The organism is Nocardia sp. NPDC046763 (genome assembly GCF_040645495.1).
Lineage (GTDB): Bacteria > Actinomycetota > Actinomycetes > Mycobacteriales > Mycobacteriaceae > Nocardia.
The window spans coordinates 1-55209 of sequence record NZ_JBEYYI010000041.1; the positions used below are offsets into that span (position 1 = coordinate 1).

Consider the following 55209-nt stretch of genomic DNA (forward strand, 5'->3'; position numbering starts at 1 on the left):
ACCGACCCTTCGGACAAGCCACATCCCGGACCCGAAAACCAGGTTAACCCCACACCCACACCCACGTCTTGACATAGAGGGGTGCCAGTAGCGGATGCCGCGTTCGTCAGGCGATCCTGGGCGAGGTCTATCATGGGTTGGGAATTGTCCTGCAGGACAAAGGATCTCTTGACGAGGCAGACGAATTCCTGCGGAAGTCACTGGCGATCGTGCAGCGCGCCGGCGACAAGGACGCAGAGGCATCCAGCCTTCACCACCTAGCCAAATCAGCGTATGGCCGAGGCCGATTCGGCGACGCCGAGCAGCTGTTCAGGCAGGCCATCATCCTGACGGAGGAAGCCAACGACCGGGTTGGCCTGGCGTCGAGCTACTTCGAACTCGGCGTGACGAGACAACGATCGCAGTGAAATCATCCGGCCGGTGTCAGCGGAAGTCGGCGGCGTGCTCGAGGACCCATTGGCGGTAGGTGCGGGGCTGTTGACGGGTGAGGTCGGTGGAGATGGGTGTGGGTTCGATGGGCTGGGTGATCGCCCGCTCGTAGTAGCGCAGTAGGGAATCCGCGATTTCCGGTGGCATTCGCTGGGCGATCATGTGCTCGCGCGCGGTTCGCGCGTCGGTCTCTTCGAGTCGGACCGGCTTGCCGATGATGTCGCCGATCAGCTTGGCCTGGTCGGCTTGCGTGATCAGTTCGGGGCCGGTGAGGACCGGACTCTGGTGGAGCAGGTCGTCGGTGAGCAGCGCTCGCACCGCGGCGGCCGCGAGGTCGCGCTCGTGGATGGGCGCGATCGCGGCGCTGGTGTAGGCGGCGTGGATGATGTGATCGGCGCGGATGCGCGCGGCCCATTGCCGGGTATTGGCCGCGAACATGCCGGCCCGCAGGAAGGTCCATTCCAGTCCGCTGCGTTCGATGCGTTGCTCGAGGTCGCGATGCGCGATGCCTGTGTGGTTGTCGGGGTGATCGTCGAGGACAGAGGACGACGAGAGCAATACGATTCGCCGCACTCCCGCCGCGGAGGCTTGCGCGAGCAGTCTGTCCGCCGTGTCGTGCACTGCGGCCGGATTCAGGAAGGCGCCGACCACTCCCGCGAAGGCAGGCGAATCTGTTTGGGAGGCCACGATATCTACGCCGGCGGGCAGTTCTGCGGTGGCGGGGTTGCGGCTACTCGCCCGCACGCCCGCACCCGCGGCGAGCAGCCCCTCGACGATATGCCTGCCGACGTTTCCGGTGGCGCCGGTGATCAGATGCATCTTCTTCATTCCTTGTCTGAAACGAAAATCGCTGAGCCGCAGCGCATGTCAGAGATCACGGCGTTCGAGGAGCGAACCGTGCCGCAGCGAGACCGACATCATGTCGGTAGGTTCGTCCAGTTCGATGCGATGCCATCGGTTCTGTGGCACGATGCACGCCTGCCCTGGTCCGAGAGTGATCGAATCCTCGTCGGCTCCAGGCGTTTCCGGACGCAGATACATGCGGATCCCACCGGTGAGCACTGCGACCAACTCCTCGCCCGAGGGGTGGATCTCCCAATGGTCCGCGTGCGCGTCGGCCGCGCTCTCGAGGTGGAAGACGGCCATCGTCCAGCCCTCGACATCGCCGCTCATGCGGCGCGGTTCATCGAATACCCGACCGTCGGTGAGCATTCGCACGCCACGGGCGAACAGGTCGATAGGGGTCAGTTGCATCGGAAGCTCCTCGGATCGAAAGGTTTTTGTACGTGTATAAAAACTAGCCCACGGGTTGATCCTCTGTCGAGAGCTCGTGCCAAGATGGTTCGGTGGAAACACGTACCGGACGCCCGCCTCGCCTGTCGCGCGCGCAGATCGTGGCCACGGCCCGCGACCTCATCGCGGCCGACGGCGTGGAGGCATTGACCATGCGCCGACTCGCGACCGCACTGGGGGCCACCCCGATGGCGGTCTACCACCATGTCCGCGACAAGGAAGAACTGCTGCTCCTGCTACTCGGCGAGGCAGCGGCGAGCATGCAGCGCCCTGAGCTGCCCGCTGCCCCACGTGAGCGGCTGATCGTCGCCGCTCGCGCCCTGCACGACACCCTTGCCCAGTTGCCGTGGGTGGTTGAAGTACTGACGGCCGACGACCTGCTCTCGCCGAGCGCCTTGTGGTACCCGGAAACCATCATCGATGCCGCGATAGCCGGTGGCCTCGCCATCGACGACGCGGTGCACGCATACCGGACGATCTGGTACTACACCGTCGGCGAAATCCTGGTCCGAGCCGCCGCGAGAAAACGCCGCACCACCGACACCCGGGCAACCTTTCGTGAGAAGTTGTTCGCCGACATCGATTCCGCCGAGCTGCCCCGACTGGCCGCCGTCGCCGACCGTTGGGCGGAACTCACCGACGCCGACACCTACGAACCAGGTTTGCGTGCCGTGATCGACGGCCTGCTTCCTCGCTGCTGACCGCGTCGCCGCACGCGGGTTAGCTTGTCGCTCACCGCAACTGACGTGGCACGGATCGACCGCGATCGGTGGACCGGGGTGATCAGCGCATGCGGATCGGGGATCTGCATCGATGCGTGTCACATCGCTGCGATGGGTGTTGTGTTGTCGGGGCGGACTCGGAACGATCCGTCGCCGTCCTATGGCAGCCGAGGGACCGCCGCATACTCGCTCAGCATATGCTGCTGGACAAGGAGGGAACCGTGAGATCACCGGACGATGTTCTGCTGTTCCTCGTCTACGTCGAGTTCAGGTCGATGGCCGAACCTTCCGAGAACGTCAGCGGGACATGGCAATCCGACCTTGACGGTCAGGGACTGGTGGACCGATGACCACACGATCGCGTGCCCTGTCGTTCAACATCGCCGCCGCCGAGTATGCAACCAATCGGCCGTCCTATCCCCCCGAGCTTTTCGACACGATCGAGGAAGTTACGGGCCGTCGGCTGGAGGGCGCGCGCATCGCTGATGTCGGGGCGGGCACCGGGATTGCCACCGCACTGCTGCGTGAGCGGGGAGCCGAGGTCATTGCCGTCGAGCCGGGGGCGGAGATGGCCGCCGAGTGTCGCAAGGCGGTTCCAACCGTGCCGGTCGTGCGCGGAGACGGCAATGCCCTGCCACTGGCCGGCGCGTCCCATGACCTCATCACCTACGCGCAGTCGTGGCAGTGGACCGACCCGGCGGTCTCGGTGCCGGAAGCGCTGCGTGTACTGCGTAGCGACGGTGCGCTGGCGATCTGGTGGAACACCACCGCCTTCGACATACCGTGGATCCACGCACAGCACCTGCGCATCGCTCACTACTGCGGGCTGAAACCCGAACCCGCCGTACGTCCGGACGACGCCGAGGCCATCCGGCTCGCGGGCCTGACCGGTCTGCATGTCACCCGACGTCGGATGGGCTGGTCCCGCACTGTCTCGCTGGACGTGCATCTGGCCAACATCGGTAGCCGCTCGGCGTTCCTCGTTCTCGACCAAACCCGACGGCACGCCGTACTTTCCGAAGAACGCGCAGTCCTCAGCGCAGCCTTCCCGGAAGGCATCATCGAGGAGAGTTACTCGGTCGATCTATTGGTAGGCCGCTACCCCGCTCCACGACACTGACCCCCTCACGGCAGCTTCGGACATTCAACACCGACATATCCTGACCGGCATGTGCTGTTGAGATCACCCACGGCGCAACCCATCCCCTACCGTCGCGCACCCGCGCTGACCGAACCGGCCAGCGTGCGAGCTTTCCGGTCTGTAGCCGCCGGTCGAGCCAAGACGCATCCGGACCGCCGTTTCGATCCGGGTGCCCGATGGTGGCCGCGCGTGTGTCCGATTGCGCCGAGGTGCATTCGGCTATGCCGGGAGGTCGGCGAGCAGGCTGCGGCGGGCGGCATCGACGTGTTCTTCTGCGCAGCGGGCCAGGGCATCCGGATCGCCGGAACGCAGCAGTGCCGCCAGTTCTCGATGTTCATCCACGACGTGCGCGCGATAGTGGTCGTCGCCGGTGGTGACGCGGTGCAGCTGGAAGAGGTGGACCTGGGAGCGGACCGCCTCCCAGGCGCGGCGCAACCGCTCGTTGCCCGCGGCGGCGTAGATGCGGTCGTGGAAGGCGATGTCGAGGGCCAGCAGTCGGGCAGTGGGCGCTTGTGCGGCCAGTCCGGCGGCCATCCGGTCGACGAGTTCGTCCAGCGCGGCGAACTGCTCGGGGGTCGCGACGCGGTGTGCGGTGAGGGCGGCCAGCCGATCCAGGGCGGCGCGCAGGGTGTAGACCTCCTCGATATCGCGAGCGGCGATATCGATCACGCTCGTGCCACGATGCCAGCCGCGGCGGATGAGCCCTTCGCCTTCCAGTACTGCCAGTCCCTCCCGCACCGATCCGCGGCTGATGCCCAGGGCAGCAGCCAGTTCCACCTCGCGCAGCGGTGCACCGAGGGCGAGATCTCCGGCGAGTATCGCGGATCGGATCAGGTCAGCGGCCTCCTGTGCCAACCCGCGGCGGGCGGCCTTGGGTAGCGAAGTACTCATGTCCCAATGTTGACATTGAGACATTGTGGAGCGCAAGGTGGGATATACGAGGGGAACGACGAAGGAACCCTCAATGAAGGAGTCTCGCCATGCGTGCTGCAGTTCACCTGGCAATCCCGGTCAACGATCTCGACACCGCCCGCTCGTTCTACGGCGATGTGCTCGGTCTCGAGCAGGGTCGAAGCAGCGACCACTGGATCGACTGGGATCTCGGCGGGCATCAGCTGGTGACGCATGTCGTCCCGCGCCCTACCGAGCAGGCCGGAACCAGCGAAGTCGATGGGCATCGGGTTCCGATCCCGCACTTCGGTTTGCTGTTGTCCCCGGACAATTTTCACGCATTGGCCGACCGGTTGCGCACGGTCGGAACAGAATTCCTCATCGAACCGTATCTGCGGTTTCCGGATCAGCCAGGCGCACAGTGGACGATGTTCTTCCTTGATTCGTCCGGTAATGCCTTGGAGTTCAAGGCGTTTCTGGACGAGTCGCAGGTGTTCGCTCGATGAGGCGAGTACTGGTCACCGGAGCCTCCCGCGGCATCGGCCGGGCCGTCGCGACGGCCTTCGCCGAGCGTGGTGATCGCGTCGCGGTGCATTACGGGCACGACCGTGCCGCCGCCGAGAAAACTCTCCGGGACCTGCCGGGCTCCGGGCATGCCGTCGTGGGCGGTGACATCGCCGACCCCGAGGCGGCCCGGCGGATCGTCGACGCCGCGGTGGCGGCGCTGGGCGGGATCGAGGTTCTGGTCAACAATGCCGCGCTGGCCCCGGCCGCCGACAATATCCACCGCGTGGCCGAGGTGGAACAGGCGCGGTGGCAGCACATTTGGCAGCACATGCTAGCGATCAACCTGCTGGGCCCGGTGCACCTGACCTATGCCGTCGCCCAGCACCTCATCGCCCGGGACGCGCCAGGTCATATCGTCAATATCGGCTCACGCGGCGCGTTCAAGGGCGAGCCCGACTTCCCCGCCTACGGCGCGAGCAAGGCCGCTCTTCAGGCCTTCGGGCAATCGATGGCCATCGCGCTCGCCCCGCATGGCATCAGTGTCACCTCGGTGGCTCCCGGATTCGTGGACACCGAACGCCAGACATCCAAACTCACAGCGCCCGAAGGTGATTCGGTGCGCGCGCAAAGCCCGTTCGGTCGCGTCGGCACCCCCGCCGAAGTTGCCGCCGCCGTCGTCTACCTGGCCTCCTCCGAGGCCACCTGGGCATCCGGAGCCATCCTCGACCTCAACGGCGCTTCCTACCTGCGTACCTAGTTCTAGTCCCGAGGTGAACATGTATTCCCTTCCCATGCCGGGCCAGGCGAACCCACGTCGTTCTGCCCGAGATCCCTTGACAGCCTTCGGCGTTCCGTCGGTCGTCCAAAGCCTTCGTACCCACGCGGCCGGGTCGCGGGTGCCGTTCTCGGTGGAGTTCGATCCCCCGCGCGACGCCATCGGCGAGGCGCGCCTGTGGCGCGCGGTGCGCCAGTTCGAGCGCCTGCACCCGGCATTCGTGTCGATGACCTACGGCGCGGGCGGATCCACCAAGGAGCGCACCGCCCGCATCACCGGCGATCTCGCGCAGCAGACCACGCTGGTACCGGTAGCACACCTGACCGCCGTCGGGCACAGCATCGCCGAACTGCGTGCACTGGTGGGCGCTTACGCCGATTGCGGGATCCGCAACATGCTCGTGCTGCGTGGAGACCCGCCCGGCGACCCACTCGGCGAATGGCACCAGCACCCCTCCGGCGTGCGCTATGCCGACGAACTCGTTCGGATCGTGCGCGACCTCGGCGACTTCCACGTGGGCGTGGCGTCGTTTCCGCAGGGGCATCACCGATCCCCGGACCTGGACACCGATACCGCGTTCCTGGCCGCGAAACTGCGGTCCGGAGCGGACTATTCGATCACGCAGATGTTCTTCGACGTCGAACACTATCTGCGCCTACGAGATCGACTCGTGGCCCACGACCCGATCGAAGGCGCGAAACCGATCATCCCCGAGCTGATGCCGATCACCTCGCTGCGCACCGTGCGCCGGGCGGTCGAGCTGTCCGGTCGTGAACTCCCGGCCCCGGTCCTGGAACGCCTGCGCAAGGCGGCCGGTGACGGCCCGGAGGAAAACCGGGCCGCGGTGCGCGCCGCTGGAATCGAGATCGCCACCGAGATGGGGCAGCGGCTCATCGCCGAGGGCGCACCGTGCCTGCACTTCATCACCCTCAACTTCGCCAAGGCCACCACCGAGGTCCTGACCAACCTGGGCTACGAGGTGACCGCTGCTCCCTTGAGCGCCTGAGCCGACGCCGACCCGCCGCCCGGTCGACCCGGGTCAGGCGGCGGTCGCCGGCACGTACGGGATGTTCTGAGAGCTGTTGTCGTCCACCCGAATCGGACGGCCCAGCTGCGGGAAGGCGCGCTGGGCGCAATCGGCGCGCTCGCGCACCTTGCAGCCCGCACCGATCGGCACGGCCGCGCGCGGATCGTCGATGGGCAGACCAAGGTCACCACCCGCGCCGACCAGGTAGCTCGCGTCGACAAACTTGGGGACCAGCACCGTTATCACGACCACTCCGTCTATTCCGGCACGGACGGTGCGGTGAGCAGGTGGCGGTGCAGCAGCGGTCCACCCGCCGCGATGGTGACGGTGAGCGCGAGACCACCGAGGTAGTGGATACGCGGCAGCGACGGTTCGAACAGCCAGGTGACCGTCAGCGCGGCGATGACGAGGACTGCTTTCGCCACGGCGATGCGAGGCAGCGATATCCGGTGCACGGTCGCCGGTTTGCCTGCGGCCCACCGCCTCCTGATCAGATGCACCGCGGTCGGCACGACCAACAGCACGACCGCCATCCGAAGACCGTGTTCCCACAACGGTCCGGTCTGCACTACCCACAGCAGGCCGACCACCACACCCGCGAGTAGATAGCCGACCCACAACCGTGGCGCGAGCCAGGGTGTCCGTCCGCCCGGGATGAGCTGCGGTGCAGGGTTTTCCATAGACAACGGCCTTCCATGGTCGTCCGATCAGATCGAGAGGTTCGGTGCCGAACACCGGATCCACGAGCGTCAGTTCGCCGAGGCGCGCGCCTCGATCAACGTCGTCGCGTCGAAGCGGTCACCGTAGACGTCGCCGAGTTCCCTTGCGCGCTCCAGGAACCGTTGTGCGCCACCGTGATCGGGGTACGCGAACTGCATCGCGCCGCCCGTCGAGGCCGGGAAGCCGGCCATGATGGACCCTACGTCGGCGAGGTCGTCGGAGGTGACAATGCCCTCGGCCCGGCACTTCAGCACCTCGATGGCGACGATGAACAGGAAGCGGTCCTTCAGATCGTCGAGGTCGGCCCGCGGCTCGTCTCCACCGAACGCGTCGCGCAGTCCCGGCCAGAAGCCGAGCCGCTCGCCGTCGGCGTAGTCGTAGAAACCGGCGCCCGCGGCTCGGCCTTTGCGGTCGAATTCTTCGAGCATGCGCGCGACGACCCGGTGGCCGGGGCGTTCCCGGAAGGCTTGCCCCGCAGCCGCCTTCTCGTCGGCGATCACGTGCCGCACCAGCGTCAGGCTGATCTGGTCGACGACGAGCAGCGGCTGGGTGGGGAAGCCCGCCTGGGCCGCAGCCTGTTCGATCGACGCGGCCGGGACACCCTCGTCGAGCATGTCCAGCGCCTCGAATACCAGCGACATGAACAGTCGCGTCAGGAAGAATCCGCGGCCGTCGTTGACCACGATCGGCGTCTTCGAGATCAACCGCACCGCATCCTCGGCGCGACGCACGGCGTCGTCGGATGTCCGGGCGCCCCTGATGATCTCGACGAACGGCATCTTCTCGACCGGACTCGAGAAGTGCATGCCGAGGAACGCCTCGGGGCGGCGCACGCCCTCCGCGAGGAGGCCGATCGGGATCTGCGAGGTGTTGGAGGCCAGCAGCGCGTCGGTCGCCAACCCGTCTTCGATCGCTGGGTAGGTCGCCTTCTTGAGCTCGGGGTCCTCGAAGACCGCCTCGATCATCAAATCCGCGCCGGCCAGGTCGGCGGTGTCGGCCGTCGGCCGGATGCGCGCCAGCAGCCGGTCGGCCCGCTCCCGTGACCAGCGGCCCTTGGCCACGGCCTGTTCGACCAGCTTGCGAGAGTAGTCCTTGCCACGTTCAGCCGCCTCGATCGAGATGTCCTTCAGCACGACATCGACCCCGGCCTTCGCGTATTCGTAGGCGATGCCGGCGCCCATCATCCCGGCACCGACCATCGCCAGTTTCCGAGGACGGAAGGCATCGGGCTCATGAGAACCGCTGTTGAGCTTCTGCATGGCGAAGAACGACCGAACCATGGCCTGTGTCATCGGATTCCGCAGGAGGTGGACGAAGTACCGCGTCTCGATCACCATGGCACCGGCGAAGTCCAGTTGCGCCCCTTCCATCGCGGCGGCGAGCAGATTGCGGGCGGCCGGGAAGTCGACTCCCTTGAGCTGCTTGCTGATGGTGGCGGTGAGCATGGGCAGGTTCATCGAGTTGGCGACCTCGGTCGGCTTGCCGCCGGGGAGGCGGTAGCCGGGTCGGTCCCACGGCTGCGTCGCCTCCGGATGAGCGGCGATCCACGCCTTGGCCGCCGGGATCAGCTCCGCGTCCGACGCGACCAGCTCGTCGATGATCCCGGCCCGCAGCGCGGCATCGGGCCGATGCCGCTGCCCCTGCGCCAGGACGTTGCGCAGGGCATCGAACAGACCGAGCAGCCGCACGGTGCGGACGACGCCGCCTGCGCCTGGAATCGCGCCGAGGGTGACCTCCGGCAGTCCGATCCGGATTCGGCTGTCGTTCACCGCGATTCGGTGGTGTGCGGCCAGCGCGAGCTCGAGGCCGCCGCCCAGCGCGGAGCCGTTGATGGCCGCGACCACGGGACGGCCGAGCGTCTCGAGCCGGCGCAGCGTGTCCTTGATGCCCGCGCAGAGCCACACCAGCTCGGCGGTCGTGCTCTGCTCGCCGAGCGTGCGCATTTCGTGGAGATCGGCGCCCGCGTGGAAGGTCCGTTTGCCGGAGGTGAGGATGACCCCGGTGATGCCGTCGCGTTCGGATTCCAGCCGATCGACGGTCGCGGCGAGGGAGGTTCGGAAGGCGGAGTTCCAAGTGTTGGTCGCCTGGCCCGGGACGTCCATGATGAGGACGACAATGCCCTCGGCGTCGCGCTCCCAGCGAATTGCACTGCTGTCGTTCATTTTTCGTGGTTCCTTCGTAATGGTAAGGCGGTGGTCAGGACAGGCGCTCGACGATGGTGGCGATGCCCATGCCGCCGACGGCGCACAACGTGACCAGGCCGTACCGGCCGCCGGTGCGTTCGAGTTCGTCGAGCACGGTGCCGAGCAGCATGCCGCCGGTCGCGCCGAGCGGATGTCCCATGGCGATGGCGCCGCCGTTGACATTGATGCGCTCCGGATCGACGCCCATCTCCCGCGCGTACCACAGCACCACGGCCGCGAACGCCTCGTTCACCTCGATCAGATCGATGTCGTCGATGGTCAGTCCGGCTCTGGCCAGCGCCTTTCGGGTGGCGGGGGCCGGACCGGTGAAGCCGATCGAGACGTCGGACCCGCTCACGGCGGTCGCCACGATCCGGGCCCACGGGGTGAGCCCCAGTTCGTCGGCGATGCGCTCGCTGCCGATGGCGAGCAGCGAGGCCCCGTCCACGATGCCGGACGAATTGCCCGCGGTGTGCACGTGTTCGATCTCCTCGACCCAGTGAAAGCGTTGTAGCGCAACCGCATCGAATCCCCCGGCCGTTCCCATGGCGGTGAAGGAGGGCTTCAGCTCGTGCAGCGTGGCGACGGTCGCGTCCGGCCGGATCAATTCGTCGTGGCTGAGCAGCACGGTCCCGTTGATGTCGGTGACCGGTACCACCGACTCGCCGAACCGGCCCAGTCGCCAGGCGTTAGCCGCGCGCGCATGCGATTGTGCGGCAAAGGCATCCACGTCCGCGCGGGTGAATCCGTTCACAGTGGCGAGCAGATCGGCCGCCGGGCCCTGCAGGATGACGGGGGTGCGGTGATAGAGGTTCGGGTCGGCGATCGACATCATCCAGGCGTCCGATCCCATCGGGACGCGCGACATCGATTCCACGCCACCGGCGAAGACGAGGTCCTCCCACCCCGAGGCCACCTTCTGCGCGGCGATATTGACCGCTTCCAGACCGGAGGCGCAGAACCTGTTGAGCTGCACGCCGGCGGCGGTCTCACCGAGTCCGGCTCGGAGCACCGCCATCTCGGCGATATCCCCGCCCTGTTCGCCGACCGCCGAGACACAGCCGAGCACGACGTCGTCCACCCGTGCCGGGTCGATCTCGGGGTGGCGGCCGAGCATCTCCCGAATCAGTCCGGTGGCCAGGTCCACCGGACCGGCGGTGTAGAGCGAGCCGCTCGATTTTCCCTTGCCCCGCGGGGTCCGGATTGCGTCGAAAATCAGCGCTTCGGTCGCTGCCATGCGAATTTCTCCTTGATTCGGTGGGTGATTCAGCGCTGGGCGCCCGGGCGGTGCACGAGTTCCCGGGCGATGATCAGCTTTTGGATCTGCGGGGTGCCGTCCCCGATCTGGAAGCCCGAGACGTCGCGCAGCATCGCCTGCAGCGGCATCTCCTCCGACCAGCCGAGATGCCCGTGCAGGACGACGGCGTCATTGATGGCGGCGAACCCGGCCTGCGGCGCCCACCACTTGAGCATCGCGGCCTCCACGGTGTGCGGCTGTCCGGCCATCCGCAGGCCCAGCGCATGCCAGGCCAGCGTGCGGATCGCCGCGAGATGGGTGTAGTGCTCGGCGATCGGGAAGGACACGCCCTGGTTCACGGCCAGGGGCTGGCCGAAGGTGGTGCGCTGCATGGCATAGGCGCCGGCGAGGTCGAGCGCGCGCTGGGCGGCGCCCACCACGGTGAGGCCGATCAGCGTACGGGTCAGGTCGAACTCGTGCATCACCATCTGGAAGCCACCACCGGGCTCGACCGCCACATGGTCGTCGGGGACGAAGGTGCCGTCGAAGGCGAGCGACCCGCGTCCGACCGGTCGCGCGCCGGGATCACGGAAGCGCTGCCGCGTGATCGTCGGGTCGTCGAGCGCCACCACGAACGCACCGATTCCCTTGGCGCGCAACGATCGATCGGTCTGCGCGATGACGGTGGCGACGTGCGCGTCAGGCGCCTGCGTAATGGAGGTCTTCTCGCCGTAGAGCTTCCAACCGCCGGGTACCCGCTCGGCGCGGCAGGTCATGGACTGCGCGTCGGATCCGGCTCCCGGTTCGGTCAAGGCCAGCGCGTGGACGATATCGCCGGCGACGATCCCGGGCACCCACCGGTCGACGACGGCCCGCGGCGCGTACTCAGCCAGCAAGGCGGCAGGCGCACTTTGCAGGAACAGGATGGTGGCGAGGTTGACGTCGGCGTAGGACACCTCCTCGCACGCCAGACCGAGTGCGAGCAGATCGGCGTCCTGACCGCCCAATGATTCGGGCAGGCACAGACCGAGCAGTCCGGCATCCCCCAGTTGCTTGACTTCCTCGAAGGGGTACTCGTCACGCTGGGCTCGCTCGAGGTAGCCGGGCAGCAGCTTCTCGCGCGCGAATTTCCGGACGTTGTCACGGAATTGGACGTGATCTTCATCGAGTACGAAGGGGTTCACAGTGCTTCTCGTTTCGGTTCGGGTGTTCTCCACAGCAATGCGCTGCCGGTCGCGGCGACCGCCGCGAGGAGTCGGCGCACGATGCGCGCCTTGCGGGGGACGTACGGGAACCACAGCGGTTCCCACGGCAGGGCCCGGATGCGTGGCGCGGTGATCGCCTGCTGACGGGTGTACTTGCGCAGGCCCGCGGCTCCGCCCAGGCGGGAGCCGGAGCCCGATTGCTTCCATCCGCCGTGCGGCAGACCCATCTCGAGCAGATTGGTGACGGTGTCGTTGATATTGACTGCACCGACCTCGAGCTCGCGGGCGATCCGCTCGCCGCGAGCAGTATCGCGGGTCCAAACCGACGCCGACAGGCCGTATTTCGACTGGTTTGCGCGCCGGATGGCCTCGGCGGCGTCGGCGACCTTGACGACCGGGATGGTCGGTCCGAAGGTCTCCTCGCGCAGGCAGGTCATCGACTCGTCGACGTCGACGAGCACGGCCGGTGCGAGGAAGGGATCGTTGTCGTCGTTACCACCGCCGGTCAGTGCCCGGGCTCCGGCGTCGAGGGCTTCATCGATGTGGCGCTGGGCAATCGCGTGCTGGGCCGAGGTGGCCATGGCGCCGAGGTCGACGGAGTAGGGGACGCGGTCGTCGCCGCGGCGCAGCGCGGCGACGTAGTCCACCAGATTCGCGACAAATCGGTCGTACAGCGGTGCCTCGACATAGACCCGCTCGATCGAGACGCACGCCTGCCCCGCATTGAGCAATGCGCCCCAGGCGATTCCGCGCACCGCGCGATCCAGGTCCGCGTCCGCCAGCACGATGGCCGGATCCTTGCCGCCGAGTTCCAGGCTGTAGGGGATCATCCGGTCGACGCACCGATGCGCGATGGCCTGCCCGGTGCGGGTGGACCCGGTGAACTGGACGTAGTCCACGTGCTCGACCACCGCGGCGCCGGTCGCACCGTCGCCGGTCACCACCGCGAACACCGGCGGCGCCCCGATCTCGCGCCAGCCGCGCTGCAATTCCAGCGCGGTCAACGGTGTCACCTCCGACGGCTTGAGCAACACCGCCGCACCGGCCAGTAGTGCCGTGATCACGTCGGCACCAGGAATCAGCAGTGGAAAATTCCATGGGGAAATCACGCCCACCACCGGATACGGACGGTAGAGACGCCGCATTCGTTTCGCGGCGCTCAGTAGTCCTGACGGCCGGACCGGTTCGTCGGCCAGGAATTCCCGTGCGTGCCTGGCAAAGTAGCTGATCGCCTCGGCCACGAACGGCAGCTCGATCTCCGCTTCCGCGCGCGGCTTGCCCGACTCGCGTTGCAGCACATCGGCAATGCGATCGCGTTCGGCGAGCAGCCATTCGCGTAGCGCCCGCAACCATCCGGCTCGGGCGAGCGGACCGATCGCCTCCCATTCCCGTTGGTGCTCACGCAATTCCCGCACGGTCGCGGCCACCGCCTCGGGCGGCTGGTTCGGCACCGTGCCCAGGATCGTGCCGTGAATCGGTGATCGCACCTCGATGGTGTCGGTCATGCCGCGCCGCCGGTGAGCCGCCGATGGTAGCGCTCGCGCAGCGCCGGATCGACATGGGTGGCACCGATATCGAGCCGCAATGCGTGCAGCATCACGTACTGCGCGCTCTTGGGCAGGATGGCCAGCAAGCCGAGCAGCCGGCCGAGCGATTTCGGAATCACTGCGCGCCGCCGGCCTTTCGCTACCGCAGCGACGATACCGGCGGCCACGTCCTCGGGATCGACGGTCGAGACGCCTTCCAGCCACTTCGGCAGCCGGGTGCCCGCCGACAGCTCGGTGCGCACCACGCCCGGCAGGACCATGGTGACGGCCACGCCCTCGGTTCGCAGCTCGCGTTCGAGCGTCTCGGTGAAGCCGATGACGAAACGCTTCGTCCCGCAGTAGGTTGCCAGGCCCGGCAGTACCGTGACCCCGGCCAGCGACGCGACATTGACGATGTGTCCGCTCCGGCGCGGGCGGAACCGCTCGACGGCAAGCCGAGAGCCGGTGAGTACGCCATTGATATTGATGTCCACCATCCGCGCGGTCATCGCGGGATCCTCATCGGCGAACAGTCCGGTCGGCATGATGCCCGCGTTGTTCACGAGCACGTCGAGTGGGCCCAGTTCGGCTTCGACGGCGGTGAGAAAGCCCGCGAACGAGGCCGGATCGGTGACGTCGAGGGGCAGTCCGACGATGCGGGCGCCGGTGTGGGCGGACAGTTCGGCGGCCGTCCGGTCGGCGAGTTCGGCGTCGATGTCACCGATCGCGACCTGCGCACCGGCGGCGAGGAAGGCCGCCGCGGTCGCACGGCCGATGCCGCGGGCACCTCCGGTCACGGCAATCACCCTGCCTCGCAGACCTTGTGAAGAAACAGCTGGTCGGGCCATGTCAGGCACCTGCTTTCGTCGTGTAGAGCGCCTCGATCTCGGCCGCGTACTTCGCCGCGATCCGCCCGCGCTGGAGTTTCATGGTGGGTGTGAGCTCGTCTCCGCCGGGCTCCCAGTACACGGGCAGGATCGAGAACTTCTTGATCTGCTCCACCCGCGACAGCTTCGTATTCGCCTGTGCGACAGCATTTTCGATGACACGCACAATCTCCGGACGACCCGCCAGCGCCGCGGCCGAGGCATCGCCGATGCCGTGCCCGCGGGCGAACACCGCGGCGGCGTCCGCGTCGAGGGTGATCAGCGCGGTGACGTACTTGCGCCGGTCGCCGATGGCGGCCACGCAGCCGATCAGAGCGGACGCCGAGATGACGGTGTTCTCGATATTGTTCGGGGACATGTTCTTTCCCGCGGAGTTGATGATCAGCTCCTTCTTGCGGTCGACGATCCGCACGTATCCGTCCGCGTCGATGGAGCCGATATCACCGGTGTGCACCCAGCCCTCGGCGTCGATGGTCTCGGCGGTGCGCACCGGATCGTTGCGGTAGCCGCGCATGACGCCCGGGGTGCGGACCAGCAGTTCACCGTCGTCGGCCCGCCGGATCTCCACGTCGCGCAGCGGAATGCCGACCGTCCCGGACCGGATCGCGCTGGGCGGGTTGATGGTGGTCACCAGGATTTCCGACATGCCCCAGCCCTCGCAGCACGGAATGCCGAGTCCGAGAATGAATTCCAAGGTTTCCGGGGCGATCGGGGCGGCGCCGGTGAGCGCGAGCGTCACGTGGTCGAGGCCCAGTTTCGCGGTCAGGCCGGACAGCACCAGGCGGTCGGCGACCAGGTTCCGCACCCGCTCGAGCGCCGTCGGGACGGTCCCCGCCATCCGGTGCACGGCCCGGCGTCGTCCGACACCGAGCGCCCAGGATGCGATCGCCCGGCGTGGGAATTCCTGTGCCGCGACGGCATTTTCGATCGCCGCCTGCAGCTTGTACCAGAGCATCGGCACTGCCAGGAACAGCGTCGGCCGCACCGTGGGCAGCACGTCGACGAGTTCCCTGCTGTCGGCCACCGTGGTGACGGTCGCGCCGGCCGCGGCCGGGGCGTACTGGCCGAACCACCGGTTCAGTGCGTGTGCGTCCGGGAGATACGAGACGACCCGTCCATCAACCGCCCCGGCGGCGAATTCGGGGATCGCGAACACGGCCTCGGTGAAGTACAGCAGGGCACGATGAGTGAGTTCGACGCCCTTTGGCGGCCCGGTGGTACCGGAGGTGTAGATCAGCGCCAGTAGATCGTCGGGACCCACTGCGCGCCAGGCGCTTTCGAAGTCGAACTCGGGGTCTCCGGCCGACTCCACGTCGGCCAGGCTCATGACCTCGTCACCGCCGCCGTCGACGCAGACGATGTGTTGGACCTTGCCCTCGCGACGCGCCTCGCGCACCTTCGGCAGGAATTGCGCCTCACAGACGACGACGGTGTTCTCCGCATTGGCGAACAGGTAGCCGACCTGCTCCACGCTGCTGGTGTTGTAGATCGAGAACGGGGTCGCGCCGAGGTGATAGACGGCGGTATCGACCAGATGGAACTCGGGCCGGTTGGTCAGCATGAGCGCGACGATGTCGCCACGTGACACACCCAGCGCCGCGAGCCCCGCCGCTATGCGGCGCACCCCCTGGGCGTAGTCGCCCCAGCTGATCGAGACCGCGCCATCGGAGGACCGCAGGGCGATCTGGTTCGCACGTGCCGCCGCGGTGGCTTGAAAGAGTTCGCAGAAGCTGTGGGCCGCGCGTATCCGCTCGATCGCCGTCGATTCGGGCATGGAGATCCTTCGGCAGTTGGGTACGTTTCACGGTAAGTTTGTACCCATTCGCGTACCCAGTCAAGGGTCTCGGTACGATGAGCACCTGAAATTCGAGGTCTAGAGAGTTGGAAAGCGAGGATCGCCGATGTCAGTCACACAAACCGGCGCACGCCGCACGGGCGCCGGGCGTCGGATGAGCGAGGAACGACGCGACGGCATCCTGCAGCGACTCGAAACCATCATCCTGGCCGAGGGCTTCGCCACCCTGACGATCGATGAGATCGCGAGCCGGCTGCAGTGTTCGAAATCCACGCTCTACGCCATCGCGTCGAGCCGGGAACAGCTGATCATCAAGACGCTCGACCGCATCTTTCGCGCCCGAGGCGAGAAGATCGACCAGCAGGCGCGCCTGGCCGGCACCCCACGGGATCGAATCATCACCTATATCAACGGAGTTCGCGACGAGATGGCGACCATCTCGCGCGCCTGCTACGCCGACATGCGAGCCTTCGAGCCCGCCGACGAACTGTATCGCCGCAATGCCCACGCCTCGGCCGACCACCTTCGCGATTTCATCGACGAAGGCATCGCGGACGGGTCCTTTCGGCCGGCGAACGCCGAATTCCTCGGCCTGGCAGTGAATCTGCTGCTCGGGGCCGTGCTCGACGGCACCTTCGTCGAGCGCCTGCAGATGTCGGACACCGACGCCTACGTCGAGATCACCACCCTGATTCTGCACGCGCTGTCCGCACCCGTGCAGTGAGCACGGCCCGGCCGGACGCCACCGAAGAGCGGAACATCCAGCCGGGCAGCATGATTCAGTCGCCGGTCTGCCGCCCCGGTGTCACGATCGCGAAGTCCGGGTCGAAGGGCTCCAGGAGGGCGGCGAGGGCGAGCAGCTGGGTGGGGTCGCCCTCGATGCGGAGGTCGCCGTTCTCGATGGCCGCCCGGGCGGCGGCGGGATGCTGCAGGGCCGCCATGGCGATTCGCGTGCCGGTGAGTGTGGTCCGGACGTCGGCGACGTGGCCGGGGCGCGCATTGAGGACGCCGTTACGGACCCACATGGTCCACTCGGCATCACAGTCGGTGAAGGTGAAGTTGATTCGGATATCGACGTCGGCGGCCTTGGCGCCGACGACGTGGATGGCGAGGTAGTCGAAGAACAGGTCGATCGGGATGGCGGAGACCACGTCGGGGACGTCGGCGGTGACCGCGCCGCGCTCCTGGATGCCTTCGCGCAGTTCGAGGGCGGCGGTCAGGAAGATCGCCCGGTACTGCGGCACCTCGGCCTGGTAGCCGAGCTGCTCGTAGGCGTCGGCCTGCAATTCCCGGGCCTCGGCGTTGTCCGGATCGGCGAAGACCAGGTGATGCAGAATCTGTACGGCCCAACGGTAGTCGCCGGCGCCGAGGGCCTTGCGGCCCTCGGCCAGGATCCGGTCCGCGCCGATCAGGTCGACGTGCCGCTCGGCGTTGTCCTGCGGCAGCAGGGGGTAGATGGTGGCCGGATCGCCGTCCCAGAACCCGAGTTCCTTGTGGAAGACGCCGCGCACATTGTGGTGTAGACCGCCGTGGTAGTAGCGGTTGAACCACTTCTTGCCCAACGCATCCGGCAACTCCACGATTTCGGCGGCCTCGAGCGGGTCGAGGCCCTGATTGGCCAGCCGCAGCGCCTGATCGTGGATGAACTTGTACATGTCGCGCTGGCCTTCCAGGAAGGACACCACATTCTGGTTGCCCCACACCGGCCATGAGTGCGGGCCGAAGTGCACCTCGGCCTGATCGCCCCAGCGCACCAGGGTTTCGTCGAGGTAGCGGGCGAAGTTGCGGGCGTCACGGGTGCGTGCGCCGCGGATGGTCTGGATGTTGTGCATGGAGTGGTTGGCGTTCTCCGCACAGGTGAGCGCCTTGATCTCGGGAATCCAGATGTGCATCTCCTCGGGCGCCTCCGTGTCGGGCGCGTAGAGGAATTCGAAGGTCCAGCCGCCGAGCGTGCGCACCTCGCCGGTACGGGTGATGGGGTCGGTCGGGGACAGGTAGCTCATGTCCGTGCCGATCTCCTCCGAGCCGGCGGCCAAGCCCATCGTGACTCTGCCGCAATCACATTGGGGCAGCAGCCCGCCGAAGGTGTAGCCCATGCGGCGCAGCATGGCATTGCCGGCGATGAGGTTCTCCCCGAAGGCGTGCTTGTCGAAGGATTCGATGGTGCCGGGCGCGATGATCGGCACCCGGCCCGCGGCCACATCAGCCTCGTCGACGACACCCTTGACGCCGCCGAAGTGATCGGCGTGCGTATGCGTATAGATCACGGCCACAACGGGTTTGTCATTGCCCAGCTCCGCGCGGAACAACTCCAGTGCCGCCTTGGCCAGCCCGACTCCAGTACCGGTGTCGATGATGACCAACCCGTCCGGTGCGTCGACGAACGTCAGATGCGCCCCCAGCCGCACCTGGTACAGCCCGTCGACCACCTTGTACAGGCCACTGCGCTTGATCAGCTGCGACTGCCGCCACAGGCTGGGATGCACGCTCTCCGGGACCGGCGCGTCATCGGTGATGTAGTCCAGCGGCCGCTGGTCGTACTGGATGCGGCCCTCGCTGTCGCGCAACAGGCCGTCGGCGAATCCGGCGATGAACCCTCGATCGACATCGACATAGTCCGCGCGATCCTGCCAGGGGAAGTACTCGGCCGCGGCCCGGTTGGCGGCGGCGGTGATCTCGGTTGCCGGTTTCAAAGGATCCTCCGTTCAAGATTTGGCTACATGCGTGTCCAGAATAGAACTATTGGATACACCTGTAGCCAGACTTGTTGTGCAAGTCACCCGCGACGAAAGAGCGCAGAACGACGGCCGGGTACCCGCGCCGGACTTATCGCGGCGGTCAGAGCCTGGATTCGAAGGGGGCCAGCAGTGGCAGCGACAACTCCGACGTGTAATCGGCGACCGCGTCCACGTCGGTGCCGAGCCGGCCGGCGATCCACTCCTGGATCACCTCGACGAACGCACCCGTGACCATCGCGGCGCCGACCCGCGCCCGGCCCGGATCCTCGTCGGGCCGCTCAGCGGCACTGCGTTCCAGCACCACATCGATGAACATCCGCTGCGCCGCCTCGCGCCGTTCGGTCAGCACAGGATTGGCGCGCGCCTCGGTGAACAACACCCGGCCCCGACGTGGATCGGCCGAACAGAACTCCAATACCGATCGCACGATCAGCGGCCGCCGGCCCGCCGGACCCCGATCCGGCGCGATTGCCGCGCGCACATGCTCGACCAGCCCCGCGACCACGTAGTCGAATATCGCGCCCAGCAACTCACCGGTGTCCGAGAAGTTCTCATAGAAGTAGCGGGTGTGCAACCGCGCGGCACGCGATACCGCGCGCACAGTAACCGCTCCCTCGCCTTCGGTGCCGAACAACTCGAAACCGGCCTCGACGAGCAACTTCCGACGTTCGCTGCGCCGCGCATCCATCCCCACGCCCGCCCAGCGGGTGGCCGTTGCCGGAGATTCAGCGCCCATCGAGTTGCTCACCACGTCAACCTAGCTCACTCGGGCAGTGCCGCCGGTAACCCGAAATCAACACGGCATGGGCACCTCGGCCTTGCCGGCCGGAGCGCTCGAGTGCGGACGTCGTGCACACGGTTGACGAGTGGGCTACCTCACATCTACAGTCCCAGACTCATTGCCCGAATTAGTCATCGAGTCCATCTTCAGACAGTCAGTCCAATAACGATGGCTCAGGCAATACGACGCCGATCGAGATGAGGAAGCACCCATGAACATGCGCCGAGCGACCCTGACCGCCGCCGTCCTGGCCGCGAGCATCGCCACCACCGCGACCGCCGCAGCGGACACCGCGCCCGAAGCAGCCGAATTCCACGCGAAACTCCTCGACGGTGCCGTGGTCACCACAGTCGAGCAGGGCATGTTCACGCTGACCGACGACAAGCAGTCGATCGCGATCCACGACGCCGCCGGCCGGACCGTCGACTCCCTGCCGTTGACCTTCACCCTCGACGGGCAACGCCTCCCGTTGACGCAGCAGATCTCCGACGCGGGCCGCACCCTACGGCTGACCCCGAACCTGACCGCACTGGACCGATCCGCGCTGCGCCCTGTTGCCTCGCCGCTCGAGAATCAGCTGGCCATGAACGACCTCATCAATGCCGTCAGCCTGGGGACCTCGATCGGCAGCCTCGTCGGGACCGCTATCGGCGCGGTGGCCGGTATCGGGGTCGGCATTGCATTGGCCGGGGCATCCTGCCTGGTGCTGAGCCTGGGCTGCGTGGTCACGGTGCTGCCGATCGTCGGCATGGTCGGGGCCGTGGGCGGGCTCGCCGGGCTGGTCCTCGCGGGCGGCCCGACCGCGGCCGCGGCGGCCTTCAACTACTGGACCACCCTGCGGGCCGAACCCGGGCAGACCCAGTACGCACCCCAGGTGACGGACAAGCCCGGCGGCGTCCCCGCGCACGCCGACAACTGAGCCACCGCAATCCAGAAGGACTCGGAATGAACCTCCGCACAACGACATTCGCCGCAATCACGGCCAGCACGGCACTGCTCGTCGCCACGCCCCCGGCCAATGCCGAACCCGAAACCCCGGCCCGCTACTCCGCCGCTGTGGTCGACGGCACCGTCGTCACCACCCTCGACGACGCGACCTTCACGCTCTCGGCGGATCAGCGCTCGGTGCTGGCACACGACAGCGCCGGGCAACTGGTACTGGCCCTGCCGCTGGCCTTCGACCTCGACGGCGTGGTCCATCCGATCCGTCAGCAGATCCTCGACGCAGGCCGTACCCTCGTACTCACCCCCGACAGCGGACTCCACCCGATAGCCTCGCCGCGCGAGAATCAACTGGCGCTCACCGATTTCGCCGGCAACATGACCAAGGCCTCCTTGGCGGCCACGGTCGGCGGTTTCGTGATCGGCGCCCTCGTCGGCGCGGTGATCGGACTCGGTTCCTGCCTGATCGTCGGCCCGGGCTGCCTGGCGACAGTCCCGGCGGCGATCCTGGCCTTCGCGGGCGGCGGCGGCCTGGCCGCCACCCTCACACTGGGCGGGGCCGCGCTCGCACAGGGACTGTGGAAGTACGTGACGACCCTGCAGGCCGAACCCGGCCAGAGCGAATACGCCGACCATGACGGCCTGCTCGATCCCGACGGCACCGGCGTCCCCGACGCCACCCTGCGCATCCCGCCGCTGTCGCTCAAACCGTTGATCACCGGCTCCGCCAGCGGATCCGCAGGTCACTGAGCCCTCCGGGTCAGGCGCGAGCGGGAGGCTCCCCGTCGAAACCCGACGCCCAATAACGGCCCCGCGTCGAGACATCGAACAGCTGGCCGGTCACCTCTTCGGCGCTCATCGGCGATCCCGATTCGAGCCACCACGACAGATTGGTGAGCAACTCCCCCACCCACGCCCGTGCCAGAATCCCGACATCGACACGAGGCTCGACAGCCTGAGCCTCCGACCGGGCGGCAAAAGCCCGGATGGCCGCAGCGCTGCGGTCCTCGACGAACCGGCGCAACGCCCGGCCGTCGCCTTCTCCGCGCAGCACCACCCGATAGGCGTCGTGTTCTTCCGCCGCATGGCGGAACAACTCCAGCACGGCCTTGCCTGTGAATCCTTGCTCCGTCACACCGAACACCGGATCCAGCCGCCGCTGCATCTCCTCGATCAGCTCGGTGACGATGTGATCGAGCAGTGCGTCCTTGTCGGCGTAGTGGGTATAAAAGGTCGCCCGCCCCAGATCGGCACGTTCGGTGATGTCCTCCACGGTGATGGCCGCGTATCCACGCTCCAGCACCAAGGACAGAAACGCCTCGCGAAGCTGCCGACGACTACGCCGCTTCCGGCGATCTTCCACCACCACAACCCCTTCCCGAAGCCGATGCACTGCACACGATCGTAACCATCGTGGACACCACGAACGAATTCGAACACCACATCCAGAATCGAACCGCACCCTGCGACCGGCCAGGACCGCGGCCATGACCCGTTGCTACCGGTCTACGGGGAGGCCGGCAGTGGCACCCAAGTTGATCCCGATAGCCTGCGCATGCCCTCAGCCCGTGGACCAGTCGTGGACCCCGACCGCACGGAACCCACTCACCCGTGGACCGATCATCCCGGCCTCGCCGAGTCAGCGATGGTGGTGCCGTACTCCCTATTCGGTTGCAGCCGAACCTTTCTCGCGCCATAGACGATGGCCGGGCGAAAGGAGCGTCACCGACCATCTGGACCGCGTTCGTTCGGGGCGTTCGGGGGTCCGGACGAGTCTGTCGGACATGGCGGTGCCGCAGCACGGATGAGCGGCCGCAGTCCGCGGCTGGGCCGGTACGCCACAGGCCGCCATCCCCAATCCATGCTCTGGCCGATCGGCGCCAAGCCCCGGTCGCGGTCCGGTTGACCGCTGGCCAGGCCGGGGACAACCCGCAACCGGTGGGGTTGCTCGATGATTACGCCCAGAACCGTCGCGGGCCGGGCGAGCCCGGCCGCGACTTCCGGCTGCTCAGCGACAAGGCATACTCGCATCCCAGCACACGAACCGAATTGCGTTCCAGGAGAATCAAACACACCATCCCTGAGCGCAAAGACCAGATCGCCCGCCGCAAGGCGAACGGATCAGCAGGAGGCCGACCCCCGGCGTTCGACGCCGAACTCTACGGTCTGCGCAACACTGTCGCGCAAGGATTCAATCGACTCGAGCAGTGGCGAGGCATCGCGACGCGCTACGACAAGTACGCGCTGACCTACCTCGGCGGCGTGCTATCGGCCTGCGCCGTCATCCATGCCCGCGTCGGGACCAGCAGAACGCTCTAGATCAATCCGGGCTCACCGGTGGCTGCGAATCGAACGACAGACCGGTGGATCAAATCGAGAAACTCTGTCAGGTTTTCGGTGACTCTCTCGAAGCCACTGCTGAAGGAGGCAGCGCTCGAACGGTGAACGGCTCCTTTCGAATCGGCCGCGAACAAGATGCCCCCACCGTCGGAAGCGAACACCAAGCCGTGCGGATTCTCGTCTGCTGGCAGGAAGACGGTGCCTTGCTCCCGGTAATGTCCCAACGTCAGCTGAGCCGGATGGATGAAATAGCCGTTTCCGACGTCACCCAGTACGACTTCACCCACGTAACCATAGAAGGCCATCAAGTCAGCGGCGGCTACCGGCACCGTGGCCAGCTCGGTGACCGCAGCCAAATCAGCTTCGTCCACAAGACGAACCTTGTTATCACCGGCCGGGTAGCCGAAAGTCGCCTCGAACGAGCTGGTCACCCTCTCCACCTCGGCCGTGACCGCATCGCACCACCGTGATAGCCAACCTGCCGACAAATCCACCTGGCCCACAACCCGAATCATCGCACGACGGACACGCCGGACTCATCAGCCCATCGAATGGCTCAGGCTATTCGGAGACACACCCTAGGCGCGAATCAAGGCCACGTTCTTCCATGCGTCGACCTCACCACAACATGACCGCATTGGAACCACGCTAACGTAGCTGCGGCGCAGACGGTTTGGACGATTGGCATCCGAATGTGCAACGCGCGAGCAGCAGTCCGACCGCGCACGCCCACCGCATACTGCGGGAGTTCAGTTCTCGCTGGGGCGCTGGTGGCCGTGTTGGAGTTTGGTGCCTGACCGGTCGAGTACCGCGACGTCCTTGCCCGATGCTGTCCACACCAAGATCCCGAAGTCGCACCAAGACACTTCGAAGTCTGCGTTGCCGATCATCTGTTCTGCGAAGTCACTTTCATCGAACTCGATGGTGAAAGCATCTCCCGGGCGTAGCCAGTACTCCTCTGCCCACGGCTCAACCCAGACCAGGAATGGCTTGTCCGAGTGCGGGTTGGTGAATCTGATCCTGGGCACGGCCGAAGCGTAGGGCAGCAGAAGGTATGCCGCAGGCCGACTCTGGGCCCGACCACCGCGCGGCTCGCGGCCGTATGGGACGTTTCGCGCCGCGAAGTCACACCCAGATCGTTGCGAGCCAAACGGTCACGGCTGCTGCGAGAAGAAGGGTGATGCTGAGGGCGACTTTGTGGTCTGCGCCGGTCAGATGGACCGGGATCGCGCCGACTTCCAGAAGTACGAACCCGATGGCCGCGGCGACAGCGAGCCCGGGCGTAAGGCCGGTCAAGGGTCAGAGGGTGCATGCGCCCTCGAACAGCGAATCAGTGGGCGCGTCCACTGGATAACGTTGTGCCGCACCAACTTTGGTTGCGAAGACCTGACCGAGTCAGTATGAGCCACGGACCACGCCCTGACGGCGGTTTCGGTCACCGTACCGTTTCCTGCGCCAACGCCACCTACGCGCCGCCTTCGGTCCGATCGGCCGGACTGCCAGCTGGTGATAACCCACCCAACTGTCGGCCGAAACCTGGCAACGGGTCGATGGTGTGGCGGTACCGCCGGGTCGGCTGATGCGCACCGCGAGCGGCTGGAGCGAACCGGCACCGGTGCGCTGCTGCCACGGGCATCGCCTGCTCGAGGACGGGAACTAGCTGCCGGCATTGCACCGCAGCTGCATCAGGGCGTCGAACGGATTCGACGCCGGCCGTGTATTCACGGGCGCCGGCGGTGGTGGGTCCGGCACCACCGTACCGAGCTTGGCCCACGGAAATTCGCTGAACAGGTCCGCATAGTGAGTGACCGAGGACGATTTCCTTCTTACCGTTGCAGTCAGACGCCATGTCAACCGGCACCGACGCGACCATCTAGGGGTGCGGCGGCGCGCTGTACGCGCTGCAGTGGGGTCACGCCGAGCCGCCGGCCCGTGTAGCACAACGTCCAGAAAGGCATTACGTTCTGAGCGTGTCGCGCCCCTTGCATCGCGCGACACCTCGCTCGGGAATGCCGGATCGCGGTCATGCCAACGGGTGCCCGACCGTGTCGTTCAACTCGAGGTCGCGCGGTGCCGGGATCGGAGGTCCGCTACGAGATCTCCTCGGCCGCAGGCCGATACGCGGCACCGTAGAAAAAGCAATCGAATTCGATCATTGAATTCGCGGGCGGAATGAAGATCAAATAGCGTTACCTCAGCAAAACATGCCGTTAGCTCATTATTAACTGTGACTGTTTGCACAATAATAGTGGTGGCCTTGCAGATCTCTTCTCCATAACATATCAATATGCGCCGCGATGGCGTCGTTATCTGTCTGTGAAAGGAAGACCACATACATGTTCTCTCGCAAGATCATTGCCGCCGCCACCCTCTCTGCCGCCGCCCTGTTCCTCGGCCCGGTCGCGATGGCCTCGGCTGCCGGCTCCCCCGCTGCCGGCTCCCCCGCCACCGGCCTGGGCGCGGGTTCGGCTGACGCCGGCTCGTCCTCGGGTTCGGCTGGCTCGTCCTCCGGTTCGGCCATGCTCTCCTCCGGCAGCTCGGCAATCGACACTGGTACCCACGCCATGGTCAACGTCCTCGATCTGATCAACGGTGTGAGCAACCTGGGCAAGCCCAAGTCCGCCTCCTGATTCGGGGTGCGAGACCGGTAAGGGCTCGTATTCAAGTGGTCTGAATTCGTCTGCTGGGTGAGCACGAAAACCGCTGAGAGCAACGGTCGCCGCAACTTGCCGCGACCGTCGTTCCTATCGAGGCTGCCCGGTCAGAAGAAGTAGCTGCCGCCATTGCACCGCAGCTGCATCAGGGCGTCGAACGGATTCGACACCGGCCATGTGTCCACGGGCGCCGGCGGTGGCGGGTCCGGCACCGCCACACCGAGTTCGGCTCACGCAAACTCGCTGAACAGGTCCGCACAGCGGGTGTGACCGAGGACGATTTTTTCGCCCTTGTCGAACCATTTCAGGACGACACGCTTTTCGCAGCACGCGTCGCTGCCGCACTATGGCACGCCGGCACGCTCACCGAATCCCTCGGGAATGCAGCCCAGGAGGAGAGGACGGCAAAGATCGGCGGCGATGGTCCGCTTGGGCGTGCGACCAGCGTTGTTGCTTCGAATTCGGGATGGTCCGAGCTGCTCGGTTGGAAATTGGTCCCGAGCGCCATGTGTCCTACCTGAGTTCGACAGCTGCGATCATGTAGCGGGCCAGTTCTTCGGGGTCCTCGCCGCCGAGATCAACGCCGTCTGCCCCGGCCCGACCCTGACTCCAGGGTGAGGTCGCCGACGTGGTCCAGTTGCTCCACATGATCGCGGTGGACCGGATGATCGGGGTGCTGCCCCGCTCGCTGGTCGAACCGGTGCCGGCCGGCCTGGTCTGCGTCCCCGTGACCGACGCGCCACCCAGCCGCCTGGTCCTCGCCTGGAACGAGCAGGACCGCCGGCCGCTGGTCGCATCGTTCGTGACCGCAGCACTCGGGACACGCGAGGTCGGTGGCGACACCCGCGACCGCACCGATCCGGACGTTGCCACACCTGTGGCAGCGGGCGCAGTCGGAGCTGAGGCCGGACGTGAGAGTTCTCAGGTGAGCTGGCGGAGCGCGAACGCCTGACCTGCGGTCCGCCAGCGGCGATTGGGTGTCCGTCAGCGAGTGCTTCTCAGGCTGAGTGGCGGTTTCCGTGAACCGGTCACGCTGGCTGGGTGCGTGGCACGACGGTGATTCGGTGCGCAGTGCGTGGGGGAAGTAGCTGACGGCGGCTTCGGGCTGGACAACTCCGGTGCGCAGGCGTTCGACGCCGCGGTGGGCGACGGGGGTGATCCCGAAATCGCAAGCGGCGCTGGTGATCGCGTCGGTGCGACAGCGTTATCCGCGAGCGTCAGGCGTCGTCGGTGGTTACGGTGGCGCCGACGAGGCCGGCGGCCAAGCGCAGCAGGCGGTATTGGAGGCCAGGGGAGGCGATGACGCGATACTCGGCGATTCGGGGAAGGTGGCGCAGACGGGAGAGGTAGAGGATGTTGATGGGGTTGGGGAGGGTGACGGCACGGACGTCGACCGTGTAGGTCCAAGGGGTGGTGCGGTGTTGGGCATAGCGTTTGGCGGCGGTGTAGTCGGCGCGAATGAGGCCAAGTCCCACATAGCCCACCGCGCGAACGGTGAATTCGGCCGGGTCGTCGGATTCGGTGATGATGGCGCTACCCCAGCGCCGGGTGAGAGTCGTCGTGGTCATGACGGGTGGTAGCCCTTCTGTGCCAGGTGATTCGGAAATCGGTTGCATGCTCGATCAGGTGCGGGCCGATCGCCTGGACGGGGGTGTGGACGCCGGGTGGGATCGGCAGGGCCAGGGCATCCGCTACCAGCCGGGCGCTCAGTCCGTAGGGGTCGGTGCCTTCGGCCACCGCCGAGCCGGATCCGGTGGGCGCCGTAGCCAATGCCGTAATGGTGTAAGCGCAGCGTCGTCGTACGAAACCCGGCGGGCCAGAGGGTGTTCCGGGAAGCGTCAGGAGGGACCTGAGCAGCGGGGTGTCGCGGGGAGCCGCCAAGCCCAGCAGGTAGGAGGCCCAACCGCGAGCGCCGATCGAGAAACGGATGTCAACGCTTGTCTCGGGGTGGCGGCGCGCGGCCACCACACGTTCGCCGCCCGGCCAGTCCTGGTAGTAGCGCCCCGCCGTGGGCAGCAAGGCGGCACGGCCGAGTTCATCGGCCATGGTCAGGCCGGACAGCGCAGAACCGTTGCTGGGCCAGAAGTTTCGCATGTGATAGTCGACGGTGACGGTGCGCGCAGGGCCGGAAACCGAGCGGAGGGCTTGCTCCAACGCCGTCTCCCCCACCGCGAATTCGAATCCGCAGCCCGCGACCACCGGTACCGGCGCGGCGGGAAATGCCTTGTACAGCTTGGCGATCGAGGCGGGCTCACCGCTCACATCGAGATAGCCACAGCCCGCGGCGACGGCGGCGCACAGTGTGGGCACCGCCGTGTCGATCATCCGGGAGGTGGCGTTCACCACCCAGCGTGGGCGATGCCGGGTCAGCGCCGCGCGCACCGATTCCGTCGCACGGGCATCGACGCGCTCGTCGGCGATCGACCGCAGGTCCGCGGTGACGACCTCGACCCCGCGGTCGATCAGTTGCGCCCGGATCAATCGGCCGGTGTACCCGTGGCCGAGCAGCAACACCTCACAGCGCCGCGTCATGGCCGGGTTCCGCGGTCAGTGCGACGATCTGGTCGTGGAAGGCGGCCTGATTCGCGGTCAGCACCGCCACCGTCTGCTGCATTTCCACCAGCGGCGCGATCTCGCCCTCCACATCCATGTCACCGACCATGAACGCCTCCAGCGCGGCGGCGATATCGGCGTTCACGAACAGGTCGCGGGCGGCGGCGTAGGTCATGGTCACCACCGTCCGGGGTTGCGCGAGCGCGCCGAGGCGCAGATCGACCGTGCCGTCCAAGTGCAATCGGCGCACGCCCCAGCGGCAGTCGGTGATCTCGAAGTTCACCGCCAATTGCCGGACCTGCTCGGGGATCTCGACCTCGGGGAAACCGGCACGCAGCCCCGTCACGGCCGTCAGCCATTCATCGGAAAGGAATTCGTGTTTCACTGTGGCGCACTTCCATTGCGCTGGGCGGCCTTGGCCCGATAGCCCCTGATGGCCGCCGTCACCGCGCCACCCGCGGCGTTGATGAGGGCGGACCGGTTGCCGACCAGTACGCTCTTGGACTCCTCCTGTGCGGTGGGTGCGGCGAAGGCCGGGGCGACCTTGCGAATGAGCAATTCGTAGGAGTGCACGGTCGCCCGCTCGTCGGCCCAATCGTGGCCGAGCACCAGGAAGGTGCCGAATCCCCCTGAGCTGTTCTGGATTCGGTCCAGGAAACCGGTGACATCGTCGACGTCGCCGATCATGCCGAGCCCCGACTCATTGATGGCGTCGACCACGTCCTCGCCCGCACCGACACTCAGGCCCACCGGCAAGGCCGCCACCCGCTGGAAGTAGTCCAGCCATTCGGCCAGCCCGAAGCCGACCTCCCGCCGCGCCTCGTCACGCGTGCTACCGATGTGTATCGGTGCGACACAGCGCCATCCGGCGCGATCCGCCGTGCGGCCGGCCGTGTCCGCCTCGGCCTCGTACACTTTCCAGTGGTTGGCCAGGAACGACGAGCCGCCCTTGGAGGCCACGCTCAGCGATAACAGGCCGAGGCCCAGCTCTCCGGCCAGCGCGGGACCCGAGGGGGACAGCATCGAGGCGACCGCCAGTTCCGGTCCACCGACTGTGTAGGGCCGCAACTGCAGTCGCGCCGAATCCAGCCGGAACCAATCGGTTTCCGCGCTGACCGGCCCGTCTCCGCGGACCAGATCCAACACATACGGCAGCGCCTCGGTCATGCGCGGACGCAGCAGCACCGGATCGATCCCCATCATGAGCGCATCGGAGGGCAGCGCCCCCGGCCCGAACCCGAAGACGACGCGCCCCCGGGTCAGGTGGTCGAGTTGCACGATGCGGTCGGCCACCAGCAGCGGATGGTGGTAGGGCAGCGATATGACGCCGGTTCCGAGCCTGATACCGCGCGTGCGCGCCGCAGCGGCGGCGATCATGATCTCCGGGCTGCCCACGATCTCGCTACCGCCGGAATGATGTTCGCCGAACCACACCTCGTGGAAGCCGAGCCCGTCGAGCGCCTCGACCAGTCTGAGATCCCGTTCGAACGCGAAGGCCGCTGTCTCGGAGGTGCTGTGGAACGGCGCGATGAAACTGCCGAACTTCAAATGCCCTACCTGCTTTCGTCAGAAGTCGGGAGGTGGGTGTCGGTCTCGATACGCCGGTCGCGGCGGAACCAGGCCGGGACACCGGTGACCGCGCGATCCAGTTGCTGACGCAGATCCACGGCCAGCCGCCGATCCACCTCGGCCGCCAGGGCGCGGTCCTGGAGCAGGTCCGGATCGAATGCGGCTGCCGCCAGGACGGATTCGATGGTCTGCGGGCGGTGCAGGCTGTGCCCGTCGCGATGGAATGCCTCGAACATGCTCAGGTGAACGGTCACGGCGGTCGCCGGATTCGTCAGCGCGCACACCAGGACGGCACGCATGGCCAGCAGCGCCCGCTGATGCCGCGGTTCGGTCAAGAGCCGGTCCGGGTCCGGGCACAGGCCGAGATTCAGGTTGTAGAACGAGATTCCGAGCGGTTCCCCGAGCGATCGGACGGCCCGCTCGTGTGCCCGGTAGGCGAACGGGCACCGATAGTCGATGACGAGCTGCAGCTCGGGCGGCGGATGATCGCCGGCGGCGATCAGCACGATGCTCATGCGGTCGGCCGCATCCGCCGCAGCGACAGCGCCGTCCACGGTCGCAGTCCATAAGCGAACGGCCGGCCGGTCACCATGGCACGTGCCAATCCGTAACGGCCGTAGGAGAACATCAGGGCCGCGAGAGGTTCGATGATCAGCACGCAATCGGGCGGGCCCGGCCACCGCCGGGTACCGACCACCAGGCGCCCGTCGGCCCGGTGCAGGAAGACCGAGCCGTGGCGGCGCAGCCGCAGTTCGACGCGCGGCACCCGTGCCGACGGCTGGAGCAGGACCGCGACCGGCACCACCGCGAGCAGGATCGTCGCGGCCAGCTCATCGGAGGGACGGTAGGCGCTGCCGGCCGCGGAGTGGATATCGAATCCGTGCAGCACCACCTCGGCCACGGCCAATGCGATGAGGGTTCGGGCCGCGATGGGTTTGCCACTGTGCCACGATAATTCGTCGTTGCCGGGATGGGATTCGGCTTCGTCGCGGAAGATCCGCCAGCTGCGCTCGATCTCGGCGCCGATCTCTTCCGACGACATGCCCGCACAGGCCGCGATGCCTTTGAGCGCGTACTCGTCCGGCGCGTCCAGGTCAACAGGGGACGGCGTCCCACGCAGGATGTCGGTGTGCAGCCGCAAGCCGTCCAGCACATGGGCGGCGGTGTCGTGAATGGTCCAGTGCCCGACACAGGTCCGCCCGGGATCCTGCCCCGGCAGCAAGGCCCGCAGGTCCTCGACGGCGGTATCGAGTTCGCGCCACAGCGCCGGGTTCATCATGCCGTCGCAGCGTGCTGTCGGGGACGCATCACGGCCGAGGCCTGCAACCGGAACCACCACCGCATCTCGTTCAACGACAACCGTGCGGCATCCGCGGACAGCGGGATGGCCTGCCTCGGGTCGGCGATCGAGGCCGCGCACAGCGTCAGCCCGGCACGCACCGTAAACTGGTAGACCGGCACCGCTCGGTGGGCGAAGACATTCGCGAACGCCTCGCGCTTCTTGGCATCGCGGGACAGCCGCTCCAGCAGCATCCGTTCGAACGGGGTGACGTCCCCGGTGCGACCCTGATAGTTCATGAACCCGTAGGTGCGTGATTCGTCGCGGTCACGGCGAATCCACCAGCGACGCAGTTCCCGGTCCAGCGCGCCGGTCGCGAAGCCGCGAGTGATGCTGGCGCACAGCTGTTCCGCGTGCCGGAAGGCGTCGGACATGCCTTGTCCGGTGCACGGATCCTTGTACATCGCGGAGTCGCCGACCAGCACCCAGCCGGGCCCGGCCGCCTCCCGGAAATACGATGTGGAGCGGCCGACCATGCGCACCCGTGGCCGGTTGCGCTCCAGCGCGCTCGCGTCGGGGACGGTCTGCCGCGCGGCCCGCAGCGTGGTGTGCAGCAGCGCGTGCGGGTCGTGTTTGGCCTCCGCCATCAGACTCAGCGGCGGATTGATGGCCACCATATGGCACCCATTGTTCGACGGCGCCTTGAGAATGATGTCCTCGCCGTTGCGAATGAACGAGATCCGGTCCTCGTGCGGCAGTTCGGCATTGGGCACGTACGCCCACACCACGAACCGGTCGCCGGTCACGGTGTTGTACCGGCGCGCGCCCACCGCGCGCGCCACCGTGGAATTGCGGCCGTCCGCGCCGACCACCAGGGAAGCGCGCACGGTCCGGGTAGCACCGTCCTGGGTGCTGATGGATACGCCCGTCACCACGCGTCCGGTGATGGTCAATTCCTGCACGGCGGCACCGAGTTCGATGTCTGCGCCCGCCGCCTCGGCAAAGCCCAGCAGCACCTCGTCCAGCGTGTCGCGGCGGATGCAGAACGCGCCGGGCCCGTCGCCGGGCCGCAGCGGGAAGTCGCACGACAGGTCGATTCCATTGATGCTGACGTTCATTCCACGCAACGCCGGCGCGGTCGCCGTCAGCTGCGGTGTCAGGCCCTGGCGGGCCAGGATGGCCGCACCGTTGAGCTGCATGATGTGCGTGGACACACTGTCGCTGGGGAATTCGGCCCGATCGACGAGCAGTACGCTCAGGCCGCTCTTCGCAAGTAGTCCGGCGAGCATTGATCCTGCGCATCTGGCGCCGACCACTACCACGTCGTATCCGGAACGCACAGGAGTCCCCCTTCTCGTGTTACGGGTTGCCGGAGTCAGGCGGCGCGCTCAACGGTGTAGTCGACGAGTCGCCGCAGCGCTGTGTTGGCGGGGCAGTCGGGCAGTTCGATCAGCTGTGCACGAGCCGAGTCGGCGTATTCGGCGAGCCGTTGTCTGGCCATCGCGAGTCCGGCCGAATCACTCAGCAGTGCCAGCGCTTCCAGCACATCGCCCTCGGACTCGACCGGGCCCACCAGCAATTCACGCAGCCGGTCTCGTTCGGGACTGTCGGCGCTGAGCGCATAGAGCACGGGCAGCGTACGGACTCCCTCGCGCAGGTCCGTCCCGGGCGTCTTCCCGGATTCGCTGGCGGCGGAGGTGATGTCGATGATGTCGTCGGCGATCTGGAAGGCGGTGCCCACGGCCGCGCCGAGGCGGTAGAGCCGTTCGGTGTCGCCTGCGGACGCACCCGAGTACAACCCGCCGTAGCGAGCCGCGGTGGCGATGAGCGAGCCGGTCTTCTCGTGTACCACCCGTAGGTAGTGTCCGATCGGATCGGAATCCGGTGCCGCGCCCGCGGTTTCCCGCGCCTGTCCGTCCACCAGTTCTCCGAATGCATTGGCCATGGTGGTCACTCCGTCCGGGCCCAAACGAGCGCCGAGCCGGGAGGCGCGCGCGAAGAGGTAGTCGCCACCGAACACTGCTATCCGGTTGTCCCACCGGGCATTCGCGCTGAGCGCGCCCCGGCGGACGTGTGCGCCGTCCATGACGTCGTCGTGGTAGAGGGTCGCCAGGTGCACCAGTTCGACCACGGTGGCGGAGACCACCACCAGCGGATCCTCCGGATTCGGCCCCAATTGCGCCGCCAGCAGTGTGAACAGCGGCCGGAAGCGCTTCCCGCCGGCGCGGATCAGGTGCATCGCCACCTCGGACAGCAGTGGATCATCGTGCGCCAGTTCGCTTTCCAGCGCCCGTTCCACGGCAGCCAAGCCCGCGCGCACGGTGCCCGCCACTCCCAGATCACCGAGATCCACACCGGCAACGCTGGTTTCGCCGTCGAGAGAAGAATATTCGGATGGCTGAATGAGTCCCCGCCCGTCCTGCATATCGATTGACGATAGTGTCTCACAGCACAGTTCGCATCCCGAACAAATGAATCACGATCTCTGCCAAGATATGCGGCACGGCGCACGGACGTATGATCTCGACGCGGAGTGTCGCCTATCTCGGGGTAGGGTGAAATGGACAGTGACACAGACATTCTCGTTGTCGGCGCGGGACCGGCCGGCGCCTCTGCGGCCGCCTGGGCAGCGCGACGGGGCCGGTCGGTGGTGCTCGCCGACGCGGCGCGGTTCCCGCGCGACAAGACCTGCGGCGATGGCCTGACGCCCCGGGCCATAGCAGAACTCGATCAACTCGGGATGGGCGAGTGGCTGCGATCACGCGTGCTCAACAAGGGGGTGCGCATCCGCGGATTCGGGCGGGAACGGCTCGCGCCCTGGCCGTCCGGGTCCTATCCGGCGCTCGGCAGCGCCGTGCCCCGCGCCGAACTCGACGACCGCGTGCGCCAGGCCGCCGTCGCGTCCGGCGCCGAGATGATCGAGGGCGCACGAGCGGTCGACGCCACCCTCGAGGAGGGACGGGTTACCGCGGTCAGCTTCGACACCGGTCACGGATCACACCGAATCCGCTGCCGCACCCTGGTGGTCGCCGACGGCGTACGGTCCCCACTCGGTCGGCGACTCGGCCGCGTCTGGCACCGCGACACCGTCTACGGCGTCGCGGCCCGCGCCTACGTGAAGACCCCGCGCAGCGAGGACCCTTGGATCACGGTCCAATTCGAGATGCGCGATCACGATCGCAGCCTGCTGCCCGGCTACGGCTGGGTATTCCCGCTGGGCAGCGGCGAGGTGAACGTGGGCGTCGGTTCGCTGGCCACCGCCAAACGCCCATCGCGCGTCGCGCTTCGGCCGCTGCTGGAGCGCTACACGGAGGATCTCCGTCCCGAATGGGGTTTCGAGGGTGACGTGCGGGCAGTCACCTCGGCATTGATTCCCATGGGCGGGGCCGTATCCGGTATCGCCGGGCGCAATTGGGCTCTGATCGGCGACGCCGCCGGCTGCGTTTACCCGCTCAACGGCGAGGGCATCGACTACGGTCTCGAGGGTGGACGCCTGGTGGCCGAGATGCTCGACGAACCGGACCTCACCGACGCCTGGCCCGCGATCCTGCGCGATCGATACGGCCTGGCGTTCTCGTTGGCCCGCCGCATCGCCGGAATCGCGACGGTGCCCGGCATGTGGCACGCCGGCCGGCCCACCATCCACTACCAGCGAGTGGTCGACGTCATGCTGCGACTCATGGGCAACCTCGTCACGGAGGAGGATCGTGACGTGGCGGCACGGCTTTGGCGGGTGAGCGGGCGGGCATCGATCCACCTGGATTCCCGACCACCGTTCAGTTGATCGGCTTCCCGAGCTGCTGCCCTGGCCCTGTGTGAAAGGACGATCCCATGGATGCACCTCTGTTGGAATTGCGCTCTATCCACAAGGTCTATCAGCTCGGCACCCAGGAGATACCCGCACTGACCGACGTGAGCCTCATCGTGACCGCGGGGGAGATGGCGACCATCGAGGCCCCCTCCGGGTCCGGAAAGACCAGCCTGCTCAATGTCATCGGTGCGCTCGACCGCCCGACGTCGGGTGCGGTGCTCTTCCGGGGCCGCCCGGTGGAGCGGCTGCGCGACAAGGAGCAAGCGCTGTTCCGCAGGCGCAGCATCGGATTCGTGTTCCAGGCGTTCAATCTGATTCCCACGCTGTCCGCTTGGGAGAACGTGGCGGTGCCACGGCTGCTGGACGGCGGGTCGTACGTGCGGGCGCGCCGCGATGCGGTGGCCCTGTTGGAGCGGGTCGGTCTCGCGGACCGGGTCGGGCATCGCCCGGCCGAGTTGTCCGGCGGGCAGATCCAGCGGGTGGCGGTGGCGCGGGCGTTGTCCATGGATCCACCCCTGGTCATCGCCGACGAACCGACCGGCAATCTGGACTCGCACTCCGGCCACGACGTGGTCGCGTTGTTGCGCGAGATCGCCGCAGACCCGGGCCGCGCGGTGATCATGGCCACCCACGATCCTCGCGCGGCACAGGCCGCCACGCGCCGAATCAACCTGCTCGACGGGCGGATTCAGCAGGACGCGGTAACGGAGGTGCGCCCGTGACGCTACTGCCGTCGCCGATACTGCGCTTCCATGTGCTGGCGCTACGCGACAGTCTCACCCATTGGGCCCGCACGCTGATCCTGGTCGGCATCGTCACCGTCTCGACCACGCTGCTGGTCGCGGTGCTCAGCACATACGGCTCGATCACGACCTCGGTGGCGCAGCTTTCGAGCGCCATCGCCGGGCGCGCCGCCTTCACCGTGCACGCCACCACCGACACCGGCGTCGAGCAATCGATCTCCACGGAGGTCCGGCGCATAGCCGGAGTCTCGGCGGCTGTGCCGGTTGTGCAGCGGCCGGTGAAATTCGAGCGGGCGGGGAGCACCGCGTCGGCCCTGCTGCTCGGCTCGGACGCGTCGATCACGGCCCTCGGTTCGCGGCTCACCGAGTCGATCCTGCCCGCGGTCGCCGCGCACCCGGAGTTCCTGAGCAAGCCGAACGCGGTGCTGGCCGGTTCAGCGACCGGACTCACGGTCGGCGAACGAATCACTGTGGGCGGCAGCGAGGTCGAGGTCGTCGGGGTCGTGCGCAACGACGGACTGGACGCCGGGAAGTTCCTGCTCGCGCAGCTGAACACCGCCCAGCGGCTCATCGGGGCCACCGGCCGAGTCAGTGGAGTGCAGGTCGTCCTCGCCGACGGCGCCGACCGTGAGGGCGTACAACGTGACCTGCGAACCCTGCTCACCGACCGATACCTGGTGTCGAGCCCGGACTACGCGGTCGCGGCGGCGGCCGGGTCCACCAGCCTGATCAGCACCTCCTCGCTGATGGTGGTGCTGGTCGCGTTCGTGGTCGCGGTGTTTCTGATGTTCAACACCATGCACATGTCGATCGGGCAGCGCAGCAAGTTGCTGTCGGTACTGCGCGCGATCGGCGCGAATCCGACACTGCTGTATGCACATCTGCTCGCGGAAGCGGCGCTGTGGGGGCTGGTCGGCGGCGGCATCGGCATCGGATTGGGCTTTGCGGTCGGCCGAACCACAATCGGTTACCTGCCCGCCTTCGCCATCCAATCCATCAGCGCCACAATCCAGTACAGCCTCGCCTGGTATGTGCCGTTGCTGGCGCTGATCGCGGCCCTGCTGTGCTGTTCGACCGCCGCGGCGGGTGCGGGCGTACAGATCTATCGCATGTCGCCGGTCGGCGCGCTCGGCGGCTCGATCACCGCGGGACGGACCGATTCACGGCTGAGTCGGGTGATCGGCGCACTCGGCGTCGTCCTGCTGGTCATCACGGCAGCGGTCGTCTCCTTCGCGCACGGGCAGGCCGTGCTGGTGGCCGCGGCCACGCTGCCGCTGGGGGTGCTGGCGGTCATGTTCGCGGGAACACAAACCCTGGTGTCCTGCTGTGCACGGATCACCGCGCCGTTCGGGGCCGTGGGTCTGCTGGCCGCCTCCACCCTGACCCGGGTGCCGCGCCGCACCTGGACCAATGTCGCGACCGTCGTCGTCACCATCACGGTGGCCGTCGGGGTGTCGGGGGCGCTGACGGCCATGGCGAATTCCGCGACCAGCTCCTACGCCTCGCTCGCCGACACCGACATCTACGTCACCCGTACCCCCGCCGATGTGCTGCCGGCCGGAGACCTCATCGATCCGGCGGCGGCCGAGGCGATCGGGAAGGTAGCCGATGCGGTGACCGTGATACCCGGCCAATGGACCTACGCCGACTTCGGCGGGAGCCAGGTAACCGTGCAGGGGCTCATGCCCGGCAGCCACGCGGTCACACTCGCGGCGATGTCCGAGCAGACGCGCGAGCGGGTGCTCGCCGGGGACGGCATCGTGATCTCCGAACAGCTCGCCCGCGCGCGCAGCTGGACCGAGGGATCCGACATCACCCTCACCACGCCCTCGGGCCCGCACCAAGTCCATGTGCTCCAAGTGATTTCGACGATCAGCGTGGCGGGCGGCACAGCGGCGATGAGCCTGCCGCAGCTGCAATCCTGGTACGACCGTCTCGGCGCGACCTACTACGAAGTCACGATCCGCCAGGGCGCGGATCGTGGCGCGGTCATGAAACAGCTGCAGGCCGCGCTGCCTCGGGACATGTACGTCTACAGCGGAGATGAGGCGGTGCGGGGTACGACCTCGGCCATCGGGCAGGCCGGCATCATCGCGGTCGCGCTGGAGTGGATCATCGCCGCGGTCGCCGCCATCGGACTGCTCAATACCTTCACGCTGTCGGTGCTGGAACGACGACAGCAGATCGGCGTACTGCGGGCCATCGGGGCACTGCGCAGCCAGACCACGTCCATGATCCTGGTCGAGGGCATGGCGGTCGGCGCGGTGGGCGGGGCCATCGGTTTCGTGGCGGGCCTCGCGCTGCAATACCTCAGCTGCAAGGTGCTCGGCATCGTGACTGGATTCCCGGTGCCGTTCACCGTCTCACCCGTCGCGGCGCTGGTGGCGGTGGGCGCGGTGGCGATCTGTCTGTTCGGAGCGCTCGTTCCGGCGCTGGGGGCCGGGCGCACGACCGTGGTCGAAGCGCTGGCGAATCGTTGACCGAGAGGACTTCATGACCACGCTGATCCACCGATTCGACTCGGCCACACGCGGTTTCGCTCGGCTTGCTCGGGTCGGCGCGGTGCTCTCGCCGGTGCTGGCACGCGCGGCGGCCCGGCGGGTGCGCGGCGGCCGATCCCACGTGGCGGCCGAACTGCCCGGCGCCTTCGCCACCCTCGGGCCGGTCTATGTGAAGTTCGGACAGCTCATTGCCTCCACGCCCAGCGTGTTCGGTGAGGACATCTCGCGACGGTTCGCGCCATTGCTGGACCGGGTGCCGCCGGTCGACGGGCCGGAGATCCGCCGCGTGCTGGCCGAGACCGGATTCGCCGGCGAATTCGAAGAATTCGACGAGACGCCGATTGCGTCCGGATCCATCGCCCAGGTGCACCGGGCCGTCACCCACGACGGACGGGAACTGGCGGTCAAGATCAAAAGACCGGGGGTGGGGCGCCAGGTCGGCGTCGATATCGGGCTGCTGCGCGCCGCGGGCGCGCTGCTGGACCGGACCGCGACCGGTCACGCGTGGGGATTGCGCGGTGTGGTCGAGGAGTTCGCCGATCTGACCGTGCGCGAACTCGATTTCCTGGCCGAGGCACGAGCCATACGGCGCTGCGCCGAAGACCTCGCCGCCTCCGGGTTTCAGGGCAAAGTGCGTGTGCCCGAGGTCTTTTCCCAGTGGTGCACGCCCTCGGTGCTGACCATGGAGTACATCGACGGCATCCCGATCACCGACGACGCGCCCTCCGAGACCGCGGGTGCTCAGGGGGCGGCGACGATGAGTGCGCTGGCCCTGGCGTTGTTCCACACGGCCTTGAAGCGCGGCTTCTTCCACGGGGATCTGCACGCCGGCAACATCCTGATCGATCGGGACGGCTGGGTCGTACTCGTGGATTTCGGCATCGTCGGTGAACTCGACGACAACATACGGCGCGAGCTCAAGCGCTGCATTGCGGCGCTGCTGCTCTTCGGCGACTTCGTCACCGCCACCGAGGCTCTGGTGGCCCTGGGCGTGCTGAGCCCGCGTGTTCCCCTCGAGGAGTTGGCCACTCAGCTGCGCGCCGTCGCGGTCCACGCCGACGCGCCGGTGGGCGACCTGCGCCTCGGCGATGTGGGCCGTCAGATCCGCACCCTTGCCGACGCACACGGCATGACCATCCCCCGCGATCTGGTGCTGGCCGGCAAACAGGTGATGTACCTGGAGCGCTACATGAAGGAACTCGCTCCCGACTGGAATCCCGTCTCGGACAAGGCATTGAGCCGATTCTTCGCCGGGCTGATGGCGGAGTCGTTGCGGGCCGGTACCGCCGGGCCTACGACTTCTGCGCGGTGACCAACCCTAATTCCCACAGCCGCCGGGCGAACGCCAGCCATTGCAGCCGCGCACCGAGGAAATTGCGGTGGGCGATGTGTGAACGCATTCGCAGCCGGTAGGCGATCCAGGCGGGGATCCCGAAGACCGTGTACGCGCGCGACAGCCGGTGCGCCGAGGTCATGCCGTGTGCCGAGACGTCGCGATGCCGGAAGTCGATGAAGCCGGTCGCCTCCGCCTGGTCGGCGAATTCGGTCACGGTATCGATATCGTCGATGGCCCAGCAGTCCAGCCAGTCCAGCAGCAGCTCTTCGCCTTCGGTGGACAGCTCACGCGCGGTTCGGAAGCCGTCCTCGATCGCGATGCGGCCACCGGGCCGCAGCAACCGGTATGCCTCGCGGAGAAAGGCGGCCTTGGGTTGGGCGTAGCACAGGCTCTCCTGCGCCCACACCAGATCGAACGATTCCGGCTCGAATCCCGTGTCACAGTAGTCAGCGACCTGAAACGTGATGCGGTGCGCCAGTTGTCGCCTTCGCGCCAGCCGCTGTGCCGTGGCCGCCTGCTGCGGACTGAGTGTGATGCCGACGACCTGGACATCGAAATTCTCGGCCAGCCACAGCGCCGAACCGCCGATTCCGCAGCCGGCATCCAAGATGCGCATCCCATCCCGCACGCCCGCGAAGGCGGCGAGCTCACGGTTCATATCCGCCAGCGACTGGGAATGGTTTCGCGTGGTCGCATCCCAGTATCCGTAGTGCATGGATCGGTTGCGGCCGCGCATCCAGACGAACCAGTAGTCGAACCGGCTGCGTCGGTAATAATCGACAATCCGCGCGCGATTCTGCGTTGCCGTCGTCATCGACATCCCCCGTCCTCGATAGCATCCGGCTCCACCCTACCCACGACAAAATCACCTCGCCCACTTTCGCGACGATGAATAGAGTTGCGTAGCAATCGATTCGAGTCACTGCGGCCTTACCACCCGGATGCCGGGCTGCGACTCCGATGTCGCGCGAACCGGCGCCGGTATCTCGTCGCTTGGATGTGACCCCTGATCCTGGCCACCGCCGCCCCGAACGGACGACAGATCATGCAAGTCCATGCCAGCGGCGACCCCGGCGAGTTCCTCGACCTCGCCGAACGTGCTGCAACGACGGGCTATCTGGCGGTCTGCGTGACGATCGACTGCCCGGTGCTCGGTTGGCGGGAACGCCTTCGCCGGCTCAGTATCCCGGTCGACCAGCTCCACCTCTCAGCGAACCATCCCGGCGGGCGTTACGCGGCCGCGCCGCTGGGCGATACCGGATCGTCGTGGACATGGCGAACGCTGGCCACGGTCGCAGAGAAATGCCGCTGCCCTTCATCGTCAAGGGCGTGCTGTCCGGCTCGGACGCCGCCCATACCGTGGACTGCGGCGCGTCCGCGGCGGTCGTGTCCAACCACGGCGGCCGCCAGCTCGACGGCGTCCCCGCGACGCTGACCCAGCTGCCCGAGGTCCTCGACGTGATCGACGCCCGGATCGAGGTCGCCATCGACGGCGGAATCCGTTGCGGCACCGACGTGTTCAAAGCCCTCGCCCGCGGCGTGCACGCCGTGCTGATCGGCCGTCCGGTAGCGCTGGGCCTGGCCCTGGACGGTGCGCCCGGTGTCGCCGAGGTGTTGGAGCTGTTCACCGCCGAGTTGCGGCGCACGATGCTGCTGGCCGGGTGTGCCCGCACCTTCGGTGGGAATGGTGTAGCTACCTATGGCGTCCAGCGGGACAGCTATGCACCGAAGGTAGAAGCACGACCGGTTGGACTTCGCTGCGGTCGGCGTGACCACCGGCGAGGGTGGCCAGCAGGCAGGACGTTTTCATGAACCGGATTTCCGCGCCCTGACGGATCGCTAGATGTCCGAGTCCTTGTGCCACATGCGTTTTCCCGACCCCGCGCCGTAGAGCGCGACCGACTCCCCTGCCGCCAGCCACCGCAGGGCCGCGAGATCCCGGATCTGGGCGGCCGGGGGTTTCGAGCTGGCGGCGAGGTCGAATTCCTCGAGGGTGACGTAGTTGCCATCCGGTCCGCGCGTGGCGGACGGTCGGCGTAGACGCCGTCCCAGAACGTGACCGCATCGGTGGTGGTCATCGAGACTCCTACTGTCGGAATGGGCTCAGTCTCATCCGGCCCACCACGATCTGGCACGCAATCTTGCGGTTCCGGCAGATAGATCGTGTGTGATCGGGACTGACATCTTGCACTTCCTCTCCCGATCCACTCTCTTCGAAGTGGACTGCCGCACTCAACAGTTCAGCAGTCCACAACTGCGACAGTGGCTATTTCCCCAAGGTCCAGATGGCAGGATGCTGGCCGTCATGGGAGCTTTCGTCATCACGGTTCTGGTGATTGTCTCGATGATCGTCGTCCGGATTTACGCACCGCATCCGAGGGATCGCGAGGAGCTCCGGCGGGTCACCCTGCGGCTCCGGAATGCGGTCACCGATTGGGACGCGTCCCGTGACCGACGGTGAGCCCGCGCGCGGTCATTTCGCGGGGGCGGGTGGCGGTTGGTTGATGGTGGTGAAGTACTGGGCCGCGGCCAGGATCGCGACTGGCGCGGTGACCAGGAGCTGTCCCGCGATCGTGCCGAGGGTGCCGACGGCCACGATGCCGCCGAGGCAGCCGATCGCGGCGGCGGGCAGGAAGCCGCCGAACAGGCCCACGATGGCGGCCGATGCGACTGTGGCCCCGGCGATTCCGCCGACCAGGCAGCCGACCGCGGCTCCGCCGAGGCCGCCGACCAGGGTTCCGATGGTCGCGCCGACGGAGATGGTGTCACGCATGCGGCCCCACGCCGCCTGTTCGCGGTCGTAGGAAGTTTTCCAGGGTGCCTGGTCCTCGAAGGGCAGGGCGACGGGAGCGTAGCGGGCGTACCGCAGGTCGAGCTGCGGGGTAAGTGTGGCGGTGCGGCCTGCGATGTCGGCGGCGACCGGAAAGACGAAATCATCTATGCGGAAGGATAATTCGGTTCCAGCCAGGACGGTGCCGTCGGCTGCCTTGATCTTGAAGAGTCCGTCTTCGGCGACCATCGATCCCGCGTCGGTGGTGATCACGGTCGAGTGCTCGGTCGTGGTGGCGGTGTAGGTGATCGTGTCGCGATCGGGTGGTGCGGCGCTCACCGAGCCGGCCCCCAGGGCCGTGGCCGCGACGAGCAACGTTGATGCCGTGGCTATTTTCCTCATCAGGTGTTCCTTTTCTATGTCAGCCGAGCTGCTCGGCGAGGGTGGACAGAGCGGCGACACAGGCCGTGTCGTCGCCGGTGATGGTGTCCTGCAGGGCATTCCAGAGTGTCGTGGCGGCTGCCCCGAGCCGGGTTGTGACGCAGTCGTCGAATTTCGTGCGCAGTTCGCGTGGTGAGAGCGGGTTGTCGGGACCGCCGCGGCCGGTGTCGATGTCGACCCGGTACTGTCGGCCGTCGCTGTCGGTACCGACGGCCCTGCTCATGACCCGGTCCGGGAAGGCCGCCGTGGCATACGGGTCGGCTTCGAAGCGGACTCGCGCGGCGGCGGCGAGAACGGCGGCGCCGGGCGGATTCTCGCCGTCGAAGTCGGCCAGTCCGACCCCGAGGCCGGAGCCGCCGAGCAGGGCGATCGCGACCACCACCGGGCCGGAGAACCGGGCGGCGTAGGACGTGGGCGGAGCGTATTTGGCGGCTTCGGGGAAGGCGATGGTCCGCAGCACCGGCCCGGCCACCCCGATGCGCAGGGTGGCCCCGGGTTCGAGGTGAAATCCCTGCTGCCGCAACTGCAGTGCGGCGTCGATCGACGAGTGGGTGAAGCCGTTGGTGGGATACGGTTTCGTGGTCACCGACCGCACGCGCCACGCCCCGGCCGATTCCGGCGGCCCGCCCATGGCGGCGTCGCCGCCGAGGAATGCGTGCAGGAACCCGAAGCGGCCCTCGAGTGCAGTCGGCGGGGCGGTCGCGCCCGCGGCGGCCAGATCGGTCGCGAGAATGCCTGCGGCGGCGGCGAATCCGGCGTGCATGGGTTTGGTCTGGCCGCCGGTGCGGTTGCCTTCGAGAATCCCGCCGGACAGGGAGGCCGCCGCACCGATGGCGTGGGCGAGCTGTTCGGGCGGTAGCCCGCGCAGCAGACCGGCTGTCACCGCCGCCCCGATCGGCGTGCACACCGCCGTCGGATGGAAGCCCCGCTCGAACAGCACCGAATTTCCGTCCGCCACAGCAGTTTCACCCAGCCAGAGACTCACCTCCTCCCCGACCGCGATGGCGCGCAGCAGCCCTCGCGCGCCCGGCCGTGGCAGTTCGCGCGCAACAGCGATGGCCGTCGGCACGATCACGCAAGAGGGATGGACCAGCGACGGCGTCTGGGCATTGTCGTAGTCCAGTGCGTGCGCGGCAGTACCCAGCACCAGGGCGAAACGACCGGCGTCGCGGCGATTTCGGGTCGCACGTCGCATGGATTCGACCGGCGCTTCCCCCAGTCCGGCCACCGCGACGGCGACCGTGTCGATCAGATGCTCACTGACGGCGGTCAAGGCCGCATCCGGCACCTCGGATTTCGTGTAGGCGGCGTGCGCCCAGTCGGCGACCGCCCAGGACAACTCAGCGGACACCGGCGGCCTCCCCGGGGATCAGCGCCAGCGGCCGGATGGGCGATCCGGTAGCACCGGTGATCCGCAGCGGCACAGCCACATACAGCACGTCGCGCACGCCGGCGGCGGCCAGTTCCTCGAAGGTCAGCACCTCCATGATGTGCACACCGCGTTCGACGAGCAGCACCCCGTGCGCCGGCAGCGCCGCGTGCCCGACGCCGGGCAGGATCTGGTCGGTGGCGATAGTGTCACTGCACACCGCGCGGACCCCGGTATCCGCGAGATATTCCGCAGCTTCGGCGGTAATGCCCGGGACACCGGTCTCGTGACCGACGTAGGCGGCCGGATCGTGGTAGAGCTGCGGCCAGCCAGTACGAATGAGCGCAACCTCATCCGCTCCGGGCACGGTGTCGCCGAAGGCCGCACGCAGATGGTCGGCGGTGATGCCGAAGCCGGGTTCGAGCCGGGGCACTCCCAGCAGTTTCGGGATATCGGCGAGCACGCCCCGGCACAGGAACGGTCGCACGGTGTCCACACCGTGCATCGTGAACGCGCCGCCGACACTGGCCGCATGGGCATCCACACCGCCGAACATCCGACCGTCGATGGCCGCATGGCACAACGCGTCCAGGTGTGTGCCGACATGTCCGCCGGTGACGATGAGCTCGTTGGCCCCCGAGCCGCCCTGGGCGTTCACGCGGTCACCGTGCCGGCGCAGCAGCGCCATCCGGAAGCCCGGGTGACTGGGCGAGCAGGGCATACCGTTCTCGAGCGGCTGTCCCAGCTCGATGGTGCGCAGACCGCCGAGCAGAGCCCGCAGTGTGGTGAGGGAATCGGTTGTGGGGGTGGTCATTTCATATCCTCCGAGAAGCGGGTGTCGTAGGCCTTGGTGGCGTCGACGCTGGTCTTGTTCAACACGGTGGCGACGAATCGGGCCGCCTTGTCGGCCTCGGCCGGGTCGATGGCCGCCGTGGGCGGGGTGGCCTTCACAATCGGCTCCCAGCTCAGGATGAACTGCGGATCGGTCATCTCCGGGAACCGGGGCCGCAACAGCGCCGCCGCCAGATCGGGCTGCCCATGGATGAACACGTCCGCCTGGTTCAGAGCGCGGGCGAAGCACCGCATCACCGCCTCCTTGCGGCCCATGGTCGCCGTGGAGGTGGCGGCCACGCCGTAGAGCAGACCGTCCAGGTCGGGTGCGATACCGGAGGCCAGGCGCAGCATGACCCGGCCGTCACCGCGCTCGGCGGCCACCAACGAGGACGGCGGACCGATGATGTAGGCGTCGACCGAGCCATTGGCGAAGGCCGCCACCGTCTCCGCCGCACCACCCGCCGCGACGACCTTCACGTCGGAGTCCGGGTTCATGCCCGCGTGCCGCAGCAGGTACCGCAGCGTCTGGTCGGCCCCGGACCCGGCCGAGGTGACGGCCACCCGCAGCCCGCGCAGCGCGCGCACGGCGGTGTCGAGATCGGCGGTCGCGGGTGGCGCGTAGCGGTTCTTCACACCGATATCGGCGGTGTTGCGGTCGGCGGTCGACGCGAAAGCCACCAGCGGCGCGCCCTTTTCGGCGGCGCTGAGGATGGCCGCGAAGGTGGTCAGCGCGACGTCGACGCTGCCACCGGCCAGCGCCTGGATGGCCTCGGATCCGCCGCCCATTTCGACGGTTTCGACCTTCAGGCCCTGGCTTTCGAAATAGCCCTTGTCCTGCGCGACGTACAGGGCCGCGTATTGCAGGTTGTTCGCGGTGGATTGTCCGATCTTCACGGTCTGCCCGGCGCAGTCGGTGACGGTGGGCCCGCGCCCGGCGCAGCCCGCGACCGCGGATCCGGTCAGTGTCAGCGCGGCCATGACGGCCGCGATTCGGTTTCTGGTTGACATGGCTGATCTCTCATTTCCACCGGGAGCTCAGGCTCTCGGCGCGGCTCACCGCGATGTTCAGCAGCAGTGCGACCACCACCAGTACAGCGATGGCTGCGAAGGTGCCCGCGGTGTCGAAGGTGTTGGCGGAGGTCTTGAGCAGATGCCCGAGGCCCTCGTTGGAGGCGGTGATCTCCGAGACCACCGCGCCGAGCAGCGAGTACGGCACGGCCAGCCGCAGTCCGGTCAGGATCCACGACATGGTGTGCGGCAGAATCACTTTGGTCAGCCGCTGCCGCCCGTTGGCGCCCAGGACGGTCACGACCCCGAGCAGTTCGGCGTCCGCGTCGCGGGCCCCCGCGAAGGTGTTGTAGAAGACCAGGAAGAAGCACACCAGGGCCGTCATCACGACCTTGGCCTGCAGGCCGATGCCGAACCAGAGGATGAACAGCGGCGCGAGCGCCAGTTTCGGCAGGCTGTTGAGCGCGATGATGAACGGGTTGAGTACATCGCCGAGGAAACGGATGCGGCCCAACAAGAATCCGGCGACGATCCCGGCTGCGGAGCCCAGTAGCAGGCCGATGGCCATGGCGAGCAAGGTGGCGCGGGCATTGCCGGCGAGGGTGCCGTCGCGGGTCCATTCCAGCAGCCGCTCCCCGATGGCGTGGGGCGAGGAGACCCAGAACGGATCGATCACCGGGCCCGACAGGCCCTGCCAGGTACCCAGGACCGCGACGACGATCAGGATCCGGGCGGTGTACACGACCAGGTGGTAGGTCAGCTGCTTGCGGCGGTAGCGGGCGTCGGAGTCGGCGTCGGTGCTCGGCGCGGGCGCGGTGATTCGAGCGGCTGCGAGGGTGCTCATGCCGGTACTCCCGTTTCGACCTCGGGACTCAATGCCGCCCAGAGGGTTTCGTGCAGGCGCGCGTATTCCGGGTCGAATCGCGCGGTGCGGACGTCGCGCGGGCGTGGCAGTGTGACGGGCTCGTCGAGCAGGACCCGGCTGGGTCGCGCGCTCATCACCAGGACCCGGTCGCCGAGCGCGATCGCCTCGCCCAGGTCGTGGGTGATGAACAGCACCGTGGCCTCGGTGCGGGCCCGCAGCCCGAGCAGTTCACCCTGGAGCACGGTGCGCAATTGGCTGTCGAGCGCGCCGAACGGTTCGTCGGCGAGGATGACTTCGGGCTCGTACACCAGGGTGCGGGCGAGGGTGACGCGTTTGCGCATGCCGCCCGAGAGCTGACGCGGGTAGGCATCGCCGAATCCGGACAGACCGACCATGTCGAGCACTTCGTCTGTGCGCCTGTCGGTTTCGGCCTTCCCGACGCCGCGCAACTCCAGGGGCAGGCGCACGTTGGCGCGCACGGTGCGCCAAGGCAGCAGATTGTCCTTCTGGGTGACGTAGCCGACGCGGGTATTGGCTCCCGCCACCGGTTTTCCGTCGTAGCGGACCTGGCCGCGGGTTGGTTCGAGCAGGCCCGCCACCATATTGAGCAGCGTGGACTTGCCGCAACCGCTGGGGCCGACGACGCAGCAGAACTGTCCGCGGGGAATCGTCAACGACAGTCCATCGATGGCCCGGAAGGAGCGTCCGGCGTCGCGGAATGTCATGGCGACATCGGTGAATTCGATCAATGCCGGAAACCGGTCCGGCCCGGGGCGGTCACTCATGGTCACGACCTTGTGCACTGAAGTGGTGGATACGGTTCGGCCCATTCGAGGGTCAGCCGCGCCGCGGCGACGACCGGCTGATCGACGAAGGTGCCGTCACCCAGGGCGAAACCGCCCGATCGGGCGTCCGACGCGGCGACGATGCGCCGCGCCCGGTCGATCTCGGCGGGCGTGGGCTGGAATGCTTCGGCGATGACGGGCAGTTGGGCGGGATGGATGGCCGAGCGGCCGCGCATACCCAACCGGCGGCCGCGCAGACAGGACTCACGCAGTCCCGCAGCATCTTTCACGTTTCCGAAGACAGCCATCCCCGGTGCCGGCAACTGCGCGGCCGCAGCGGCCACGACGATTCGGCTGCGAGCCCAGGCCAGCCCTTCTTCCTCGAACGTGCCGAGCTCGGCCTGCAGGTCTCCCTCCCCCAACGAGATCGCGGCGACGCCGGGTGCAGAGGCGATGCGGTAGGCGTTCTCGACGCCGATAGCGGTTTCGATCAGGCAGTGGAATCCGGAGCGCGATCCCCCCACGCGGGCGATGCGGACGGCAGCTTCGATATCGGCGGGCGATTCGACCAGCGGCAGCCGGATGCCGTCGAGTGCGGGCAATCCCGCGATGGCGTCCAGATCACGCCGGCCTGTCTCGGTGCGAACATTGTTGATCCGCACGTGAATTCGCGTTTCCCGCGCCTGGGGATCGGCCGCCGCGAGGAATTCGGCCACGCTGGCACGAGCCTGGGTCTTGCGCGACTCGGCGACCGCGTCCTGCAGGTCCAGCACTACCGCCGCCGCGCCGGAGGCCAGGGCCTTGACCATCCGGTCGGGCCGGTCGCCGGGAACATACAGCCAGGTACCCGGGTATCTCATGCCACCACACCGGCTTCCCGCCACGTGCGGATCTGCTCGTCGGAGAAGCCGAGCGAGCCCAGCACCGCGTCGGTATCCGCCCCCGGCGCCCGCCCGGCCCAGCGGATCGCGCCCGGAGTCTGGGACAGCCGGAAGAGCACATTCTGCATGGCCACCGTGCCGAGGTCGGGATCAGGCAGTCGCACAATGGTTTCCAACGCCTTGTACTGCGGGTCGCCGAAGATATCGGCGATGTCGTAGACCGGCGAGATCGCCGCCTGGGCCTCGGTGAAGGCCTCGATGACCGTCGCGGCGTCACGGTCGGCAATCCACTCGGCCACCGCGCCGTCGACTTCGTCGACATGCTGGACACGGCCGTATCCGCTGGCGAACCACGGCTGCTCCACCAGATCCGGGCGGCCTACCAGGGTCATCACACGTTCGGCAATGGACTGGGCGCTGGTCGACACCGCCAGCCAACGGTCGTCGCGGGTGCGGTAGATATTGCGGGGAGCATTGTTGTCCGACCGGTTCCCGGTACGGCGCGGCACCGTACCGAGCGCGTCATAGGTGGTGATCTGCGCGCCCAGCATCATCAGGATGGGTTCGATGATGGCCAGGTCCACCACCTGGCCGCGGCCGGTGCTCTCCCGCTGACCCAGCGCCACCATGATGGCGAAAGCCGTTGCCAGCCCTGCGATTCCGTCGGCCAGCGCCAGCGGCGGCAGGGTCGGCGGCCCGTCGGGCTCGCCGGTCATGGCGGCGAATCCGCTCATGGCCTCGGCCAGGGTGCCGAATCCGGGCTCGTTCGAGCGCGGCCCGAACTGGCCGAAGGCGGTGACACGGGCGATCACCAGCCTCGGATTGATCTCGTGCAGCACCTCCGGCCCGAGGTTCCACCGCTCCAGGGTGCCGGGCCGGAAATTCTCGATCAGCACGTCGGCGTCGGCGAGCAGGGCCCGCGCGACGGCCTGCCCCTCACCCGCCGACAGATCCACACCGATCGGGCGCTTGTTGCGGCCCAACTGTTTCCAGACCAGGCCCACCCCATTCTTGCTCGCGCCGTGGCCCCGGCTGGGATCGCCGCGACGCGGGTGTTCGATCTTGACGACGTCGGCACCGAAATCCGCCAGCATCGTCGCCGCCAGTGGCCCGGCGAACAGGGTCGCCGCGTCCACCACCTTCAGTGACTCGAGACACATCATGGCGCTAACTTATAAGTTATAAAATGAAACGTCAAGGGGTCGCCACGGGCCCTACGATCAGGACAGACAACAGCACGAGAACAGGGGGCTCGATTCGATGGCACGGCGCAGCGCGAACGCCGCAACCGGAACGGCGTCAACCGCCACCGGATCCACCGGACCTGACATGACCTACGCCACCGTCAAGCCCCCCGGCAGCCGCGCGGGCTACGTGCAAGAGGTGTTGCGGTCGGAAATCCTCAGCGGCGCAATGCCTCCCGGCACGCCGATCCTGCAAGACAAGGTCGCCGAGCGGCTCGGCGTCTCCATCACCCCGGTGCGCGAGGCCCTGCGCAATCTCGAATCGGTCGGATTGGTTGTCTACGAACCGAATTTCGGCGCCAAGGTCGCCGAACATGCCGCCGGTGACATGGAGGAGCTCTACCTGCTGCGTGCCACCGTCGAGGGCCTGGCGGCCCGCCTGGCGGCTACCTCCATCTCCCCCGCCGAGCTGGCCCGCCTCCACGACATCCACCGGGAACTGCGAGCCGCCCTACAGGTCGGCGACGCCGGCCGCATGTCCGCCGCCAGCCGCGAGTTCCACGCTCAGATCGCCCGCGCCGGGGGTCGCTCCATCATCGCTCGCCACCTGCAATGGATCTGGGAAAGCCACCCCATCCCCATCGAGCAATCGGTCTGGTCGAATCTGAAAGTCGCCGAGCAGGCGGTGGAATCCCACGCCCGGCTAGTGGCCTTATTCGAAGCCGGGGACGCTGCAGGCGCCGATAACCATATGGTGCAACAAGTCCGGCTCGCAGCTTCAGCCCGCCTGGCCTCGATGCACGAGCGCGCGAACCGAGCAGCAATCTGAGCACCGAGCGACGAACCGCGATCCCGGCGTGGCAGTTCGGCATGGCGATCGTTGCGAGACCAGGATGCGGCCCTCACACGCCCAACTCGCCTACGCTGCTGGCCCGACGGGCCTCCTCAGCAACGAACACGACCCGCTCGAGGAAACTGTCGCATCGAGCGCCCGAACAGATTTGCGACCGGACGCCTCGGCCGGTTAGAACGTCAAGTTCACCCGACTTCCGGGATACGCCTGGCTTGGGGTCCGAGATCTCAGCCCAGTGCGGCTATCCGATCCTCGAGGAATCGTCGTTCCACGTCGTTGCCGGTGAGCAGCACGGCCTCCTCATAGGCTGCTTGCGCCTCGGCCGTGCGACCGAGCGCGGCCAGGAAATGTCCACGGGCCGCGGCCAGATAGCCGTACCCGGCCAGTTGCGGTTCGGCGCTCAACTCGTCCAGTGCCGCCAGCCCGGTTTCCGGCCCCTCGGCCATGCCGATCGCGACCGCGCGGTTCAGCGCCACCACCGGCGACGGCCACAGCTGCCCGAGTACCCCGTAGAGGCCAACAATTTCGCGCCAGTCGGTGTCGTCGTAGCTCGGGGCCTCGGCGTGCACCGCCGCGATCGCCGCCTCCAGCGCATAGCGACCGGGCCGGTGCCGCAACGACTCCCGCACCAGGGCGATGCCCTCGTCGATGGTCGGACGATCCCACAGTTGTCGGTCTTGCTCCGATAACCGCAGTAGCGCGCCGTCGGTGTCGGTGCGTGCCGACCGCCGCGCCTCGGTCAGCAGAATCAGCGCCAGCAATCCGGCCACATCCGGGTCCTCGGGCAACAGTGTGCGCAGCATCCGAGCCAGATCCATTGCGCGCGTGGTGAGATCGCGTCGGCTCAGCTCGGCGTGGTACGGCACGGTGTGCCCGGTGGTGTACAGAAGGTGCACCACGGTCAGGATCGCGCCGATCCGGTCGGGCAGTTCGGCCGGAGCGGGCACCCGATACGGGATGCGGGCGGCGGCGATCTTCTTCTTGGCGCGGGTGATGCGCGCCGCCATGGTCGATTCCGAGACCAGAAACGCCCGCGCCACTTCGGTGGTCGTCAATCCGCACACCAGCCGCAGCGTCAGCGCCACCTGCGCCTCGAGCGACAGCGCCGGGTGGCAGCAGGTGCTGACCAGGCGCAGCCGGTCATCGGCGATATCCTGTTCGGCGACAACGGTGTCCGCGACATCGTTGTCGATATCGTCGGAAATCAGCAGCGGCAGTGACCGTTTCGCTGTCGCGTGCCGACGCAGCAGGTCCAGCGCGCGGTTGCGGGCCACCGTGGTCAGCCACGCCGCCGGCTTGGCGGGGATCGCCTCTTGCCATCGGGTCAGGGCCTGGGCGTAGGCGTCCTGGACACATTCCTCGGCGGCGTCCAGGTCGCGGGTCACGCGCACCGTCGCGGCGAGCACGAAGGCCCACTCGCGACGGTGCGCGTCGGCGACCGCCGCCGCTACCGCGGCATTGCGCATCGCTACGCGGTGAAGACGTGGATCGGCCGGACCTCGATCCCGCCCTCGGTCATCGGGATCTGTTTGGCGCGGTCGATGGCCTCGTCCAGGTCGTTCGCCTCGAGCAGGTAGTACCCGCCGATCTGCTCCTTGGTCTCGGCGAACGGCCCGTCGGTCACGACGAACCCGCCCGCGCCGTCGGGGCGAATGCTGGTCGCGGCATGGCTGTACTCGACCGCGTTGCCGCCGCGCAGTGCCGCCTGATTGTTGGTCATGAACTCCTGATGCCCGCGCGTGACCGACTCCGCGGCCAAGGTGTCCCCCGCCATCCGCTCGTCCTGGTAGATCAGGACCAGATACTCCGCCATGATGCCGTCCTCTCGTTGTCCGGTCCGCCTCTCGGACCATTCAACTCTTCGACGCCCGGCCCGCCCTGAAATCGACAGGTCCGAACAGCGCTCAATGCGGCAAAAGCGGATGTGCTGGTCGATCCCGGGAACGTGTTGGCGGGCGGTAGCGAAGTCGAGGGTCTACCGTCCTTGCCCATGGCGAGCAGGGACATTGTGGTGACGGTCGGCGAAGACGACTGGTTCACGCTGCAGGATGCGGCCGACTGCGCGGGGATGAGCGTGGAGGCGTACGTCTCCTGGGGCGTACGGTTACTGGCGATGCAGGCGCGCCCGGGCGGGTCGCAGCGGCGTGAAGGTCTTGGCGGCTCGAAGGCGACCAGGCGTGCATCCGAGGTTTGCGACGAGTCGGAATCGGCGGCGTGGGCGGAGACGTTCACCGAGCGTTTATCGCACCGAGCCGACCGGCCCCTCAGAGACTGAACTCGCCGCGGGGCTACGTTTCTTCGAAGGGTGCCGAGCCCGGCGGCATTGCCCGGCGGTTGCCTGTTTCAGCTGGTCAGCGGAACTATCGGCGCGAGACGAAGATGGAGCCATGCGGACCCAATACCACGCTGATCTCGCCCGTCTGGCCACGCAACTGGTGGCGATGAGCTTGCACGATCGCACCGCGGTCGCGTCCGCGACGAACGCATTGCTCAACGCCGATCTCGAGCAGGCCGAGCACACGATCGACGTGTGCGCGGAGATCGACACCATGCGTGATCGCTGCGAAAAGGCCGCCGTCGGGCTACTGGCCCGGCAAGCCCCCGTCGCCAGCGAATTGCGCCAGGTCGTGACCGCCCTCCACCTCGTCAGCGATCTCGCCCGCATGGCCACTCTCGCCAGTCACATCGCCAATGTCGCCCGTCGTCGCCACCCGGGTCATGCTGTTCCGGACTCGGTCCGCCCGATTGTTGCCCGGATGGGCGATGCCGCGGTCGCGATAGTCAGCAGCGCCGCGCAAGTACTGGACTCCCGCGACCCCGGAGACGCGGCGCGGCTCGATCAGCAGGACGACGTGATGGACGAGTTGCACCGCGAGCTGTTCACCACGGTGCTCGGTCCGGACTGGACTGATGGGGTGACAGCTGCTGTAGATCTCGCGTTGCTGGGCCGCTACTACGAGCGGTTCGCTGATCATGCTGTGCAGGTCGGACGCCGCACCATCTTCCTCGTCACCGGCGAAGACCCGCAGACCTGGCTCAAAGAGCGGCAGTCGCTCTAGCCTCGATGACTCGCCGAAACTCGTTGGCCGCCAGAGCCCGGAATCGGTTTGCTATCCGGACGGCGACCCTGACCTCGGGCACAAGGTGGCCGAGCTGGGCCGCCGCTCGGCCTCGCGGATACGTGCCATGCCCTGGCAGGGTCGGTCGCTCGAGCGGATCCTTTCCAAGGCCCCCGACGACACATGGACGCACCCCGAGTGCTGCCTCATTGTACCGCGACAATCCGTAAAGTCCCTGGTCCTGTCGCTGCGCTTGCTGTACGGCCTGTTTCAAGCTCGGCGAGAACAGGAAGCATCGGCGCCGGAACCTCGGAGTGAGGACTACGTCTTCGAAATGATCGGGCGATTGACCGGAAAGGGCTGGGGCGACCGTGCCGATGCTCTATATCGCATCTGGACTTGCACTGAACAGGTCACTGCTGAGGACTGAGGTCTCTGACGAACCTCTCTGCTCTTGACACGCTCATCGGCAGTAGCGGACGTTCTGCACCGCACCAGGTTCGGGCCACCGGCGCCCCACGCTGGCCGGTTCGGTCAGCGCGGTATGCGGCAGATGAGGACGTTCGCCAACTGCTTCGGCTCAATGCGCCAGGGCGGCGCGCGCCGCCGCTGCATTTCGGCATCTACCGGGCGGGGACCATGAGTGGCGGATGCGCAATATTCGAAGCAGTGATATTCACAGCTCCCGAAATCTGTTGCATCCCCACTCATCTCGCGCATGATCGGCCGCTGCGGGTAGTCCGCGCGGATACTCGCTGGCAATCTTGGACCCAGCCGGCTGCACCGATAGCGGATCCCACGGCGCGCACCCGCCTCGAACCGGACGGTTCGAGGCGGGTGCGATCGATTTGGATGGTCAGGCGGGGGTGAGCACTTCGACGGTGTGGGCGGTTTCGCCGTGGGTTACGTAGGTCTCGTGGGTCGTGGGGTCTACGGCTATGCCGCCGGTCCAGCCGGCGGAATGGCCGGAGGTGCGGGACGCGGTGAGGGTGCGGGTTCTTGTGTCGATCATGTTGATGCTTTCGAAGGCGCCGGAGGTGAGGTAGACGGTGTGGAGGGCGGGGTCGATCGCTACCGCGTAGGACGGTTCGGGCTGGAGTGAGATGTGGGTTGCCGCATGGGTTGCGGTGTCGATCAGCATGACCGAGGTGCCGGGGGCGAAGTCGGTGATGTAGGCGGTGTGGGTTTCGGAGTCGATTGCGACGCCGTGTGGTTCCGCGGTGGCGGGGATTGTAGCGCTCACCTTGAAAGCATCGGGGTCGATGATCGACAGGCTGCCCGCTGTCGCTGCCCATACCTGGTGGCTCGCCGGATCGATCGCCAGCGCCGCGGGGTGCGCGCCGACCGGGATGACGGCCACGATGTCGCGGCTGTCGGTGTCGATCGCCACGACCGTCGCGTAGTAATTGTTGGCGACATAGGCGAGGTGGCGGTCGGAATCGATGGCCAGTGCGCTGGAATCCGTATGTTCACCGAGGAAGATGCGCGCGGTCACCGAATCGGTGGCCGGATCGATGACAATCAATTTTCCGTGCGGGCCGGCGCCCAGCAGATAGACGAGATGCGTCGCGGGAT

General features: G+C 67.3%; 59 protein-coding genes and 2 pseudogenes (1 of these 61 only partly in view). 23 read left to right on the forward strand and 38 right to left on the reverse strand.

The window, feature by feature from the left end:
* The first annotated feature begins 116 nt into the window (after positions 1 to 116).
* Positions 117 to 407 (forward strand): tetratricopeptide repeat protein, encoded by a 291-nt coding sequence (locus ABZ909_RS39825; RefSeq protein WP_357011048.1) that lies wholly within the window; start codon positions 117 to 119, stop codon positions 405 to 407.
* A 16-nt stretch (positions 408 to 423) separates the two neighbouring features.
* Here ABZ909_RS39825 and ABZ909_RS39830 read toward each other — a convergent pair whose 3' ends face one another.
* Complete coding sequence (locus ABZ909_RS39830) at positions 424 to 1248, reverse strand: NAD(P)H-binding protein (RefSeq protein WP_357010933.1); 825 nt, start codon at positions 1246 to 1248, stop codon at positions 424 to 426.
* Positions 1249 to 1296: 48 nt separating this feature from the next.
* On the reverse strand, positions 1297 to 1683 hold the full coding sequence (locus ABZ909_RS39835) for a cupin (RefSeq protein ID WP_357010935.1): 387 nt from the start codon (positions 1681 to 1683) through the stop codon (positions 1297 to 1299).
* Positions 1684 to 1775: 92 nt separating this feature from the next.
* Here ABZ909_RS39835 and ABZ909_RS39840 point away from each other — a divergent pair, with 92 nt between their 5' ends.
* Both ABZ909_RS39840 and ABZ909_RS39845 read left to right on the forward strand, forming a co-directional pair.
* Positions 1776 to 2423, forward strand: a complete 648-nt coding sequence (locus ABZ909_RS39840) for a TetR/AcrR family transcriptional regulator (protein WP_357010937.1) — start codon at positions 1776 to 1778, stop codon at positions 2421 to 2423.
* Positions 2424 to 2790: 367 nt separating this feature from the next.
* A complete protein-coding gene (locus tag ABZ909_RS39845; protein ID WP_357010939.1) occupies positions 2791 to 3564 on the forward strand; it encodes a class I SAM-dependent methyltransferase in 774 nt (257 codons plus the stop codon).
* 240 nt (positions 3565 to 3804) lie between these two features.
* Here the strand turns inward: ABZ909_RS39845 and ABZ909_RS39850 are convergent, their stop codons facing one another.
* Complete coding sequence (locus ABZ909_RS39850; protein WP_357010941.1) at positions 3805 to 4476, reverse strand: GntR family transcriptional regulator; 672 nt, start codon at positions 4474 to 4476, stop codon at positions 3805 to 3807.
* A gap of 89 nt (positions 4477 to 4565) precedes the next feature.
* Between ABZ909_RS39850 and ABZ909_RS39855 the strand changes: the two genes are divergently transcribed.
* From ABZ909_RS39855 to ABZ909_RS39865, 3 genes are read left to right on the forward strand one after another with little or no spacing between them, the layout of a single operon-like run.
* Positions 4566 to 4982: a VOC family protein gene (locus ABZ909_RS39855; protein WP_357010943.1), complete on the forward strand. Its 417-nt coding sequence runs from the start codon at positions 4566 to 4568 to the stop codon at positions 4980 to 4982.
* Positions 4979 to 5740 carry an SDR family oxidoreductase gene (locus ABZ909_RS39860; RefSeq protein WP_357010945.1) on the forward strand — a complete coding sequence of 254 codons (762 nt, stop codon included), beginning with the start codon at positions 4979 to 4981 and terminating at the stop codon, positions 5738 to 5740. The genes ABZ909_RS39855 and ABZ909_RS39860 overlap by 4 nt, the downstream gene beginning before the upstream one ends.
* 34 nt (positions 5741 to 5774) lie before the next feature.
* On the forward strand, positions 5775 to 6764 hold the full coding sequence (locus tag ABZ909_RS39865; RefSeq protein WP_357011050.1) for a methylenetetrahydrofolate reductase: 990 nt from the start codon (positions 5775 to 5777) through the stop codon (positions 6762 to 6764).
* Positions 6765 to 6797: 33 nt separating this feature from the next.
* Here ABZ909_RS39865 and ABZ909_RS39870 read toward each other — a convergent pair whose 3' ends face one another.
* The 8 genes from ABZ909_RS39870 to ABZ909_RS39905 form a co-directional block, all read right to left on the reverse strand.
* A complete protein-coding gene (locus ABZ909_RS39870; RefSeq protein WP_357010947.1) occupies positions 6798 to 7031 on the reverse strand; it encodes a short-chain fatty acyl-CoA regulator family protein in 234 nt (77 codons plus the stop codon).
* Positions 7032 to 7042: 11 nt separating this feature from the next.
* Positions 7043 to 7465: a hypothetical protein gene (locus tag ABZ909_RS39875; RefSeq protein WP_357010949.1), complete on the reverse strand. Its 423-nt coding sequence runs from the start codon at positions 7463 to 7465 to the stop codon at positions 7043 to 7045.
* Positions 7466 to 7534: 69 nt separating this feature from the next.
* A complete protein-coding gene (locus tag ABZ909_RS39880) occupies positions 7535 to 9667 on the reverse strand; it encodes a 3-hydroxyacyl-CoA dehydrogenase NAD-binding domain-containing protein (RefSeq protein WP_357010951.1) in 2133 nt (710 codons plus the stop codon).
* Positions 9668 to 9701: 34 nt separating this feature from the next.
* The gene (locus ABZ909_RS39885) at positions 9702 to 10925 is read right to left on the reverse strand and encodes an acetyl-CoA C-acetyltransferase (protein ID WP_357010953.1); all 1224 of its coding nucleotides are present in this window, start codon (positions 10923 to 10925) and stop codon (positions 9702 to 9704) included.
* 29 nt (positions 10926 to 10954) lie between these two features.
* Complete coding sequence (locus ABZ909_RS39890; protein WP_357010955.1) at positions 10955 to 12109, reverse strand: acyl-CoA dehydrogenase family protein; 1155 nt, start codon at positions 12107 to 12109, stop codon at positions 10955 to 10957.
* Entirely contained in the window at positions 12106 to 13635 is a 1530-nt protein-coding gene (locus ABZ909_RS39895; protein ID WP_357010957.1) for an aldehyde dehydrogenase family protein, read from the reverse strand. The genes ABZ909_RS39890 and ABZ909_RS39895 overlap by 4 nt, the downstream gene beginning before the upstream one ends.
* On the reverse strand, positions 13632 to 14504 hold the full coding sequence (locus ABZ909_RS39900) for an SDR family oxidoreductase (protein ID WP_357010958.1): 873 nt from the start codon (positions 14502 to 14504) through the stop codon (positions 13632 to 13634). The genes ABZ909_RS39895 and ABZ909_RS39900 overlap by 4 nt, the downstream gene beginning before the upstream one ends.
* Position 14505: 1 nt before the next feature.
* Positions 14506 to 16317 (reverse strand): long-chain fatty acid--CoA ligase, encoded by a 1812-nt coding sequence (locus ABZ909_RS39905; RefSeq protein WP_357010960.1) that lies wholly within the window; start codon positions 16315 to 16317, stop codon positions 14506 to 14508.
* A gap of 127 nt (positions 16318 to 16444) precedes the next feature.
* Between ABZ909_RS39905 and ABZ909_RS39910 the strand changes: the two genes are divergently transcribed.
* Positions 16445 to 17062 carry a TetR/AcrR family transcriptional regulator gene (locus ABZ909_RS39910; protein ID WP_357010962.1) on the forward strand — a complete coding sequence of 206 codons (618 nt, stop codon included), beginning with the start codon at positions 16445 to 16447 and terminating at the stop codon, positions 17060 to 17062.
* A 55-nt stretch (positions 17063 to 17117) separates the two neighbouring features.
* On the opposite strand, the gene ABZ909_RS39915 is transcribed toward ABZ909_RS39910, so the two are convergent.
* Both ABZ909_RS39915 and ABZ909_RS39920 read right to left on the reverse strand, forming a co-directional pair.
* The gene (locus ABZ909_RS39915; protein WP_357010964.1) at positions 17118 to 19031 is read right to left on the reverse strand and encodes an alkyl sulfatase dimerization domain-containing protein; all 1914 of its coding nucleotides are present in this window, start codon (positions 19029 to 19031) and stop codon (positions 17118 to 17120) included.
* A gap of 145 nt (positions 19032 to 19176) precedes the next feature.
* Entirely contained in the window at positions 19177 to 19824 is a 648-nt protein-coding gene (locus ABZ909_RS39920; RefSeq protein ID WP_357010966.1) for a TetR/AcrR family transcriptional regulator, read from the reverse strand.
* Between the two features lie 244 nt (positions 19825 to 20068).
* Here ABZ909_RS39920 and ABZ909_RS39925 point away from each other — a divergent pair, with 244 nt between their 5' ends.
* Both ABZ909_RS39925 and ABZ909_RS39930 read left to right on the forward strand, forming a co-directional pair.
* Positions 20069 to 20776 (forward strand): hypothetical protein, encoded by a 708-nt coding sequence (locus ABZ909_RS39925; protein WP_357010968.1) that lies wholly within the window; start codon positions 20069 to 20071, stop codon positions 20774 to 20776.
* Positions 20777 to 20802: 26 nt separating this feature from the next.
* Complete coding sequence (locus ABZ909_RS39930; protein WP_357010970.1) at positions 20803 to 21549, forward strand: hypothetical protein; 747 nt, start codon at positions 20803 to 20805, stop codon at positions 21547 to 21549.
* A gap of 10 nt (positions 21550 to 21559) precedes the next feature.
* Here ABZ909_RS39930 and ABZ909_RS39935 read toward each other — a convergent pair whose 3' ends face one another.
* Positions 21560 to 22288, reverse strand: a complete 729-nt coding sequence (locus ABZ909_RS39935; RefSeq protein ID WP_357010972.1) for a TetR/AcrR family transcriptional regulator — start codon at positions 22286 to 22288, stop codon at positions 21560 to 21562.
* 362 nt (positions 22289 to 22650) lie between these two features.
* Between ABZ909_RS39935 and ABZ909_RS39940 the strand changes: the two are divergent.
* Positions 22651 to 23118: pseudogene (locus ABZ909_RS39940) on the forward strand (transposase); the annotation flags it as partial.
* Here the strand turns inward: ABZ909_RS39940 and ABZ909_RS39945 are convergent.
* The 3 genes from ABZ909_RS39945 to ABZ909_RS39955 form a co-directional block, all read right to left on the reverse strand.
* Positions 23115 to 23570 (reverse strand): hypothetical protein, encoded by a 456-nt coding sequence (locus ABZ909_RS39945; protein WP_357010974.1) that lies wholly within the window; start codon positions 23568 to 23570, stop codon positions 23115 to 23117. The pseudogene ABZ909_RS39940 and the gene ABZ909_RS39945 sit on opposite strands and share 4 nt — an antisense overlap.
* A 318-nt stretch (positions 23571 to 23888) precedes the next feature.
* Positions 23889 to 24167, reverse strand: coding sequence for a hypothetical protein (locus ABZ909_RS39950; protein WP_357010976.1), 279 nt, complete (start codon positions 24165 to 24167; stop codon positions 23889 to 23891).
* Positions 24168 to 24264: 97 nt separating this feature from the next.
* Positions 24265 to 24435 carry a hypothetical protein gene (locus ABZ909_RS39955; protein WP_357010977.1) on the reverse strand — a complete coding sequence of 57 codons (171 nt, stop codon included), beginning with the start codon at positions 24433 to 24435 and terminating at the stop codon, positions 24265 to 24267.
* A 1040-nt stretch (positions 24436 to 25475) separates the two neighbouring features.
* Here ABZ909_RS39955 and ABZ909_RS39960 point away from each other — a divergent pair.
* The 3 genes from ABZ909_RS39960 (at position 25476) to ABZ909_RS39970 (ending at position 26745) form a co-directional block, all read left to right on the forward strand.
* Positions 25476 to 25769, forward strand: coding sequence for a hypothetical protein (locus ABZ909_RS39960; protein ID WP_357010979.1), 294 nt, complete (start codon positions 25476 to 25478; stop codon positions 25767 to 25769).
* A 290-nt stretch (positions 25770 to 26059) separates the two neighbouring features.
* Positions 26060 to 26314, forward strand: coding sequence for a hypothetical protein (locus ABZ909_RS39965; RefSeq protein WP_357010981.1), 255 nt, complete (start codon positions 26060 to 26062; stop codon positions 26312 to 26314).
* 107 nt (positions 26315 to 26421) lie between these two features.
* Positions 26422 to 26745: a hypothetical protein gene (locus ABZ909_RS39970; RefSeq protein ID WP_357010983.1), complete on the forward strand. Its 324-nt coding sequence runs from the start codon at positions 26422 to 26424 to the stop codon at positions 26743 to 26745.
* Between the two features lie 265 nt (positions 26746 to 27010).
* Here ABZ909_RS39970 and ABZ909_RS39975 read toward each other — a convergent pair whose 3' ends face one another.
* The 8 genes from ABZ909_RS39975 to ABZ909_RS40010 are packed head-to-tail and all read right to left on the reverse strand — an operon-like array spanning position 27011 to position 33619.
* Positions 27011 to 27361, reverse strand: a complete 351-nt coding sequence (locus ABZ909_RS39975; protein WP_357010985.1) for a hypothetical protein — start codon at positions 27359 to 27361, stop codon at positions 27011 to 27013.
* Positions 27327 to 28325, reverse strand: coding sequence for a hypothetical protein (locus tag ABZ909_RS39980; protein ID WP_357010987.1), 999 nt, complete (start codon positions 28323 to 28325; stop codon positions 27327 to 27329). Before ABZ909_RS39980 ends, ABZ909_RS39975 begins: the two co-directional genes overlap by 35 nt.
* On the reverse strand, positions 28309 to 28731 hold the full coding sequence (locus tag ABZ909_RS39985) for a hypothetical protein (RefSeq protein ID WP_357010989.1): 423 nt from the start codon (positions 28729 to 28731) through the stop codon (positions 28309 to 28311). The genes ABZ909_RS39980 and ABZ909_RS39985 overlap by 17 nt, the downstream gene beginning before the upstream one ends.
* Positions 28728 to 29894 (reverse strand): LLM class flavin-dependent oxidoreductase, encoded by a 1167-nt coding sequence (locus ABZ909_RS39990; RefSeq protein ID WP_357010991.1) that lies wholly within the window; start codon positions 29892 to 29894, stop codon positions 28728 to 28730. Before ABZ909_RS39990 ends, ABZ909_RS39985 begins: the two co-directional genes overlap by 4 nt.
* 5 nt (positions 29895 to 29899) lie before the next feature.
* A complete protein-coding gene (locus tag ABZ909_RS39995; protein ID WP_357010993.1) occupies positions 29900 to 30469 on the reverse strand; it encodes a hypothetical protein in 570 nt (189 codons plus the stop codon).
* Positions 30427 to 31194: a maleylpyruvate isomerase N-terminal domain-containing protein gene (locus ABZ909_RS40000; RefSeq protein WP_357010995.1), complete on the reverse strand. Its 768-nt coding sequence runs from the start codon at positions 31192 to 31194 to the stop codon at positions 30427 to 30429. The genes ABZ909_RS39995 and ABZ909_RS40000 overlap by 43 nt, the downstream gene beginning before the upstream one ends.
* The gene (locus tag ABZ909_RS40005) at positions 31191 to 32534 is read right to left on the reverse strand and encodes an FAD-dependent monooxygenase (RefSeq protein ID WP_357010997.1); all 1344 of its coding nucleotides are present in this window, start codon (positions 32532 to 32534) and stop codon (positions 31191 to 31193) included. Before ABZ909_RS40005 ends, ABZ909_RS40000 begins: the two co-directional genes overlap by 4 nt.
* A gap of 35 nt (positions 32535 to 32569) precedes the next feature.
* On the reverse strand, positions 32570 to 33619 hold the full coding sequence (locus tag ABZ909_RS40010) for a polyprenyl synthetase family protein (RefSeq protein ID WP_357010999.1): 1050 nt from the start codon (positions 33617 to 33619) through the stop codon (positions 32570 to 32572).
* A gap of 135 nt (positions 33620 to 33754) precedes the next feature.
* Between ABZ909_RS40010 and ABZ909_RS40015 the strand changes: the two genes are divergently transcribed.
* From ABZ909_RS40015 to ABZ909_RS40030, 4 genes are read left to right on the forward strand one after another with little or no spacing between them, the layout of a single operon-like run.
* Positions 33755 to 34978 (forward strand): geranylgeranyl reductase family protein, encoded by a 1224-nt coding sequence (locus ABZ909_RS40015; protein WP_357011001.1) that lies wholly within the window; start codon positions 33755 to 33757, stop codon positions 34976 to 34978.
* A 47-nt stretch (positions 34979 to 35025) separates the two neighbouring features.
* Entirely contained in the window at positions 35026 to 35727 is a 702-nt protein-coding gene (locus ABZ909_RS40020) for an ABC transporter ATP-binding protein (RefSeq protein ID WP_357011003.1), read from the forward strand.
* Complete coding sequence (locus ABZ909_RS40025; protein ID WP_357011004.1) at positions 35724 to 38228, forward strand: FtsX-like permease family protein; 2505 nt, start codon at positions 35724 to 35726, stop codon at positions 38226 to 38228. Before ABZ909_RS40020 ends, ABZ909_RS40025 begins: the two co-directional genes overlap by 4 nt.
* A gap of 13 nt (positions 38229 to 38241) precedes the next feature.
* Positions 38242 to 39561: an AarF/UbiB family protein gene (locus ABZ909_RS40030; protein WP_357011006.1), complete on the forward strand. Its 1320-nt coding sequence runs from the start codon at positions 38242 to 38244 to the stop codon at positions 39559 to 39561.
* On the opposite strand, the gene ABZ909_RS40035 is transcribed toward ABZ909_RS40030, so the two are convergent.
* Positions 39542 to 40399 (reverse strand): methyltransferase domain-containing protein, encoded by an 858-nt coding sequence (locus ABZ909_RS40035; RefSeq protein ID WP_357011008.1) that lies wholly within the window; start codon positions 40397 to 40399, stop codon positions 39542 to 39544. The two genes, ABZ909_RS40030 and ABZ909_RS40035, sit on opposite strands and share 20 nt — an antisense overlap.
* Positions 40400 to 40597: 198 nt before the next feature.
* On the opposite strand from ABZ909_RS40035, the pseudogene ABZ909_RS40040 reads away from it, so the two are divergent.
* Together ABZ909_RS40040 and ABZ909_RS40045 are read left to right on the forward strand one after the other, a co-directional pair.
* Positions 40598 to 40771, forward strand: a pseudogene (locus ABZ909_RS40040) (alpha-hydroxy-acid oxidizing protein); the annotation flags it as partial.
* Between the two features lie 86 nt (positions 40772 to 40857).
* Positions 40858 to 41397 (forward strand): alpha-hydroxy-acid oxidizing protein, encoded by a 540-nt coding sequence (locus ABZ909_RS40045; protein ID WP_357011010.1) that lies wholly within the window; start codon positions 40858 to 40860, stop codon positions 41395 to 41397.
* Here ABZ909_RS40045 and ABZ909_RS40050 read toward each other — a convergent pair.
* On the reverse strand, positions 41279 to 41650 hold the full coding sequence (locus ABZ909_RS40050) for an ATP-binding protein (RefSeq protein ID WP_357011012.1): 372 nt from the start codon (positions 41648 to 41650) through the stop codon (positions 41279 to 41281). The two genes, ABZ909_RS40045 and ABZ909_RS40050, sit on opposite strands and share 119 nt — an antisense overlap.
* Positions 41651 to 41878: 228 nt before the next feature.
* Here ABZ909_RS40050 and ABZ909_RS40055 point away from each other — a divergent pair, with 228 nt between their 5' ends.
* Complete coding sequence (locus ABZ909_RS40055) at positions 41879 to 42046, forward strand: hypothetical protein (protein ID WP_357011014.1); 168 nt, start codon at positions 41879 to 41881, stop codon at positions 42044 to 42046.
* Positions 42047 to 42058: 12 nt separating this feature from the next.
* On the opposite strand, the gene ABZ909_RS40060 is transcribed toward ABZ909_RS40055, so the two are convergent.
* The 8 genes from ABZ909_RS40060 to ABZ909_RS40095 are packed head-to-tail and all read right to left on the reverse strand — an operon-like array spanning position 42059 to position 49701.
* Positions 42059 to 42757, reverse strand: coding sequence for a hypothetical protein (locus ABZ909_RS40060; RefSeq protein ID WP_357011016.1), 699 nt, complete (start codon positions 42755 to 42757; stop codon positions 42059 to 42061).
* A gap of 19 nt (positions 42758 to 42776) precedes the next feature.
* Entirely contained in the window at positions 42777 to 44147 is a 1371-nt protein-coding gene (locus ABZ909_RS40065; protein WP_357011018.1) for an MmgE/PrpD family protein, read from the reverse strand.
* Positions 44137 to 44979, reverse strand: coding sequence for a cyclase family protein (locus tag ABZ909_RS40070; RefSeq protein WP_357011020.1), 843 nt, complete (start codon positions 44977 to 44979; stop codon positions 44137 to 44139). Before ABZ909_RS40070 ends, ABZ909_RS40065 begins: the two co-directional genes overlap by 11 nt.
* Positions 44976 to 46007: an ABC transporter substrate-binding protein gene (locus ABZ909_RS40075; protein ID WP_357011022.1), complete on the reverse strand. Its 1032-nt coding sequence runs from the start codon at positions 46005 to 46007 to the stop codon at positions 44976 to 44978. The genes ABZ909_RS40070 and ABZ909_RS40075 overlap by 4 nt, the downstream gene beginning before the upstream one ends.
* Positions 46008 to 46017: 10 nt before the next feature.
* Entirely contained in the window at positions 46018 to 46851 is an 834-nt protein-coding gene (locus ABZ909_RS40080; protein WP_357011024.1) for an ABC transporter permease, read from the reverse strand.
* The gene (locus tag ABZ909_RS40085; protein ID WP_357011026.1) at positions 46848 to 47657 is read right to left on the reverse strand and encodes an ABC transporter ATP-binding protein; all 810 of its coding nucleotides are present in this window, start codon (positions 47655 to 47657) and stop codon (positions 46848 to 46850) included. The genes ABZ909_RS40080 and ABZ909_RS40085 overlap by 4 nt, the downstream gene beginning before the upstream one ends.
* Positions 47658 to 47659: 2 nt before the next feature.
* Positions 47660 to 48517 (reverse strand): CoA ester lyase, encoded by an 858-nt coding sequence (locus tag ABZ909_RS40090; protein ID WP_357011028.1) that lies wholly within the window; start codon positions 48515 to 48517, stop codon positions 47660 to 47662.
* On the reverse strand, positions 48514 to 49701 hold the full coding sequence (locus tag ABZ909_RS40095; RefSeq protein WP_357011030.1) for a CoA transferase: 1188 nt from the start codon (positions 49699 to 49701) through the stop codon (positions 48514 to 48516). Before ABZ909_RS40095 ends, ABZ909_RS40090 begins: the two co-directional genes overlap by 4 nt.
* 166 nt (positions 49702 to 49867) lie before the next feature.
* Between ABZ909_RS40095 and ABZ909_RS40100 the strand changes: the two genes are divergently transcribed.
* The gene (locus tag ABZ909_RS40100) at positions 49868 to 50551 is read left to right on the forward strand and encodes a GntR family transcriptional regulator (protein WP_357011032.1); all 684 of its coding nucleotides are present in this window, start codon (positions 49868 to 49870) and stop codon (positions 50549 to 50551) included.
* Between the two features lie 251 nt (positions 50552 to 50802).
* On the opposite strand, the gene ABZ909_RS40105 is transcribed toward ABZ909_RS40100, so the two are convergent.
* Entirely contained in the window at positions 50803 to 52041 is a 1239-nt protein-coding gene (locus tag ABZ909_RS40105) for a sigma-70 family RNA polymerase sigma factor (RefSeq protein ID WP_357011034.1), read from the reverse strand.
* A gap of 2 nt (positions 52042 to 52043) precedes the next feature.
* Complete coding sequence (locus ABZ909_RS40110; protein WP_357011036.1) at positions 52044 to 52388, reverse strand: YciI family protein; 345 nt, start codon at positions 52386 to 52388, stop codon at positions 52044 to 52046.
* A 177-nt stretch (positions 52389 to 52565) separates the two neighbouring features.
* Here ABZ909_RS40110 and ABZ909_RS40115 point away from each other — a divergent pair, with 177 nt between their 5' ends.
* Together ABZ909_RS40115 and phoU are read left to right on the forward strand one after the other, a co-directional pair.
* Positions 52566 to 52850, forward strand: coding sequence for a hypothetical protein (locus ABZ909_RS40115; RefSeq protein ID WP_357011038.1), 285 nt, complete (start codon positions 52566 to 52568; stop codon positions 52848 to 52850).
* Positions 52851 to 52962: 112 nt separating this feature from the next.
* On the forward strand, positions 52963 to 53634 hold the full coding sequence (phoU, locus tag ABZ909_RS40120) for a phosphate signaling complex protein PhoU (protein WP_357011040.1): 672 nt from the start codon (positions 52963 to 52965) through the stop codon (positions 53632 to 53634).
* Positions 53635 to 54490: 856 nt separating this feature from the next.
* Here the strand turns inward: phoU and ABZ909_RS40125 are convergent.
* Positions 54491 to 55209, reverse strand: partial view of a YncE family protein gene (locus ABZ909_RS40125; protein ID WP_357011042.1) — the 3' portion only. 220 nt of this gene lie beyond the right edge of the window; the window shows 719 of its 939 coding nt (coding positions 221-939); the start codon falls outside the window, past its right edge; the stop codon is at positions 54491 to 54493.

Bases quoted from the DNA above. Each gene is read 5' to 3' on its own strand.
- ABZ909_RS39830 (WP_357010933.1), bottom strand. From the start codon at position 1,248: ATGCATCTGATCACCGGCGCCACCGGAAACGTCGGCAGGCATATCGTC.
- ABZ909_RS39835 (WP_357010935.1), bottom strand. From the start codon at position 1,683: ATGCAACTGACCCCTATCGACCTGTTCGCCCGTGGCGTGCGAATGCTC.
- ABZ909_RS39845 (WP_357010939.1), top strand. From the start codon at position 2,791: ATGACCACACGATCGCGTGCCCTGTCGTTCAACATCGCCGCCGCCGAG.
- ABZ909_RS39850 (WP_357010941.1), bottom strand. From the start codon at position 4,476: ATGAGTACTTCGCTACCCAAGGCCGCCCGCCGCGGGTTGGCACAGGAG.
- ABZ909_RS39855 (WP_357010943.1), top strand. From the start codon at position 4,566: ATGCGTGCTGCAGTTCACCTGGCAATCCCGGTCAACGATCTCGACACC.
- ABZ909_RS39860 (WP_357010945.1), top strand. From the start codon at position 4,979: ATGAGGCGAGTACTGGTCACCGGAGCCTCCCGCGGCATCGGCCGGGCC.
- ABZ909_RS39865 (WP_357011050.1), top strand. From the start codon at position 5,775: ATGCCGGGCCAGGCGAACCCACGTCGTTCTGCCCGAGATCCCTTGACA.
- ABZ909_RS39875 (WP_357010949.1), bottom strand. From the start codon at position 7,465: ATGGAAAACCCTGCACCGCAGCTCATCCCGGGCGGACGGACACCCTGG.
- ABZ909_RS39880 (WP_357010951.1), bottom strand. From the start codon at position 9,667: ATGAACGACAGCAGTGCAATTCGCTGGGAGCGCGACGCCGAGGGCATT.
- ABZ909_RS39885 (WP_357010953.1), bottom strand. From the start codon at position 10,925: ATGGCAGCGACCGAAGCGCTGATTTTCGACGCAATCCGGACCCCGCGG.
- ABZ909_RS39895 (WP_357010957.1), bottom strand. From the start codon at position 13,635: ATGACCGACACCATCGAGGTGCGATCACCGATTCACGGCACGATCCTG.
- ABZ909_RS39900 (WP_357010958.1), bottom strand. From the start codon at position 14,504: ATGGCCCGACCAGCTGTTTCTTCACAAGGTCTGCGAGGCAGGGTGATT.
- ABZ909_RS39905 (WP_357010960.1), bottom strand. From the start codon at position 16,317: ATGCCCGAATCGACGGCGATCGAGCGGATACGCGCGGCCCACAGCTTC.
- ABZ909_RS39910 (WP_357010962.1), top strand. From the start codon at position 16,445: ATGTCAGTCACACAAACCGGCGCACGCCGCACGGGCGCCGGGCGTCGG.
- ABZ909_RS39925 (WP_357010968.1), top strand. From the start codon at position 20,069: ATGAACATGCGCCGAGCGACCCTGACCGCCGCCGTCCTGGCCGCGAGC.
- ABZ909_RS39930 (WP_357010970.1), top strand. From the start codon at position 20,803: ATGAACCTCCGCACAACGACATTCGCCGCAATCACGGCCAGCACGGCA.
- ABZ909_RS39935 (WP_357010972.1), bottom strand. From the start codon at position 22,288: ATGGCCGCGGTCCTGGCCGGTCGCAGGGTGCGGTTCGATTCTGGATGT.
- ABZ909_RS39960 (WP_357010979.1), top strand. From the start codon at position 25,476: ATGTTCTCTCGCAAGATCATTGCCGCCGCCACCCTCTCTGCCGCCGCC.
- ABZ909_RS39975 (WP_357010985.1), bottom strand. From the start codon at position 27,361: ATGACCACGACGACTCTCACCCGGCGCTGGGGTAGCGCCATCATCACC.
- ABZ909_RS39980 (WP_357010987.1), bottom strand. From the start codon at position 28,325: ATGACGCGGCGCTGTGAGGTGTTGCTGCTCGGCCACGGGTACACCGGC.
- ABZ909_RS40000 (WP_357010995.1), bottom strand. From the start codon at position 31,194: ATGATGAACCCGGCGCTGTGGCGCGAACTCGATACCGCCGTCGAGGAC.
- ABZ909_RS40010 (WP_357010999.1), bottom strand. From the start codon at position 33,619: ATGCAGGACGGGCGGGGACTCATTCAGCCATCCGAATATTCTTCTCTC.
- ABZ909_RS40015 (WP_357011001.1), top strand. From the start codon at position 33,755: ATGGACAGTGACACAGACATTCTCGTTGTCGGCGCGGGACCGGCCGGC.
- ABZ909_RS40020 (WP_357011003.1), top strand. From the start codon at position 35,026: ATGGATGCACCTCTGTTGGAATTGCGCTCTATCCACAAGGTCTATCAG.
- ABZ909_RS40030 (WP_357011006.1), top strand. From the start codon at position 38,242: ATGACCACGCTGATCCACCGATTCGACTCGGCCACACGCGGTTTCGCT.
- ABZ909_RS40035 (WP_357011008.1), bottom strand. From the start codon at position 40,399: ATGACGACGGCAACGCAGAATCGCGCGCGGATTGTCGATTATTACCGA.
- ABZ909_RS40045 (WP_357011010.1), top strand. From the start codon at position 40,858: ATGGCGAACGCTGGCCACGGTCGCAGAGAAATGCCGCTGCCCTTCATC.
- ABZ909_RS40050 (WP_357011012.1), bottom strand. From the start codon at position 41,650: ATGCGGTCACGTTCTGGGACGGCGTCTACGCCGACCGTCCGCCACGCG.
- ABZ909_RS40055 (WP_357011014.1), top strand. From the start codon at position 41,879: ATGCTGGCCGTCATGGGAGCTTTCGTCATCACGGTTCTGGTGATTGTC.
- ABZ909_RS40060 (WP_357011016.1), bottom strand. From the start codon at position 42,757: ATGAGGAAAATAGCCACGGCATCAACGTTGCTCGTCGCGGCCACGGCC.
- ABZ909_RS40070 (WP_357011020.1), bottom strand. From the start codon at position 44,979: ATGACCACCCCCACAACCGATTCCCTCACCACACTGCGGGCTCTGCTC.
- ABZ909_RS40075 (WP_357011022.1), bottom strand. From the start codon at position 46,007: ATGTCAACCAGAAACCGAATCGCGGCCGTCATGGCCGCGCTGACACTG.
- ABZ909_RS40080 (WP_357011024.1), bottom strand. From the start codon at position 46,851: ATGAGCACCCTCGCAGCCGCTCGAATCACCGCGCCCGCGCCGAGCACC.
- ABZ909_RS40085 (WP_357011026.1), bottom strand. From the start codon at position 47,657: ATGAGTGACCGCCCCGGGCCGGACCGGTTTCCGGCATTGATCGAATTC.
- ABZ909_RS40090 (WP_357011028.1), bottom strand. From the start codon at position 48,517: ATGAGATACCCGGGTACCTGGCTGTATGTTCCCGGCGACCGGCCCGAC.
- ABZ909_RS40095 (WP_357011030.1), bottom strand. From the start codon at position 49,701: ATGATGTGTCTCGAGTCACTGAAGGTGGTGGACGCGGCGACCCTGTTC.
- ABZ909_RS40100 (WP_357011032.1), top strand. From the start codon at position 49,868: ATGACCTACGCCACCGTCAAGCCCCCCGGCAGCCGCGCGGGCTACGTG.
- ABZ909_RS40105 (WP_357011034.1), bottom strand. From the start codon at position 52,041: ATGCGCAATGCCGCGGTAGCGGCGGCGGTCGCCGACGCGCACCGTCGC.
- ABZ909_RS40110 (WP_357011036.1), bottom strand. From the start codon at position 52,388: ATGGCGGAGTATCTGGTCCTGATCTACCAGGACGAGCGGATGGCGGGG.
- ABZ909_RS40115 (WP_357011038.1), top strand. From the start codon at position 52,566: ATGGCGAGCAGGGACATTGTGGTGACGGTCGGCGAAGACGACTGGTTC.
- phoU (WP_357011040.1), top strand. From the start codon at position 52,963: ATGCGGACCCAATACCACGCTGATCTCGCCCGTCTGGCCACGCAACTG.